The following is a 46,490-nucleotide window of genomic DNA, read 5'->3' as shown; positions in this document are numbered from 1 at the left end:
AATGTACCGTGTGGTACATTCGCCGCGATGAAGACGTCGATCGCCACGGTGTGCCTCAGCGGCACCCTCGCTCAGAAGCTGCACGCGTGCGCTGCGGCCGGCTTCGACGGTGTCGAGATCTTCGAGCCCGACCTGATCGCCGCCCCCGAGAGCCCGGAGGAGATCCGTGCGCTGACCGCGCGCCTGGGCCTGGAGATCGACCTCTACCAGCCGATGCGCGACGTCGAGGGCGTCGACGACGACGAGTTCGCCCGTGTGCTCCGCCGCGCGGAGGCGAAGTTCGCGCTCATGCACCGTCTCGGTGCGACCCTCGTGCTCTGCTGCAGCAATGTGGCGACGGCGACGCGCGACGACGACGCCGTCAGCGCCGCGCAGCTGCGAGCCCTCGGGGATGTGGCCGAGCGCTACGGCATCCGGATCGCCTACGAGGCGCTCGCGTGGGGGGCCTACGTCGACGACTACCGGCGTGCGTGGCGCATCGTGGAACTCGCGGACCACCCCGCGGTGGGCCTGTGCCTGGACTCCTTCCACATCCTCTCCCGCGGGCACGACACCGCCGCGATCGCCGACATCCCCGGGGAGAAGATCTTCTTCCTCCAACTCGCGGACGCGCCCTCCCTCTCGATGGACGTGCTGTCGTGGAGCCGTCATCACCGTCTCTTCCCGGGTGAGGGGAGCTTTCCCCTCGTGGCGTTCGTCGACCGGGTCCTGGCCGCCGGATACCGCGGACCGCTGTCGCTGGAGGTCTTCAACGACACCTTCCGCCAGACGGACGCGCTGAGCACCGCCCGTCACGCGCGTCGTTCCCTGCGCTACCTCGAGGACGCCGTCGCGCGCGACGCCGCCGACGCGGTGGATGTCGCCGCGCTGACGGACGCCGGCCGTACCGCAGGCATCGACTTCGTCGAGATCGCCGCGGAGGACACCTCCGACGTCGAGGCGATCCTGCAGCTCGCCGGCTTCTCGGCGCGCGGACGCCACCGCACCAAGCCCGTCACGCTCTGGAGCTCGGGCGATGCCCGCGTCGTGCTCAACGAACAGCACGGTCGCGGACGCGAGCCGCGTCTCGCGGCGATCGGGGTGACCGTCTCGGATGCGGAGGCGCTCACCGCCCGTGCCGACGAGCTCGCCACCGAGCGGGTGTATCGACGCACGTACGCATCGGAACAACGGTTGGATGCCGCCGAGGCGCCCGACGGCACGGAGATCTTCTGGTCCGAGTCGGCGGGCGCCGAGCCCGCGTGGGTGGCGGAGTTCGAGCACGGCGCGCGCGCCGACGAGGACGCCGTCACCGGCATCGACCATGTGAGCCTCACTCTGCCGTGGCAGGTCGTCGAGGACTGCGTCCTCTTCTACCGGGCTCTGCTCGGGCTGGAGGTCACCGGCGCGACCGATGTCCCCGGACCGCAGGGGCTCGTCCGCAGCCGGGTCATGAGCTCGCCGGACCGGCGGGTGCGGCTGCCGCTCAACGTCGCGCCGCCCGCGACATCCGCGCACCGCGACTCGGCGAGCTTCGCCCAGCACGTGGCGTTCGCGTGCACCGGGATCGAAGAGCTCGCCCAGCGCGCGCGGGCGCGCGGGCTTTCCATCCTGCGGATGCCGGACAACTACTACGACGACCTCGCGGCACGGTTCGCGCTGGACCACGAGGTCCTCGCGCGCCTGCGCGCGTCGGATCTGGCGTACGACCGCGACGGCGCCGGCGAGTACCTGCACTTCTACACCCGCACGATCGGCGACGTGTTCATCGAGTTCGTCGAGCGCCGCGGCGGGTACGACGGCTTCGGGGCGGCGACGGCGCCCGTGCGCCTGGCGGCACAGGGCGTGGGACGCGCGGCTGGTAGCGTGCGAGCGTGACTACCGATCGCCGCCTGCTGCTCGTGAACGGCCCCAACCTCAACATGCTGGGGGTGCGCGAGCCGGGGATCTACGGATCCCAGACGCTCGCCGACGTCGAACGCGTCGCCACCGAGGCCGCGGCCGCCCACGGCTTCGCGCTGCGCGCGCTCCAGAGCAACCACGAGGGCGTCCTGATCGACGCCATCCACGCGGCGCGACTGGATTGCGCCGGCATCGTCATCAACCCGGGCGGGCTCACGCACACCTCGGTCGTCCTCCGCGACGCGCTGAGCGCCGTGGGGCTGCCGATCGCCGAGGTGCACATCTCGGACGTCTACGCGCGCGAGGAGTTCCGTCACCACTCCTACGTGCACGACGTGGCCCTCGTCCACGTCATCGGCGAAGGGGTCGGCGGCTATGCGTCCGCGGTCGACCGGCTCGTCGCCGTGATCGCCGGACAGACGGACGGCTGAGCGCCCCGTCGACCTCCCGGCGCCCCGCCCGCTAGAATGGCTCGTCGGACCGTTCGGTCCCGCACGCTGACGAAACGGAAAACTCGACACCATGGCATCCACCGCAGACATCAAGAACGGCGTCGTCCTCAGTATCGACGGGCAGCTCTGGAGCGTTGTGGAGTTCCAGCACGTCAAGCCCGGCAAGGGCGGGGCCTTCGTGCGGACCAAGCTCAAGAACGTCATGTCGGGCAAGGTCGTCGACAAGACGTTCAACGCCGGCGCCAAGATCGAGATCGAGAACGTCGACCGCCGCGACTTCACCTACCTGTACAACGACGGCGACAGCTTCGTGTTCATGGACGTGGCCGACTACGACCAGATCAATGTCGGAGCCAAGACGGTGGGCGACGCCGCCCACTTCCTGCTCGAGAACCAGCAGGTGCAGATCGCCCTCAACAACGGCAACCCGCTGTACGTCGAGATGCCCGCCTCCGTCGTGCTCGAAGTGACCTACACCGAGCCCGGTCTGCAGGGCGACCGCTCGTCGGCCGGCACCAAGCCCGCCACGCTCGAGACGGGCTACGAGATCCAGGTGCCGCTGTTCCTCGAGACCGGCACGAAGGTCAAGGTCGACACCCGCACGGGTGACTACCTCGGCCGCATCAGCTGAGACGGTCGACACCGTCAGATGAGTGCCCGTAGCAAGGCGCGCAAACGCGCGCTCGACATCCTCTTCCAGTCCGACGTGCGCGGCGACGACCCGGCGGCGATCCTCGCGGCCGAGGCGCAGCGCGCCGCCGGCGAACCGGACCGCCACGCCTCGTGGCTGTACGCCCGCGACATCGTCGACGGTGTGATCGACCACCAGGACGAGATCGACGAGCAGATCGTCACGCACGCGCGCGACTGGAAGCTCGACCGCATGCCCGCCGTCGACCGCGCCGTGTTGCGCATCGGCGTGTGGGAGGCCCTGTACAACGACGAGGTTCCGGTGGCGGTCGCGATCGACGAAGCCGTTGACCTCGTGAAGGAGTACTCCACCGATGAGGCGGGGTCCTTCGTGCACGGGGTGCTGGCGCGCATCGCGCGTTCGGCCTGAGCGAGACCCGCCGCGCGCTGACGCGGCTGCGGTGATCGCCGCGCTCTAGGATCTCCCTCATCGGGGAAGGACCACCATGGGGCGCTGGCTGCTGAGCATCGACATCGTCGATCCGGTTCTCATCGGCGTCTGCTGCGCCCTGAGCGCGCTGGTGCTGGCGTATCTGACGGTGCGGACGGGGGCGCGTCGCTGGGTGCGACGGGTCGTGATGGGGGCGGTCGCGGGTGCCGCCGCGGCGGCGATCTTCACGGTCTTCGCGAACGTCACCGGCATGTTCGGCATGCCGCTGCCATGGCAGGCCGTCGCCTGGGGCGTGGGCGGTCTCGCCGCCGTCGGCGTGGCGGTCGTGAACCTGTTCGGCACGCGGTGGTGGCGACGCCTCATCGCCGCGTTCGGCGCCGTGCTGTTCCTCGTGACGACCACGCTCGGCATCAATGCCTACTTCGGCCTCAACACGACGCTCGCGAGCTTCCTGCACATCTCGCTCGAGACGCCGATCGCCGTGCCTACGCCCACACCGGGTCAGACCGACGATCCCGGCGTGCCGCTGTACACGCGATGGCAGGCCCCGGCGGGCATGCCGACCACCGGGAAGACGGGCACGGTCACGATCCCCGCCACGGCATCCGGATTCGCCGCCCGCCCGGCCAGCCTGTACACCCCGCCCGCCGCGCTCACCGATCAGGCGCCGCTCCTCCCGCTCGTGATCCTCATGATGGGCCAGCCGGGGGATCCCGACCCCCAGTACATCGCCCGGACTCTGGACGCATACGCGGCGCAGCACGAGGGCCTCGCCCCGTACGCGCTCGTGGTCGATCAGCTCGGCGACCCGACGCGCGATCCCGCGTGCGGGGACTCCGCGATGTACGGAGCCGTCGAGACGTACGTCACGAAGGATGTCGTGGCCTTCGCCCGGACGCTCCCCGTCATCCAGCGCCCGAGCGAGTGGATCATCGCGGGCTACTCCAACGGCGGCGGCTGCGCCTTCAAGTACGCCGCCGAGCATCCCGAGATCTGGGGCAACCTGCTCTCGGTCAGCGGTGAGCTCTTCCCCGGCTCCGAGCACCCCGACGAGACCACGACGGACGTGTTCGGCGGCTCGGCGAGCGCGTTCGAGGCCGCGAAGCCGGTGAGCATCCTGCAGTCGGGAGCGGTGGCGTACCCCGACTCCTGGGCGCTGTTCACCGCGGGCGAGAACGACCCGGACTACGTCTCGCAGGCACGCGCGGGTGCGGCCGCCACCGCCGCGGCGGGATGGCGCTCGGACGTGTTCGTGGTGCCGGGAGCCGGTCACGTGGTCGACGCGCTCGAGGGCGGTCTGCACGAGGGGTTCGCGCGGCTGTATCCGCGCCTGGGGCTCGCGCCCTCCTGAGCCGTCGCGCCGTGGTCGCGCGGGCGAACGCCGGTGTGCCAGAATCCTCGCGGACGCCCACTGGGGGGCGGCGTGGCGGGCGGGGGAGACCATGGCAGCGCAGGGGATCAGAGGAACGTTCGTCGACTTCGTCGACGATCCGTGGCGTCACGTCGGCGATGAACAGGCGGCCACGCGGTTCTTCCGCGACGGGCTGCTGGTGGTGGAGGACGGGATCGTCGTCGACCACGGTCCCGCCGAGGAGGTCGCGCCGCGGCATCCCGGACTCCCGATCACCGAGATCCGCGATCGGCTGATCCTCCCGGGCTTCATCGACGGCCACATCCACGTGCCGCAGACGCGGGTGCTGGGCGCCTACGGCGAGCAGCTGCTGCCCTGGCTCGAGAAGTGGGTGTTCCCCGAAGAGCGACGCTACAGCGACCCCGGCTACGCACTCGAGGGCACACGGCGCTTCTTCGACACGCTCCTCGCCTCGGGGACCACCACGTGCCAGGCCTTCACGACCGCGGATCCGGCCTTCACCCGGGTCGTCTTCGAAGAAGCGACCCGCCGCAACATGCGCATCATCACCGGGGTCACCGCGATCGACCAGAACGCGCCCGAGTGGTTCACCCGGTCGCCGGAGGCCTTCTACGACGCGGCCACCGAACTGATCGCCGAGTTCCACGGGGTCGGCCGCAACCTCTATGCCATCACCCCGCGCTTCGCCTACGGCGCCAGCCCCGCGCTGCTCGAGACCTGCCGCCGGTTGCGCGACGAGCATCCCGGTGTGTGGGTGCACACGCACATCTCCGAGAACCCGAGCGAGATCGCGGGCGTGCTCGCACTGCACGGCGGCAGCGCGGACTACCTCGGCGTCTACGAGAAGTACGGGCTGGTCGGCGAGCGCTTCACCGGCGGGCACGGGGTGTGGCTGAGCGATGACGAGCTGCGCCGGATGTCGGAGGCGGGAGCCGCCGTCACGTTCTGCCCCTGCTCGAACCTGTATCTCGGCAGCGGGCTGTTCCGCCTGGGCAAGGTCACCGATCCCGAACGGCGCGTGCTGACCTCCTTCGGCACGGACATGGGCGGCGGCAACAGATTCAGCATGCTCAACGTCCTCGAGGACGCCTACAAGGTCGGGATGCTCAACAACACGCTCCTCGACGGGAGCGTCGACCCGTCCCGCCAGAACCTGGCGGAGGCGGAGCGCAACAAGCTCTCGCCCTATCGCGCGTTCTATGCGATCACCCGGGGCAGCGCCGAGGCGTTGTACATCGACGACCGTGTCGGCTCCTTCGACATCGGACGCGAGGCCGACTTCGTCGTGCTCGACTGGACGGGAGGACCGCCCGCCGCCGCGTGGCACGCCAGCCTCTACACCGACGGGCGCGGTCCCGAGACGCTCGACGAGGCCGCGGAGCTCTTGTTCGCGATCATGATGGTCGGCGACGATCGCGCGGTGGCCGAGACCTGGGTGGCCGGTCAGCGCACCTACGCCCGCGACGGCGCATGAGCGACACCGCCGCCGCGTCCGCCGTCATCACGACGCGGGTGGCCCCGAGCCGCGAGCGGGATTTCCTGAGCTGGCAGCAGCGCGTGTCGGACGTCGAGTCCGGCTGGCCCGGATTCGTGCAGCACCGGCTGGAACGGCCCGTCCCCGGGGTGCAGGAGGACTGGGTCGTGGCGGTCACCTTCGACACGACGGCGCGTCTGGAGGCCTGGCTCACGTCCGCGCAGCGCCGCGCGCTGCTGGACGCGGGTGCCGAGTTCACCCGGGGCCAGCACGTCACCCGCACGGCCGCGGGATTCGGCTTCTGGGCGCCGGGTCCGCGCGAGGCCGACACCGACCCGGTCTTCAAGAGCAACCTCCTGGTGCTGCTGATGCTCTACCCGCTGGTCTACCTGTGGGGCTACTTCGTCAGCGAGCCGCTCATCGACAGTCACGGCGTGCCGTTCTGGCTGTCCTTGTTCATCGGCAACGTCGTGAGCACACAGCTGCTCGGCTGGTTCCTGGCGCCGTGGATCTTCCGACGCTTCCGCTGGTGGCTGCGCCGCCCCGCGACCTGGCAGCGGAACCTCGCCGGATACGGCACGCTCGTCGTCCTCTACGCCCTCTCGCTGGGGGCCTTCGCCTGGTTGGGCGCGCTGCGCGGCTGACGGGGAGCCCGCGCGATCGGCGGGGCATCGGTGGTGCGGAGCACTCCATCAGCGAGCCCTGCCTAGACTCGAATGCGGAAAGGACCCCTATGCGCATCACCGGCCTCGGCCACGCGGGCATGTTCATCGAGACCGCCGGCGGCAGCATCCTCTGCGACCCCGTCATCGGCCCCTCGTTCTTCGGATCGTGGTTCCCGTTCCCCGACAATCGGGGGCTCGACTGGGAGCGATTCGGGCAGGCCGATTTCCTCTACATCTCGCACCGGCACCGCGACCACTTCGATCCGCGTCTGCTCACGCAGTACGTGCGCCGCGACATCCCGGTGCTGCTGCCGGACTACCCGACGGACGACCTGGAGTCCGATCTGCGCGCCCTCGGCTACGAGAACATCGTCTACACGCAGGCGGGCGTTCCGCTCGAGTACGGCCCCCTGACCCTTATGGTCACGCCGCTGCGCGCCCCCAGCGACGGCCCCATCGGCGACTCGTCGCTGAGCGTGGACGACGGGACCGCATCGATCCTCAACCAGAACGATTCGCACCCGCTCGACCTCGAGACGCTGCTGTCGTTCTCGAAGCCCGATGCGTACTTCACGCAGGTCTCCGGGGCGATCTGGTGGCCGATGGTCTACGACCTGCCCCAGGACGCGAAGCAGAACTTCGCGAAGCTGAAGCGCGACGCCCAGAACAAGCGGGCGATGTACTACATCGAGAAGGTCGACGCTGCGCACGTCTTCCCGATGGCCGGGCCCCCCATGTTCCTGCGGGAGGAGCTCTTCCGCTACAACGGAACGGGGCTCGAGGACGACTCGATCTTCACCGATCAGAGCGAGTTCCTCGCGCACATGGCGACGCTGCGCCCCGAGCAGCAGGGACACCTGTTCGTGCCGGGGACGCAGGTGGATGTCGATCACGGCGCGGTCGAGATCACGCAGACCCTGTACACCGAGGCCGAGATCGAGCGGATGTTCGCCGACAAGTGGGCCTACCTCGCCGAGCAGCGCGACAGCCGCCAGGACGAGGTCGCCGCCGAGGTCGCCCGTCGTGCGCCGATCCTCGCGCCCGACGAGATGCTGGCGGCGATCAAGGAGTGGTGGGAGCCGCTGCTGCGCCGCGCGCGCACGATCCGCAACGGGGTCGGCGGCAACGTCCGCTTCCGCATCGGCGACCTCGACATGGTCGTCGACTTCCCCAAGGCGAAGGTCCGCGAGTACGCCGGCGAGGAGTGCATCTACTGGTACACGATCCCCGTGGATCTCGTCTCGACGAACATCGCCGACCACGAGATCGACTGGTCGAACTCGATCTTCCTCTCGATGCAGTTCGAGGTCGGTCGCAGCGGCAAGTTCAACGAGTTCTTGACGACGTTCCTCAAGTGCCTCTCGCGCGATCGCATCGAGTACGTCGAGAACTGGTACGCCGAGCAGTCCGATCAGACCGAGGACGCTCAGGTGGGGGACTGGATCGTGCAGCGCCGCTGCCCGCACCTGCGTGCCGACCTCACCAAGACCGGCAAGATCGAGGACGGCGTGCTGACCTGCAGCCTCCACGACTGGAAGTGGGATCTGGAGAGCGGGCGCTGCCTGACCACGCAGGGCCACCCCATCCGCGCCGAGCGCGCCAGCGAGCCCGCAACGCTCTGAACGCCTCGGGGCGGCGCCGTCGCCGGCACCGCCCCGAGGAACGCTCCGGTCAGGCGCTGTACTGGCGGGCGCGTCCCGAGACGCCGGCGAAGTGGAAGGGCCACGGCGACTGCGCCGGGATCTCGACGTCGACGCGGCTGCCCAGGTGCGCTCCGGCGTGGAGTGCGCGGTAGGCGGCCACATCCATCGGAGTGCGTGCGGCCAGTGCCGCGGCCGTCTCCGACGCCCGCGTGTGGTCGCGGTAGCCCGGCTGGACGACGACGGTGAAGAACTCGCTGACGCTGCCCGAACCGTAGCTGAAGAGTCCGATGCGTCGCCCGGTGAGGTCGTCGTCGCCGTCGAGGAGTGCCGCCAGGCCCAGGTACAGCGACGCGGTGTACGAGTTGCCGATGCGCCGGTTGTAGACCGTGGAGCGCTCGTAGCGCTCGGCCGGCAGCTCGGCACCCGTGTGCTCGGCGAGGCGGCGATGCGCCTTCGCCGCCATCCGCGTGAACGGCTGGTGGTGGGTGAACAGGTCGATCTCGTCGATGTCGACGCCGCCGCGCGTGCGGTAGTCGTCCCAGGCCGCGACGAAGCCGTCGAGGTAGGCGTCGATCGAGAGCTTGCCGTCGACGACCGCTGTGACGCTGTCGTTCGGCCGCCAGAAGTCGTCCACGTGGGCCGTGTGCAGGCCGGCGACGGGCTCGAGCTCGGCCAGCGCCGGATCGGCCGAGACGAGCAGCGCGACCGCTCCCGCGCCCTGGGTCGGCTCGGCGGCCGAGTCGAGGTCGTAGCGGGCGATGTCGCTCGCGACGACGAGGACCTGGGTGTCGGTCTCGCGGGCCACCAGGCCCGCAGCGGCCTGCAGCGCGGCCGTCGCCGAGTAGCATGCTTGCTTGAGCTCGACGACCCGACTGGTGGAGGGCAGGCCGAGCAGCTCGTGCAGCCAGACGCCGGCCGACTTCGACTGGTCGACGCCCGACTCGGTGGCGAAGAAGACCGTGCGGATGCGGTCGACGCCGTGGCGCGCGATGATCTGCTGCGCCGCGGTGGCGCCCATCGTGACGATGTCCTCGTCGGGGCCGGGGACGCTCATCTGGTCCTGACCGAGCCCGATGTGGAACTTGCCCGGGTCGACGCCGGTCGCCGCGGCGAGGTCGTCGAGATCGAGCACGTGTCCGGCCGTCGCGACGGCGAGGTCGTGGATGCCGATGCGGGTGGGTGAGGTCATCGCGAAGTCTCCGATCGACGTTCGAGGAGCAGGTGCGACTGCATGAGTTCGCCCTGGTTGGTCTGAGCGGCCAGCAGCGAGAGCTCGCCGCAGAGCACGGTGGCCGCGACGAGGCCGGCGAGACGGCGGGCGTTCTCGCCCGGTTCGCGGTCCTCGCGGCAGCCGAGGCGCGTGAGGGCGTCGTCGACGAACGGCAGGTCCTTGCCGTTGCCGACGGTGCCGACGATGAGGGTCGGCAGCGAGCACGAGAAGTACAGGTCGCCGTCGCCGCGCTCCTCGGCGTAGGTGATGCCCTGCGAGCCCTCCACGATGTTCGCGGCGTCCTGGCCGGTGGCGAGGAAGATCGCCAGCAGCATGTTGGCGTAGTGCGCGTTGGCCGAGCGCAGGGCGCCCGCGATCGTGGAGCCCACGAGGTTCTTGCGGACGTTGAGCTCGACCAGCCGTGCCGCCGTGGTGCGCAGCTGGTCGCGCACCAGATCGGCGGGGATCAGGATGTCGACGACGACGCTGCGTCCGCGCCCGAGGATGCCGTTGACGGCGGTGGCCTTCTTGTCCGAGCAGTAGTTGCCCGAGATCGACCCGTAGGACAGCTCGGGGTGCCACCCCAGGATCTGCGCCATGAGCGCCTCGGCGGCGAGGGTCACCATGTTGTGCCCCGAGGCGTCGCCGGTCGTGAGGGCGAAGCGCAGATACAGCAGGTTGCCGACGATCTCGGTGTCGACGTCGATGAGGCGCGCGTGGCGGCTCTGGGCCGAGACCGTGGCCGCGAGCTCGGCGAAGCGTCCGGTGATGTCGCGCGATGCGCGCAGCGCCGTCGCGGCGTCCGCCGCGACGAAGAGCGAGGAGCGCGTCATGCGCTCGTCGATCACGCTCACGCGGATGCCGTCGGCGACCAGCCGCGAGATGCGTGCCCCGCGGCCGACGGAGGGCCAGAGCGGCGACTCGTAGGTCGCGAGCGGCACGTCCTGCTCGGCCTCGACGTCGCCGGTGAGGCGCAGCGGCCCGACCCAGCGCGTCGGGATGGGGGTGATGTCACCGGACATTCCGGCTCCTCTCGGCGGCGCCGGCCGCGTCCGTACGGCGCGCGATGGCCGTGATGTCGATGCCGCGCGCGCGGCAGAACTCCGCCGTCTCGCCGGTGATGATCAGATCCGTGTCGACGAAGCGGTCGACGGAGGCGACGCCGAGCGCGGTCTGGAGCGCCCGGATGTGCGCGATCCACTGACGGAGCACCGGGACGAGCGCCTCCGCCCCGCCCTCGAGCACGATGCGCAGGAACGAACCGGAGACGCCGACGGCGCGTGCGCCCAGTGCCAGCGCGCGGACGACGTCCAGCGGGGTGCGCACCCCGCCCGAGGCGAAGAGGGTCGGTGCGTCCGCGGGAGCGTCCAGCAGGCACGCCACGGCGCTCTGCCCCCATCCGGTGAGGTAGTCGTAGTCGCCGCCGGAGCGTCGCGCGTTCTCGATGCGGATGAAGTCGGTGCCGCCGCGCCCCGAGACGTCGGCGCCCGCGGCCCCCGCCGCGGCCAGGCGCGACAGCGTACGGGAGCTGAGCCCGAATCCGACCTCCTTGACGATGACGGGGACGTCCACGGCGGCGATGATGCGCTCGAGCGATTCCGCCCAGTGCCCGAACGACCGGGAGCCCTCGGGCATCACGGTCTCCTGCAGGCTGTTGACGTGCACCTGGAGCGCGTCGGCGTCGAGCCCGGCCACGGCGCGGCGCGCGTCGTCCGCGCTCCGCTCGATGCCGATGTTCGCGAAGACGATGCCGTCGGGGTTCTCGTCGCGCAGCACCCGGAAGGTCGGCAGTGCCGACGGGTCGTCGAGCCCCACGCTCATCGACCCCGATGCGAGCGGCACACCGGTCTCGCGCGCCGCGATCGCGAGGGCGCGGTTGATCTCGCCGGTGTGGGCGCTCCCGCCCGTCATGGCGTTGATGTAGAACGGCACCGGCCAGGAGAGGCCGAGGATCTCGCTCTCGAGGGTGACCGCATCCGCATCGATGCCGGCCAGCGCGTGGTGCAGGAAGGCGACGTCGTCGAAGGCGTTCGTCGTGGCCTGCTGCGACGCGGCGAGGCGCACGTGATCGTCCTTGCGCTCGGATGCGCTCACGGGTGGCCGCCTTCCGCCGGAGACACGCCGATCGTCAGATGGCGGATGTCCCGATCCTCCCAGGCGCGGACGAGTCCCGCGACGTCGGCCGTGGCGGGGGCGAGCACGATGCCGCAGTCCCCTCCGCCCGCGCCGGACGATTTGCCGGCCGCCCCGAACGCCTCGGCCGTGTCGCACAGCTCCGACAGCAGCGGGGTCTCGATCGACACCCCGGCCGTCCGTCCGAGGCCCTGCAGCAGCCGACGCGCGCGACGGATGCTCTCGAGGGTGGCGGTGTCGTCGCCCCGGCCCAGTGCATCCCACAGGTCGGTCACGCAGGCGCGCGAATTCAGGAGGAACGCGGGGTAGTCCATCGCCCCGCTGCCCCCGCGCACGGCGTCGACGAGACGCTCTGTCGATGCCGGCTCGCCCGTCCACCCCACGAGGAAGCGCAGATCCATCGGCGGGCGCAGCCGCTCGATCGCCAAGGGCTCCCACCCGGCGGATGCCAGGAGCTCCGTGACCGAGGCGCCCGCGTCGAGTTCGGAGCGCAGGAGCGCCCGGTCGGGGGAGCGGTAGCCGATCCACCCGCCGAACGCGCTGGCGGCGAGGTCGCCTCCCGAGGCGTTGGGGGCGATCGAGATCGTCGCCAGCAGTGCGAGCCGGAACACGTCGATGCGGTCCAGGCCGAAGCCGTAGAACTCGTCGATCGCCCGGAGCGTGGCGACGGTGACCGCGGCGGAGGACCCGAGACCGAACTTGCGTCCGCTCACGTCGTCGAGACCGCTGTCGATGCGCAGGTCGAAGAAGCGCGCCGGCCGCCCGGTCTCGCCCCGGAGGCGCTCGGCCAGGGTGATGGCCGAGAGGACGTACTCGTAGGGGTGGTGCTCCCGATCGATCGTCAGACCGTCCGCGCCGCGGCCCCAGACGAGCGGGGTCCGCCCGAACTCGGGGGAGTGGACGCTACCGGCGCCGCGGGACTCGGTGAGGCGCACCGTGAGGTGGCGATCGACCGCCACGAGGACAGCGGGCTCGCCGGGGGTCACGACGGCGTACTCGCCGGCGATGAACAGCTTGCCGGGGGAGCGGACCGTGATGGGCGCGCTCGTCGAGGTCACTGCTCGCCCTCCGCCACCAGCCGCAGTCCCGGTCCGGGGTGGGCGATGACGGTCTCGGCGAAGGCGGCCAGGGCGGCATCGACCGCGGGGGCCTCCTCGGCCAGGCACAGCGCCACGACGTTCGGGCCCGCATCCGCCGTGGCGAAGACCGTCAGGCCCTCGGCGCGCAGCTGCTCGACGCGATCGAAGATCGCGACACTCGTGGGCGACAGGTAGCGGATGGAGGGATCGGAGCCCTGGATCGCCGCGTGCATGCGCAGCGCGTTGGTCTCGGTGATGCGCCCGATGCGGGCCACGTCCGCATCCCGGAAGGCCTCCTGCGCGGCCGCCAGGCTCTGCTCGGTCGAGCTGACCCAGGCGGGGTAGTAGGGGGAGGTGAGGGCCGTGCGCCGCATCGCCTCGCGGCTCGAGACCTGCTTCTCGCCGGCGTCGACGATGGTGACGACCATCGCGAGGTCGGCAGGGGCGGCGAGCGGCTCGGCGAACGACTCCTCGTCGTCGCCGGCGTGCCAGAGCGCGAAACCGCCGAAGATCGACCGTGCCGCCGAGCCCGACCCGCGCCGTGCCAGCCTGCTCAGCTGGCGGTCGTCGAGGTCGAGCCCGTAGGCCGCCGCCGCCGCACCGGCGAGGGCGGCGAACCCGGACGCGGACGACGCGAGTCCGGCCGCCGAAGGCACCGTGTTGTGCGAGGTCACCCGTGCGCGCGCGTCCGTCCCGGCCATCGCGCGCACGATGTCGAGGAACCGGCGCGTGCGCTCGGCGGGAACGCCGTCGCGGAGCACGTCGTTCAGGATGAACTCGTCCTCCGCCGCTGATGCATCCACCTGCACCGTGGTGGTGGTGGGGAAGACGTCCAGCGTCATCGACACGCTGCCGGTGGCGGGGAGGTTCAGCGCGGTGTCGCGCTTGCCCCAGTACTTCACGAGGGCGATGTTCGGGTGCGCCTGCGCGGTCGCCTGCGTCATGGTGTGGCCTCCACCATCGTGGTCCAGGTCGCGGCCGCACCCGCGGCGCGCAACGAGCCGGCGACATCGGCGGCATGATCGAGATCGCGGACGAGGATCAGCGCGCATCCGCCGCGCCCCCCGCCGGTGAGCTTCGCGCCCAGAGCGCCCGCGCGTGTCGACGCGCCCACGAGACGGTCCAGCGCCGGGTCGCCCACGCCTAGACCGCTGAGAAGGCCGTGCGCCTGCGTCATCACGTCACCGAGGCCGTCGAGGTCGCCCTCGGCCAGCACCCGGCGCGCGTCGTGTGTGAGGGATCCCAGGCGGTCGATGGCGGCATCGACCGCGTGCGGGTCGGTGCGTCGCCGTTCCGCGACACCCGCCACCGCCTCGCGCGTGCGTCCGGCCACTCCCGTGTCGGCCACGATGAGGCACAGCGGGCGCCCGACGGCCACCGGCTCCGCGACGCCGTTGTCGAACCAGAGCGGACCCCGCGCGCGGACCGCGTGCGAGTCGAGACCGCTCGGGGCCGTGTGCGCCACCCGCTCGGCCTGCTGGATGAGCGCGTGCTCCTCGTCGCCCGTCAGCGTCGCGCCCACGAGGGCGGCGACGGCGCGCACGACGGCCGCAGCGACCGCGGCCGACGACCCGACGCCGCGCTCGGCGGGGATCTCGCTCTGGATCTGCAGATCCACGGCGAGGTGCGGGTGACCGAGGGCTTCGAGCGTCGCCGTGATTGCCTTCGCCGTCGGCAGGAGCCGCGCCGGTGCCGCGTCGAGGCGACCCGAGAAGAGGGCGCTCCGGATGCGGGAGGCCCCGTCGGTGCGGCTGGCCGTCGCCTGCACCGCCAGCGCGGCCAGCGGCAGCGCGATGGCCGGACGTCCGTAGACGACCGCGTGCTCGCCGATCAGGATCGCCTTCCCCGTCGCTCGACCGGTCGCAACGGACGCGGGGGCGGTGGGGGTCGCCGCGGCGTCGGGACGGCGCGCGGGACGGACGGATGGTGTGGTCATAGGAACGGACGTGAGCCTAACAGCGCGGCGCGGGGGCGAGCGCGGACGGGATGGGGCTGCGATAGTCTGGTAGAGAACCCACAGCAACCTTTAACACCGTCCTGCGAGGCGGAGAAGGGAGCGGCGGATGAGCACGCGCACCGTGCTGCATGAGGCCGACATCGCCCGAGCACTGACCAGGATCGCTCACGAGATCCTGGAATCGAACAAAGGCCCCCACGACTTGGTGATCCTCGGGATCCCGACGAGGGGCGTGCCGTTGGCCCGCCGGATCGCGGGACTCGTGAGCGAGTTCGGGGGAGCATCCGTCGGCGTCGGCGCCCTCGACGTCACGATGTACCGCGACGACCTGGCCACCAACCCCACCCGCGCGCCCCAGCGCACCGAGATCCCGCCCGGCGGCATCGACGGCAAGACGGTCGTCCTCGTCGACGACGTGCTGTTCTCCGGACGCAGCATCCGTGCGGCTCTCGACGCCCTGCAGGACATCGGGCGGCCCTCCGCCGTGCGGCTGGCCACCCTGATCGACCGCGGCCACCGCCAGCTGCCGATCCGCCCCGATTTCGTCGGCAAGAACCTGCCCAGCGCGCGCGACGAGCGCGTCAACGTGCGCCTGGCCGAGACCGACGGTCTCGAGGAGGTGACGATCGGCGCATGAGGCACCTTCTCGACACCCAGACCCTCGGGCGCGAGGAGGCGTTGCGCATCCTCGACGTGGCCGAGGACATGGCCGACACGCAGCAGCGAGAGATCAAGAAGCTCCCGACGCTGCGGGGCAAGACCGTCGTGAACCTCTTCTTCGAGGACTCCACACGCACCCGCATCTCGTTCGAGGCCGCGGCCAAGCGGCTCTCGGCGGACGTCATCAACTTCTCGGCGAAGGGCTCCAGCGTCTCGAAGGGCGAGTCGCTGCAGGACACCGCGCAGACCCTTCAGGCGATGGGCGCCGACGCGGTCGTCATCCGCCACGGATCCTCCGGCGCCCCGCGCACGCTCGCCACGAGCGGGTGGATCAGCGCCGGCATCGTGAACGCGGGCGACGGCACCCACGAGCACCCCACCCAGGCCCTCCTCGACGCGTTCACGCTGCGCAAGCGCACGTTCGGGGCCGAGAGCCGCGGGCGCGATCTGTCCGGGCTGTCGGTCACCATCGTCGGCGACATCCTGCACTCCCGCGTCGCGCGCTCGAACGTGTGGCTCCTCGACGCGCTGGGCGCGGACGTGACCCTCGTGGGCCCGCCCACGCTGATCCCGCAGGACGTCACCGGGTGGCCGGCGCGCATCGAGTACGACCTCGACGCCGCCATCGCCGGCGGCCCCGACGCCGTCATGATGCTGCGCATCCAGCTGGAGCGGATGAACGCCGCGTACTTCCCGACCGAGCGCGAGTACGCACGCGCGTGGGGCCTGGATGCGACGCGGCTCGCGGCGCTTCCGGCCGATAGCATTGTCATGCACCCAGGGCCCATGAACCGCGGGCTCGAGATCTCCGCCGGCGCGGCGGACTCGCCGCGGTCGACGGTGCTGGAGCAGGTGACCAACGGCGTCTCCGTCCGGATGGCCGTGCTGTATCTGCTGCTCGCCGGCGAACGACCCGGCAACGAGAAGGAGGCCGCATCATGAGCGAGAGCTTCGTCATCCGCGGTGCGCGTCTCGAGGGCGCCGACACCGCGGACATCGTGATCGTCGACGGCACGATCCGCGAGATCGGATCGGGTGCGAGCCTGGCCGGCGCGACGATCGTCGACGCCGCGGGACTCATCGCCCTGCCGGGCCTGGTCGATCTGCACACGCATCTGCGCGAACCCGGCTTCGAGGCCTCCGAAACCGTGCTGACCGGATCGCAGGCCGGCGCGGCCGGCGGGTACGCGGCGCTGTTCGCCATGCCCAACACCTCTCCCGTCGCCGACACGGCCGGCGTCGTCGAGCAGGAGCTCGCTCTCGGCGAGGCCGCCGGCTACCTGACGGTCCAGCCGATCGGTGCCGTCACGGTCGGGCAGAAGGGCGAACGGCTCGCGGAGCTCGGCGCCATGGCACGCTCGCGGGCGGCCGTCCGGGTCTTCAGCGACGACGGCTTCTGCGTGTGGGACCCGCTCATCATGCGACGCGCCCTCGAGTACGTGAAGGCGTTCGGCGGTGTCATCGCGCAGCACGCGCAGGACCCGCGTCTGACCGAGGGCGCCCAGATGAACGAGGGCGCGGTGTCGGCGGAGCTCGGGCTCACCGGCTGGCCCGCGGTCGCGGAGGAATCGATCATCGCCCGTGATGTGCTGCTGGCCGAGCACGTCGGGTCGCGGCTGCACGTCTGCCACCTCTCGACGGCCGGTTCGGTCGACATCGTGCGCTGGGCCAAGAAGCGCGGCATCGCGGTCACCGCGGAGGTCACGCCTCACCACCTGCTGCTGACCGACGAACTGGCCCGCGGCTACGACGCGCGCTTCAAGGTGAACCCGCCGCTGCGCCGGGACGAGGATGTGCGCGCCGTCCGCGAGGGTCTCGCCGACGGCACGATCGACATCGTCGCAACCGACCACGCCCCGCATCCGGCCGAGGCGAAGGCCTGCGAATGGCAGGCCGCCGCCAACGGCATGGTGGGACTCGAGAGCGCGCTGCGGGTCGTCCACCGCGCGATGGTCGCCACCGGACTGCTCGACTGGGCCGACGTCGCCCGGGTCATGAGCCGCACGCCCGCCCGGATCGGCGGGCTCGCGGCGCACGGACGCCCGCTCGCGGTCGGCGAGCCGGCGCACCTCGCGCTCTACGACGCCGACGCCGGCGGCACCTTCGACGTGGCCGACCTGCAGGGGCGCAGCACCAACTCGCCCTACCTCGGGCAGGAGCTGCCCGGCAGCGTCCGTTGGACGTTCCACCGCGGGACGGCGACGGTGCGCTCCGGAGCGCTCGTGGACGCCGCGGAGGTGCGCGCATGAGCAAGGAAGGCGCACTTCTGGTCATGATCGGGGTCGCTCTCGTGCTGATCGCCCTGATGGCCTGGGGATGGTGGCGACGATCCCGGCGCGACGGCGGCCTGGTCGCGCCGCGCGGCGAGGTGCCCGCGGGCGCGGTCGTCCGCGCGGAGTTCTCCGGGCTGTACGTCGCCACGACCGCGCACGAGGCGCCCCTCGAACGCCTCGCCATCCGAGGTCTGGGCTTCCGCGCCGCCGGCGAGGTCGTCGTGACCGATTCCGGGCTGGCACTGCGCCTGCGCGGATCGGATCCCGTGTTCCTCGACCGCGACCGCCTCGTCTCCGCCGCCCAGGCGACCGTCGCCATCGACCGGGTGGTCGAGCGCGACGGCCTGCTGCGCGTCACCTGGCTCCTGGGTGACACCCCTCTCGACTCCTACTTCCGCCCCCAGGGCACCTCCGCCCGCGACGCCGCTCAGGCCGTGGCCGCGATCCTGCCCCACCCCACTCCGACGGGAACCGACGCATGACCCTCTTCCGCACCGGACCCGCCGTCCTCGTCCTCGAGGACGGCACCCGCCACGTCGGTCGCGCCTACGGCGCCACCGGCACGACCCTCGGCGAAGTCGTCTTCTCCACCGGTATGACCGGCTACCAGGAGACGCTGACCGACCCCTCCTACGCGGGCCAGATCGTCCTCCAGACCGCACCCCACATCGGCAACACCGGGGTGAACGACGAGGATCCCGAATCCCGCCGCATCTGGGTGGCCGGCTACATCGTCCGCGACCCCTCGCGCGTCGTCTCCAACTGGCGCGCCGACCAGAGCCTCGACGAGGCGCTCGTCAGCGACGGCGTCGTGGGCATCAGCGGCATCGACACGCGCGCGGTGACGCGCCACATCCGCTCCGCCGGCAGCATGCGCGGCGGGATCTTCTCGGGCGACGCCGCGGCGCTCGACCCCGAGGAGCAGGTGCGGATCGTGCGGGAGGCGCCCGAGATGGCGGGGCAGAACCTGTCGGCGTCTGTCTCGGTGGCCGCGGTCGAGGTCACGCCCGCGGTGGGCGAGCGCGTCGGCAACCTGGCGGTGCTCGATCTGGGCGTGAAGCAGGCCACGATCGTGAACCTCGCCGCACGCGGGTTCGACGTGCACGTGCTGCCGCAGTCCGCCACGATCGAGGACATCCGCGCGATCGACCCCGTCGCGGTCTTCTACTCGAACGGCCCCGGCGACCCCGCCGCCTCCGCGGACCACGTCGAGCTGTTGCGCGCCGTCCTCGACGACCGCCTGCCCTTCTTCGGGATCTGCTTCGGCAACCAGCTGCTCGGTCGGGCGCTCGGCTACGGCACCTACAAGCTGCCGTTCGGCCACCGCGGCATCAACCAGCCCGTGCTCGACCGCTCCACCGGACGGGTGGAGATCACGGCCCACAACCACGGGTTCGCCGTCGACGCCCCGCTCGAGGGCATCAGCGACAGCCCGAACGGCTACGGCCGGGTTGAGGTCAGCCACATCGGCCTCAACGACAACGTCGTGGAGGGCCTGCGCGCCCTCGACCTCCCCGCCTTCTCGGTGCAGTACCACCCCGAGGCCGCCGGCGGACCCCACGACGCCAACTACCTGTTCGACCGCTTCCGCGACATGGTGATCGCCGAGGCGTCGACCCGCTCCGCTCGCTCCACGAACGAGGACACCAAGTAATGCCCAAGCGCGACGACATCCACTCCGTCCTCGTCATCGGATCCGGCCCGATCGTGATCGGCCAGGCCTGCGAGTTCGACTACTCCGGCACCCAGGCGTGCCGCGTGCTGCGCGCCGAGGGCGTGCGCGTGATCCTGGTCAACTCCAACCCGGCCACGATCATGACCGATCCCGACTTCGCCGATGCGACCTACATCGAGCCCATCTCGTGGCAGGTGATCGAGACGATCATCGCCAAGGAGCGTCCCGACGCGATCCTGCCGACGCTGGGCGGTCAGACCGCGCTCAACGCCGCGATCGACCTGCACAAGCACGGCATCCTCGAGAAGTACGACGTCGAGCTGATCGGCGCCGACTTCGAGGCCATCAACAAGGGCGAGGACCGCCAGATCTTCAAGCAGCTCGTGCTCGACGCGGGCGCGGATGTGGCCGCCTCCGTCATCTGCCACACGATGGACGACCTGCTCGCCGGCGCCGAGAAGCTCGGCTACCCGCTCGTGGTGCGGCCCTCCTTCACGATGGGCGGGCTCGGTTCGGGCTTCGCGTACGACGAGAACGACCTGCGCCGCATCGGCGGCGCAGGTCTGCACGACTCGCCCACGAACGAGGTCCTGCTCGAGGAGTCGATCCTCGGGTGGAAGGAGTACGAGCTCGAGCTCATGCGCGACACGGCCGACAACACCGTCGTCGTGTGCTCGATCGAGAACGTCGACCCGGTCGGCGTGCACACCGGCGACTCGATCACGGTCGCCCCGGCGCTCACCCTCACCGACCGCGAGTACCAGAAGCTGCGCGACATCGGCATCGACATCATCCGTGCGGTGGGCGTCGACACCGGCGGGTGCAACATCCAGTTCGCGATCGACCCCGCCACCGGACGCATCATCGTCATCGAGATGAACCCGCGCGTGTCGCGGTCGTCCGCGCTGGCCTCGAAGGCCACCGGCTTCCCGATCGCCAAGATCGCCGCGAAGCTCGCCATCGGCTACCGGCTGGACGAGATCCCGAACGACATCACCAAGGTGACCCCGGCGAGCTTCGAGCCGACGCTGGACTACGTCGTCGTGAAGGTGCCGCGGTTCAACTTCGAGAAGTTCCCCGCCGCCGACACGACGCTCACGACCACCATGAAGTCGGTGGGCGAGGCGATGGCGATCGGCCGCAACTACGCGACCGCGCTGCAGAAGGCGCTCCGCTCGCTCGAGAAGCGCGGATCCAGCTTCCACTGGGGCGAGGAGCCGCGCTCGCTCGAGGAGCTCCTCGAGATCTCCCGCACACCCACCGACGGCCGCATCGTCGTGCTGCAGCAGGCGCTCCGCAAGGGCGCCACGATCGAGCAGGCGTTCGACGCCACGGCGATCGACCCGTGGTTCCTCGACCAGATCGTGCTGATCAACGAGGTCGCCGACCACATCCGCGAGGCGGACGAGCTGGATGCCGAGACCCTCCGCATCGCGAAGGAGCACGGCTTCAGCGACGTGCAGATCGCCCAGCTGCGCGGCATCGACGAGCCGCAGGTGCGGGAGATCCGCTACGCGCTGGGCGTGCGACCGGTGTACAAGACGGTCGACACGTGCGCGGGGGAGTTCCCGGCGCTCACGCCGTACCACTACTCGAGCTACGAGGCCGAGACCGAGGTCACGCCCTCCGAGCGCACGAAGGTCGTCATCATCGGCTCGGGCCCGAACCGCATCGGCCAAGGCGTCGAGTTCGACTACTCCTGCGTGCACGCGTCGTTCGCGCTCTCGGATGCCGGATACGAGACCATCATGGTCAACTGCAACCCCGAGACGGTCTCGACCGACTACGACACCAGCGACCGGCTCTACTTCGAGCCGCTGACGCTGGAGGACGTGCTCGAGGTGCTGCACGCCGAGAGCCGCTCCGGAGAGATCCTCGGTGTCATCTGCCAGCTCGGCGGCCAGACGCCGCTGGGACTCGCCAAGGGCATCGAGGCCGCCGGGTACACGATCCTCGGCACCAGCCCCGCGGCCATCGACCTGGCCGAGGAGCGCGAGCTCTTCGCCCGTCTGCTCGACGACGCGGGGCTGGTCGCGCCCCGCAACGGCACCGCGATCGACGTCGAGGGCGCCGTGACGGTCGCCGAGGAGATCGGGTACCCGGTGCTCGTGCGCCCGAGCTTCGTGCTCGGCGGGCGCGGGATGGAGATCGTCTACGACACCGAGAGCCTCCGCGACTACTTCGTGCGCGTCGCCGACCAGGCCATCATCGGCCCGGGCCTGCCGCTGCTGGTCGACCGCTTCCTCGACGACGCGATCGAGATCGACGTCGACGCGCTCTACGACGGCACCGAGCTCTACATCGGCGGCGTCATGGAGCACCTGGAGGAGGCCGGCATCCACTCCGGCGACTCGAGCTGCACGCTGCCGCCCGTGAGCCTCGGCCGCAGCGACATCGACCGCGTCCGCGTGGCGACGCTCGCCATCGCCGAGGGCGTCGGGGTGCGCGGACTGCTCAACGTGCAGTTCGCGATCAGCGCCGGCGTGCTCTACGTGATCGAGGCCAACCCGCGCGCGAGCCGCACGGTGCCCTTCGTGTCGAAGGCCCTCGGCATCCCGCTCGCCAAGGCGGCGGCCCGGATCATGTCGGGCTCGTCGATCGACGAGCTGCGCGTCGAGAAGCTGCTTCCCGCGCAGGACGGCTCCCGCGTGCCGCTCGACGCGCCCGTCTCGGTCAAGGAGGCCGTGCTGCCGTTCAAGCGGTTCCGCACCGCCGACGGCAAGACCGTGGACTCGGTGCTCGGACCCGAGATGCGCTCCACCGGCGAGGTCATGGGCATCGACCGCGACTTCCCGACGGCCTTCGCCAAGAGCCAGCAGGCCGCGTACGGCGGGATGCCGCTGGGCGGAACGGTCTTCATCTCAGTCGCCGACTCGGACAAGCGCGCCGTCATCCTGCCCGCGCACCGTCTGCACGAGCTCGGCTACGAGCTGGTGGCCACGGAGGGCACCGCCGAGATCCTGGCGCGCAACGGCATCGCCGTCCGCGTCGTCAACAAGTACTCGGACACCCAGGCGTCGGGCGAGACGAACATCGTCGACCTCATCAACGCGGGCGAGATCGACATGGTCGTGAACACCCCGAGCGGCGGATCGGCTCGTGCCGACGGCTACGAGATCCGCGCCGCGGCGGTGGCCGCCGACAAGGCGCTGTTCACCACGATGGCCGTGCTCGGTGCGGCCGTGAGCGCTCTGCCGGTGCTGCGGGAGGGCTTCGCGGTGAAGAGCCTGCAGGAGTACGCCGCCGATCGGGCGGCGCGCGCGTGACCACATTCGGGCAGCGGCTGCGCGCGGCGATGGACGAGCACGGTCCGCTGTGCGTCGGCATCGATCCGCACGAGAGCCTGCTCGAGTCGTGGGGGCTGCCGACGAGCGCCGACGGCGCGCGAGACTTCGGGCTGCGCGTCGTCGAGGCGGCCGCCGGCCGCGTGGGTGTCGTCAAACCGCAGGTGGCGTTCTTCGAGCGCTACGGCTCGCGGGGCTTCGCGGCGCTCGAGGACGTCCAGGCGGCGGCGCGGGATGCCGGTCTGCTCGTGATCGCGGACGCGAAGCGCGGCGACATCGGCACGACGATGGAAGGGTACGCGCAGGCGTGGCTCGCCCCCGGGGCTCCCCTCGAAGCCGATGCGGTGACGTTGAGCCCGTACCTGGGGCCGGACTCGCTGCAGAAGACCCTCACCACGGCGCTCCGCCACGGCAAGGGGGCCTTCGTACTCGCCGCCACCAGCAACCCCGAGGCCGCCACCGTGCAGCAGGCCGCGACGGCGGACAGCGCATCGGACGACGGCGAACGCGTCGCCGAGCGGGTCGCACGCGACGCGGGATGGAACAACGTCGGGCTTCCCGGTGCGCTCGGATCGATCGGCGTGGTCGTGGGGGCCACGGTCGACCGGGCGCGCTTCGGGCTGACCGACATCGTGCTGGCCGGCACCCCGATCCTCGCTCCCGGTTTCGGTGCGCAGGGCGCGGAGCCCTCCGATCTCGACCGACTCTTCGGCTACGTCGCCGCGAACGTCATCGCGAGCGAGAGCCGCAGCATCCTGGCCGTCGGACCCGACCGACTGGCCCAGCGCATCGAGCAACGACGCGCCCTGTACACGGGAGGAACCCATGGCTGACAGCCGGACACCGCCCGAGGTCGACCGCGTCGCGGCATCGCGCAAAGCGGTCGCCGCGCGTCGTGCGCGCGCCTCGCTCAAACGCGACATCGCGACGCGGGTCGTCAGCCCGCAGGAGATCCTCCGCCGGGCGACGGCCGATCCGGCCTCACCGGCCGGGACCATCCGCGTGCCGGAGTTCCTGACCTCGATCCCGGCGATCGGCGAGGGCAAGCGCGACCGCATCCTGGCCGATCTCGGCATCTCGCCCGTCAAGCGTCTCGGCGGGCTCGGCGTCCGGCAGCGCCGCGCGCTGGAGACCTGGCTCGACGGACGCGTGCCGGAGCCGGTGGCCCGCTCCTCGCGCAGCAGGCTGCTCGTGCTCGCCGGTCCCACCGCCGTCGGCAAGGGCACCGTGGCCGCCCACATCCAGGAGCACCACCCCGAGATCCTCCTGTCGGTGTCGGCGACGACGCGCACCCCGCGACCGGGGGAGGTCGACGGCACGCACTACTTCTTCGTCGACGACGCCGGCTTCGACGCGCTGATCGAACGCGGCGAGCTGCTCGAGTGGGCGACCGTGCACAACACGCACCGGTATGGCACGCCGCGCGGCCCGATCGAGGCGGCGCTGGCCGAGGGTCGCACCGTGCTGCTCGAGATCGACCTGCAGGGCGCCCGTCAGGTGCGCGAAGCCGCGCCCGACGCGACGCTGGTGTTCCTCCTGCCGCCGAGCTGGGACGAACTGGTCGACCGATTGGTGGGTCGCGGCACGGAGGACGAGGAGGAGCGGGCCCGGCGTCTGCGCACCGCGCGGGTCGAGCTGGCCTCGCAGAACGAGTTCGATCACCTGGTTGTGAACGCGAACGTCGCCGATGCCGCGCAAGAGGTCGTAGAATTGGCGGAGGCTTCTGCGCGCGTGTCGTGACGACACGCCGCGCTCCGCTTTCCGCCGTCATCCCCGAACCAGGAGGTTTCGCCATGGCAGGGACAAACCAGGGCATCATCGATCCGCCGATCGACAGCCTGCTCGAAAAGGTCGACTCCAAGTACCAGCTGGTGATCTACGCATCCAAGCGCGCGCGTCAGATCAACGACTACTACTCGGACCTTCACGAGGGCAACCTCTTCGACAACGTGGGGCCGCTCGTCGACTCGACGATCGAGGACAAGCCGCTCACGATCGCACTTCACGAGATCCACGAGGACAAGCTGCGCCTGCGGCACGCCGAGTGACATCTACCCTTTTCGCTCCCCCCGGCACATCCGTGTCCGGGGGGAGCGTCATACTTGCGGGGTCGCCGTCCCGCAGCGAGTTGGAGCATCGATGACCGAGTTGCGTCTGTTCACCTCAGAATCCGTCACCGAGGGACACCCCGACAAGATCTGCGACCAGATCTCCGACAGCATCCTCGATGCGATCCTCCGCGAAGACCCCGAAGGCCGCGTCGCCGTCGAGACCCTGGTCACCACCGGGCTCGTGCACGTGGCGGGCGAGGTGTCCACGCGGGCCTACGTCGAGATCCCCGCGATCGTGCGCGATGTCGTCAACCGCATCGGGTACACCTCCAGCGAGACCGGGTTCGACGGCGACTCGTGCGGGGTGAGCGTGTCGATCGGTGCGCAGTCCTCCGACATCGCCGCCGGCGTGAACCAGGCCTTCGAACAGCGCGAGCAGCGCTCCGCCGACCCCCGCGACGAGCAGGGCGCCGGCGACCAGGGCATCATGTTCGGCTTCGCGACCACCGAGACGCCCCAGTACATGCCGATGGCCGCGTGGACCGCGCACCGCATGGCGGAGCGCCTGGCGGACACCCGACGCTCCGGAGCGCTCGAGTTCCTGCGCCCCGACGGCAAGACGCAGGTCACCCTCGGCTACGACGGCCACGTGCCGGTCACGGTCGACTCCGTCGTGCTGTCGACGCAGCACCACCCCGACATCAGCCAGGAGGAGCTGCGCCAGCTCGTGCGCAGCGAGGTCATCGACCCGGTCCTGGCCGCCACCGGACTCGACACCACGGGCGTGGAGTACTTCATCAACCCCGCCGGCCCCTTCGTGACGGGCGGCCCCAAGGGCGACGCCGGCCTCACCGGTCGCAAGATCATCATCGACACCTACGGCGGCGCGTCGCGGCACGGCGGCGGCGCCTTCAGCGGCAAGGACCCCTCGAAGGTCGACCGCTCGGCCGCCTATGCGATGCGTTGGGTGGCCAAGAACGCGGTGGCCGCGGGACTCGCCGACCGACTCGAGGTGCAGGTCGCCTACGCGATCGGCAAGGCGAAGCCCGTGGGTCTGTACGTCGAGAGCTTCGGCACCGGTCACGTGGCCGACGACGTCATCACGCGCGCCGTGCTGGACGTCTTCGACCTCCGCCCCAAGGCGATCATCGAGCAGCTCGACCTGCTGCGCCCGATCTACGCGGCCACGGCGGCGTACGGTCACTTCGGTCGTGAGCTGCCCGACTTCACGTGGGAGCGCCTCGACCGCGTCGAGGAGCTCCGCGCGGCCGCCGGTCTCTGAGATGGCGGGGGCACCGGCTCCCGCCCGACCCGTGGCGCGTGTCCTGCTGGATTCTCCGCTGCCGCAGCTCGACCGGCTCTTCGACTACTCGATCCCGCCCGAGTTCGACGCCGAGGCGCAGCCGGGCGTGCGCGTCAAGGTTCCGCTGCGGAGCATGGGGCGCGTGGTCGACGGCTATCTCGTCGAGCGCATCGAGCAGCCCGTCGACGATCGGCCGCTGTCCGAGATCGACAGCGTCGTGTCGCCGATGCCGGTGCTGACGCCGGAGCTCTACTCCCTCGCCCGTCGTGCGGCCGACCGCGCGGCCGGATCGGCCTCCGACATCCTGCGGCTCGCGATCCCGCGACGGATGGTCCGTGCCGAGAAGGCCTGGCAGCATTCGCCGCCGCCCGAGGCGCCGATGATCGACCCGGGCGACGTCCGGACGGCGGAGGAGGTGCTGGCGGCGTTCCCGCACCTGACGGAGGCGATCCTGGCGGGGGAGCGCCTCGTGGTGGATGCGGTGCCGCGCCCGGCCACGCTCGCCGACGGCGCGACCGTCGGCGCGTGGGCCGTGCTGCTGGCCGCCGCGGCGCTGCGTACACTCGCGGCCGGACGCAGCGTCGTCGTGGTGGTGCCGGACCACCGCGATCAGGATCAGCTGCTCACGGCGCTGGCCGGGCGCGTGCCCGCGACCGCGCTCGTGCGCGACGACGCCCGCCAGTCGGGCCCGGCGCGGTACGGCGCCTTCCTGCGGATGCTGGCCGACGCGCCGTGCATCGTCGTGGGCAACCGCTCGGCGGTCTACGCGCCGGTCAGCGACCTGGGGCTGCTCGTCGTGTGGGACGACGGCGACCCGCTGCTGGCCGAGCCTCACAGCCCCGGGGTGCACGCCCGGGACGCGGCGCTGCTGCGTCAGGAATCCGACGGCTGCGCCCTGCTCGTGGCCGGTCATACCCGCACGAGCGACATGGAGCGCCTGGTGCGGGTGGGCTGGTTCCGCGAGATCATCGCGGCACGCCGGATCACCCCGCGCGTCATCCTCACCGCCACCTCCGACGCGCCGGGACACGCGCGCATCCCCTCGACCGCGTTCGCCGCGGTCCGCGAAGCGCTCGCGCAGGGCCCCGTGCTCGTGCAGGTTGCGCGCCCCGGCTACGCGCCCGTCGTGGTGTGCGACTCGTGCCGCACGCCGGCCCGATGCCCGCACTGCACCGGCCCGCTGCGGGTGCGCCGTGCGGGCTCTCCGCCGGAGTGCTCGTGGTGCGGACGCGGGATCGCGCTCTGGCGCTGCACCGCGTGCGAGGGGCAGAAGCTGCGCCTCGCCTCGGCAGGAAGCGAGCGCACCGCCGACGAGCTCGGACGCGCCTTCCCCGGCACGCGCGTGATCATCGCCGACGGCGACCACCCGGTCCTCCGGGTGGAGCACCGGCCGGCGCTCGTCATCGCCACGCGCGGCGCCGAGCCGATCGCGGACGAGGGCTATCGCGCGGTGCTGCTGCTCGACGGCGATCGGATGCTGCTCGCCGAGGATCTGCGCATCGGCGAGTTCTGCCTGCGCTGGTGGTCGAACGCGGCCGCTCTCGCGGCGCCGGGTGCGCCGGTGCTGCTGGCGGGGGTCGTGGGTCCCGTCGCTCGGGCGCTCGCCACGTGGACCCAGCCCGCCTACGCCCTGCGCGAGCTGTCGGAGCGGACCCCGCTGCGGATGCCGCCGGCGATGCGGGTGGCGGCGGTGGAGGGCCCGCCCCGCGAGCTCCACGAGGTGCTCGCCCAGCTGCGACGCGACGTCCCGGAGCTCGACGACCAGTCGATCCTCGGGCCCGCTCCGCTGCCCGGCGAGGATCCGCCGCGCGCCCGCGCGCTGGTGCGGTTCGACTACGGCGCGGGGCGCGCGGTCACCGGCGCCTTGCGTGCCGCCGTGATCGCCGATGCGGTCTCGACCCGAGCCCGTCGCACCCGCGGGGCGCCCAAGAGCCGCAATACACTCAGAGTGCGGGTGGACGTGCCCGACCCCGATCTATGAGGAGCCCGATGCGTCTGGTCTTCGCCGGAACACCCGATCCCGCCGTCGAATCGCTCCGCGCGCTGCGGGCGAGCGATCACGAGATCGCCGCCGTCATCACCCGTACCGACGCCCCGCTCGGACGCAAGCGCATCCTCACCCCGTCCCCGGTCGCGCAGGCCGCCGACGAGGCGGGTCTGCCGGTGCTGAAGGCCGACCGGCTCGACGACGAGATGACGGCGCGGGTCGCCGCGCTCCGCCCCGATCTGGGCGTCATCGTCGCCTACGGCGCGCTCGTGCGCGCCCCGCTCCTGGCCGTTCCGCGCCTGGGCTGGATCAACCTGCACTTCTCGCTCCTGCCGCGGTGGCGCGGTGCGGCGCCCGTGCAGCGCGCGTTGATCGCCGGCGACGCGGAGACGGGCACGAGCGTGTTCCAGCTGACCCCGGGACTCGACGAGGGCGACGTGTTCGCACAGGAGGCCTCCCGCATCCCGCCGAGCGCGACGGCCGATCAGCTTCTCGCGCAGCTCGCCCGCTCCGGCGCCCGGCAGCTCGTCGACGTCGTCGACCGGCTCGCGGCCGGCACAGCGACCGCCGTCGCGCAGGGCGAACCGTCGACCTACGCCGCGAAGCTGGAGGCCGAGGACGGGCGGCTCGACTGGACGGCGACGGCCGAGACGATCCTCGGGCGCTTCCGCGGCACGACCCCCGAGCCTGGCGCCTTCACGACGATCGACGGGGCCCGCCTGAAGATCCACGAGCTGCGCCGCGCCGATGCCGAGGTCGCCCTCGCACCCGGTGCCCTGCGCGGGGAGGGCGCCGCGGTGCTGGTGGGGACGGGCTCCGACCCGCTCGCGATCGTCACCGTGCAGCCCGCCGGCAAGTCGGCGATGGCGGCCGGCGACTGGTGGCGGGGCCTGCGCACCAGCAGCCCGGTGGCCGGCTCATGAGCCGCCGTGCCGACCCCCGTCGCGTGGCCTATGCCACGCTCCGCGCCGTCGACGAGTCCGAGGCCTACGCCAATCTGCTCCTGCCGGTCGAGATCGATCGCGCCGGACTCGACACGCAGGACGCCGCTCTCGCGACCGAGCTGACCTACGGCACCCTGCGTCGCCAGGGCACCTACGACGCCATCATCGCGCTGGCCGCGGGGCGCGACATCCAGGCCATCGATCCCGACGTGCGCGACGCGCTGCGCCTCGGCGTGCACCAGCTGCTCTCGACGCGCATCGCCTCGCACGCGGCCGTCCACGAGACGGTGGCCCTCGTGCGCGAGGTGGCGGGCCAGAGCGCCACGGGATTCGCCAACGCGGTGCTGCGCCGGATCTCGCGCGACACGCCGGGGGAGTGGATGGGGCGCATCGAGCAGGCGGCCCGCTCCGACGACGAGCGGATCGGGCTGGTGCACTCGCACCCGGTCTGGATCCTCCGCGCCTTCCGCCGGGCACTCGCTGCCGAGGGACGTGCCGACGAGATCGACGACCTGCTGCGTGCCGATAATGCGTCCCCGCGCGTCTCGCTGGCCGTCCTGCCGGGGCTCGCCACCCGCCCGGCCGACCTCGCCCCCACGCAGTACTCGCCCGTCGGCGCGCAGCTGCCCGGCGGCGACCCGGAGCGCATCGTCACCGCCTCGGGAGGCCGCATCCGGGTGCAGGACGAAGGGTCCCAGCTCGTGGCCCTGGCGCTCCCGGCCGCGACCCCCATCCGTCCCGGCGAACGCTGGCTCGATCTGTGCGCCGGCCCGGGCGGCAAGACCGCGCTCCTCGCCGCCGAAGCGCTCCGCCACGGTGCCGCGCTCGAAGCGAACGAGATCTCGCACACCCGGGCGGGTCTGGTGCGCCGGGCCCTCGCCGGTGTGCCGGCCGAGGTTCCCGTGAGCGAGGAGGACGGCCGCGACCGCGCGCACGCGACGCCGGGCGGCTACGACCGCATCCTCGTGGACGCGCCCTGCACCGGACTCGGCGCGCTCCGGCGCCGCCCCGAGGCGCGGTGGCGGAAGTCGCCGAACGACGTGACCGAGCTCGTCGACCTGCAGCGCGACCTCGTCGCCGCGGCCCTCACGGCGCTGCGGCCCGGGGGAGTGCTGGCATACGTGACCTGCTCCCCGCACCTGGCCGAGACCACCGGCGTCGTCGCGGACGTGCTGCGCACCGCGGGCGACGACGTCGAGGAGCTGGATGCGCGGGCGGTGCTCCAGAGCGTCTCCCGGACCCCGCTGGACCTGCCGGCGCCCTCCAGCGGCAGCGGGCGGGCGCAGCTGTGGCCGCATCGTCACGGCACCGACGCCATGTTCATCTCCCTGCTGCGTCGGCGCCCGTCGACCGACGAGAAGAGGTAACCGTGTCCGACATCCGCATCAATCCGTCGATCCTCGCCGCCGACTTCGTCAACATGCAGGCCGAGCTCGCGCGGATCGCCGCCGCCGACTTCGTGCACGTCGACGTGATGGACAACCACTTCGTGCCGAACCTGACGTTCGGCCCGCAGATGGTCGAGCGCATCCAGGCCACGAGTCCGGTGCCGTTGGATGTGCACCTGATGATCGACGACCCGATGCGCTGGGCGCCCGAGTACGCCGAGATCGGCGCGGCCTCGGTCACGTTCCACCTCGAGGCCGCCGCCGACCCGGTGGCCGTCGCGCGGCGCCTCCGCCAGATCGGCGCGCGAGCGGGGGTGGCGGTCAAGCCCGGCACGCGTGCGGACGCGCTGTACGAGATCCTCGACGAGTTCGACCAGATCCTCGTGATGACGGTCGAGCCGGGGTTCGGCGGGCAGTCGTTCATGCCCGAGACGATGCCGAAGCTGCGCGAGCTCGCCGACGAGGCGCGGCGCCGCGGCTCCGCGGTCTGGTTGCAGGTGGACGGCGGCATCTCGGCGTCGACCATCGCCCAGGCGGCCGAGGCCGGGGCCGACACCTTCGTCGCCGGATCCGCGGTGTTCGGCGCGGATGATCCCGACGCGGCGATCCGGGGTCTCCGGGCCACCGCGGGCTCCGCCCACCGCCACGCGCACTGACCCGCCGCCGGGACGCTACCCTGGGACGGTGAAGACGTTCGACGATCTGTTCGCAGAGCTCAGCGAGAAGGCCACGACGCGACCGGCAGGTTCGGGCACCGTCGCCGAGCTGGATGCCGGCGTGCACACGATCGGCAAGAAGATCGTCGAGGAGGCCGCCGAGGTCTGGATGGCCGCCGAGTACGAGTCGGACGAGGCCGCCGCCGAGGAGATCTCGCAGCTGCTCTACCACCTGCAGGTGCTCATGCTCGCGAAGGGGCTGTCGCTCACCGACGTCTACCGACATCTGTGACCTGCCGCCGCATCCCTCACGTCTCCTTCCGAAAGAGCTCCACACCATGCTGAGAATCGCCGTGCCCAACAAGGGCTCGCTCTCCGAGACCGCCGCCGCGATGCTGTCCGAGGCCGGCTACCACGGCCGCACGGACCCCAAGGCCCTGCACATCATCGACCCGGTCAACGACGTCGAGTTCTTCTACCTGCGCCCCAAGGACATCGCCACCTACGTGGGATCGGGCGCGCTGGATGTCGGCATCACGGGCCGCGACCTGCTGCTCGACGCGCGGATGCCGGGCGCCCGTGAGATCGAGGCCCTCGGCTTCGGCGGCTCCACGTTCCGCTTCGCAGGCCCTCCCGGGCGCTTCTCCGAGCTCGCCGACCTCGAGGGCATGCGGGTGGCGACGGCCTACCCGGGGCTCGTCGACGCATACCTCGATGAGCACGGCGTGGCCGTCGACCTGGTGCCGCTGGACGGTGCGGTCGAATCCGCGGTCGAGCTGGGCGTCGCGGATGCGGTCGCCGACGTCGTCTCGACCGGCACGACCCTGCGCCAGGCCGGGCTCGAGATCTTCGGCCCCGTCCTGCTGGAGTCCGACGCCGTGCTGATCACCGGCGCGCAGGAGCCCACCGGCCTCGACACGCTGCTCCGGCGCCTGCGCGGCGTGCTCGCCGCGCGCCGCTACGTGCTGGTCGACTACGACCTGCCCGCCGACCTGATCGACGCGGCGATCGCGGTGGCACCGGGCATCGAGTCGCCCACCATCTCGCCGCTGCGCGACCCCTCCTGGGTCGCCGTGCGCGTCATGAGCCCGCGGACGGGTGTCAACCAGGTGATGGACGCGCTGTACGCGATCGGCGCACGCGCGATCCTCGTCACCGAGATCCACGCCGCGAGGCTCTGATGAGTCTGGTCTGCCGCGTCATCCCCTGCCTCGACGTGGCCGCGGGGCGCGTGGTGAAGGGTGTGAACTTCGAGAACCTCCGCGACATGGGCGACCCGGTCGAGCTCGCCCGGCTGTACTTCGCGCAGGGGGCGGACGAGCTGACGTTCCTCGACGTCACCGCCACGGTCGACGAGCGGGCCACGACCTACGACGTCGTCCGCCGCACGGCCGAACAGGTCTTCATCCCGCTGACGGTGGGCGGGGGAGTCCGTTCGGCGGACGACGTGGCTCGTCTCCTCGGCGTCGGCGCCGACAAGATCGGCGTCAACTCCGCGGCCATCGCGCGCCCGGCGCTGCTCGACGAGATCGCGGACCGGTTCGGCGCGCAGGTGCTGGTGCTCTCGCTCGACGTCAAGCGGTCCGACGCGACGGCTTCCGGCTTCGTCGTCACCACCCACGGCGGCCGCACGCAGACGACCCTCGACGCCCTCGAGTGGGCGCGCGAGGCGATCGAGCGGGGGGCGGGGGAGCTCCTGGTCAACTCGATCGATGCGGACGGCACCAAGGACGGCTTCGACCTCGAGCTCGTCGGCCTCATGCGCGAGCTCTCGTCCGTCCCGGTGATCGCCTCGGGCGGCGCGGGCTCGGCAGCCGACTTCGCGCCCGCCATCCGCGCGGGCGCCGACGCGGTCCTCGCCGCCTCCGTCTTCCACTCCGCGCAGCTCACGATCGGCGACGTCAAGGACGCCCTGGTCGCCGACGGCATCGAGGTGCGCGCATGAGCGCCGAAACGGTCGAGGAGCGCATCGCCCGCGTCGCCTTCACCGACGACGGCCTCGTGGCCGCCATCGTGCAGCAGTGGGACACGCGCGAGGTGCTGATGCTCGGGTGGATGGATGCGGAGGCGCTCCGGCGCACGCTCACGTCCGGCCGGGTCACGTTCTGGTCGCGCTCACGTCAGGAGTACTGGCGCAAGGGCGACACGTCCGGCCACATCCAGCTCGTCCGCGGCGCGCGCCTCGACTGCGACGGCGATGCGATCCTGCTGAGCGTCGAACAGGTGGGCGCGGCCTGCCACACCGGCGACCGCACCTGCTTCGACGCGGACGACCTCGACCCCGTCCGGGGCGACGCGTGATCCGACGCGCGCGCCTCCTCTCGGTGCTGATCGCCCTCGCCGCCGGGGCGGTGGGCACGATCTCCTCGACCCAGACGTGGATCCACGTGGTGCTCGGCGACGGCGCTTCGGCCGACGTCGCCGTGGCGGGTGCCGACGCCGTCCCGGTGCTCGCGCCGCTCTGCCTCGCCGTGCTCGCGCTGGGCGCGGCGCTCTCGATCGTGGGCCGCATCCTGCGCCTCGTGTTCGGCGCGATCACCGTCGCGATCGCGGTGCTGCTGTTCGTGCTGACCCTTCCGGTGCTCACTGGCCCCCACGTCGACGCGTACGCCCCCGCCGTCACCGACACGACGGGCATCACCGGGGACTCGGCCGTCGCGACCCTCGTCGTGTCGGCGACCGTCACCGCGTGGCCGGCCGTGTCGCTCCTCGTCGCCGTCGTGCTGGCGCTGGTCGGCGTCTTCGTGCTCGTCACCGGCTACGGCTGGGCGACCGGCGGCCGCAAGTACGACACCGCGGCGCGCCGGGCCGCGCTCCCCGCCGACGCCCCCCTCGACGCCATCGATTCCTGGGACGATCTCAGCCGCGGCACCGATCCGACGACGCCCGAACCGCCCCGCTAGACTGGAACCTGGGCCGCAACCCGCGGCGGCCGCACGCGAAGGAGACTCATGAGCAACCCCATCGGCGATCCCGGCCACGGACACTCACCGGCAGCCTGGACGGCCGTCGTCATCATGCTCGTGGCGGTCGCGCTCGGCACGCTCTTCTTCGTGCTGGATCTTCCGGTGCTCGTGTGGGCCTCCGTCGTCCTGCTCGTCATCGGCCTGATCGTCGGCTGGGCGCTCAAGCGCGCCGGCTGGGGGGCCAACGGCCCGAAGTACGTCGCGAAAGAGCACTGAGCGTGCTCGCCGACCTGACGGCCGGCGCGGTGGAGGACTCCGAACGGCGTCGCCTCGAGCGGCCGTTCGACGAGGTCGAGCGACGGGCGCTGGCGCAGACGCCGGCACTGGACGCGCTGGCCGCCCTCGCACCCGCCGACCGCGTCAAGATCATCGCCGAGGTCAAGCGCGCGAGTCCCTCGCGCGGTGATCTCGCCGCGATCCCCGATCCCGCCCTGCAGGCGGCGCGGTACGAGGAGGGCGGCGCGAGCGCCATCTCGGTGCTGACCGAGGAACGCCGCTTCAAGGGCAGCCTCGCCGACCTCGAGGCCGTGCGCGCCCGGGTGGCGGTACCCGTCCTGCGCAAGGACTTCGTCGCGACCGAGTACCAGGTGCTCGAGGCGCGCGCAGCCGGCGCGGATCTGGTGCTCCTGATCGTCGCCGCTCTCGAGCAGCCGCAGCTCACCCGGCTCCACGCCCTCGTGCAGCAGCTCGGGATGACGCCGCTCGTCGAGACCCATTCCGCGGACGAGCTGGCACGCGCGAGCGATCTCGGCGCACGTCTCATCGGAGTCAACGCCCGCAACCTGTCGACGTTCGAGCTCGACCGTGACCTGTTCGGCCGGTTGGCCGACCGTTTCCCCGCGGATGCGATCAAGATCGCGGAGTCCGCGGTGCTCGCACCCGACGACGTCCGCCACTACCGCGCGGGCGGCGCCGACGTCGTCCTCGTGGGCGAAGCGCTCGTCACGAGCGAACCCGTGGCAACCCTGCACGCTTTCCTGGAGGCCGGATCATGAACCTGCGCGATGCCAAGGGGCCGTACTTCGGCGAGTTCGGCGGCCGGTACATGCCGGAATCGCTGATCGCCGCGATCGACGAGCTGACCGCCGTCTACGAGACCGCGATCGTCGACCCGTCGTTCCAGAGCGAGCTCACGGCGCTCCTGCACTCCTACGCCGGGCGCCCCTCCGCCCTCACCGAAGTGCCGCGCTTCGCGGAGCACGCCGGCGGCGGACGCGTATTCCTCAAGCGCGAGGACCTCAACCACACCGGGTCGCACAAGATCAACAACGTGCTCGGGCAGGCCCTGCTCACCCAGCGCCTGGGCAAGACGCGTGTGATCGCCGAGACCGGCGCCGGCCAGCACGGCGTGGCCACCGCCACGGCCGCGGCACTGTTCGGCTTCGACTGCACGATCTACATGGGCGAGGTCGACACCGAGCGCCAGGCGCTCAACGTCGCCCGCATGCGGCTGCTGGGCGCCGAGGTCATCCCCGTCACCACCGGCTCGCGCACCCTCAAGGACGCCATCAACGAGGCGTACCGCGACTGGGTCGCGAGCGTCGAGACGACGAACTACATCTTCGGCACGGCCGCGGGACCCCACCCGTTCCCGGCCATGGTGCGCGACTTCCAGAAGATCATCGGCGAAGAGGCGCGCGCGCAGCTCCTCGACGAGATCGGGCGCCTGCCGGACGCCGTGTTCGCGTGCGTCGGCGGCGGCTCGAACGCGATCGGCATGTTCGACGCGTTCCTCGACGACGAGGGTGTGGCCCTGTACGGCGTGGAGGCCGCCGGCGACGGCGTCGACACGCCGCGCCACGCCGCATCCATCGGGCGCGGTCGCCCCGGCGTCCTGCACGGCGCCAAGACGTACGTGCTGCAGGACGAGGACGGCCAGACGATCGAGTCGCACTCGATCTCGGCGGGACTGGACTACCCGGGCGTCGGCCCCGAGCACGCGTGGCTCGCGGACATCGGCCGTGCCTCCTACATCCCGGCCACCGACGACGAGGCCATGCAGGCGCTGCGACTGCTCTCGCGGACGGAGGGCATCATCCCCGCCGTCGAATCCGCGCACGCGCTGGCCGGCGCCATGCGGGTCGGTCGCGAGCTCGGCGAGGACGCCGTCATCGTCATCAACCTGTCGGGTCGCGGCGACAAGGACATGGACACCGCCGCGCGCTACTTCGACCTGTACGACGCCGCGGTGGCCGCGGCCGAACCGGTCGCCGTCGCGGCTCCCGCGGACGAGGCCAAGGGCGAGGGGACAGAGCTGTGACATCACGCGTCGCCGCGGCGATCGCCGCCGCTCACGCCGAGGGACGCGGTGCGTTCGTCGGCTACCTGCCGCTGGGGTACCCCGACACGGCCACGAGCATCGAGGCCGCCGTCACGCTGGCCGAGAACGGCGCCGACGTGATCGAGCTGGGCCCGCCGTATTCCGATCCGGTCATGGACGGCGTGGTCATCCAGGAGGCGACGCAGGCGGCGCTCGCGGCAGGCTTCCGGCTGCGCGACATGTTCCCCGCGATCGCCGAGATCACGCGCCGGGTCGACGTGCCGGTCGTCGTCATGACCTACTGGAACCCGGTCATGCAGTACGGGGTCGACCGTTACGCCGACGACCTGCTGGCCGCCGGTGGCGCCGGGCTCATCACGCCCGATATCACCCCGGAGTCCGCCGCCGACTGGATCGCCGCGAGCGAGCGCACCGGCCTCGACCGGATCTTCCTCGCCGCGCCCACCTCGACCGACGAGCGCCTCGACCTGGTGGTCGAGAACTCGACCGGCTTCGTCTACACCGTCTCCACGATGGGGATCACGGGGGAGCGCGCCGAGTTGGATGCCGCCGCCCGTACGCTCGTCGCCCGGCTCCGCGATCGCGGCGTCGACCACGCGTGCGTGGGGATCGGCATCTCGACGGCCGACCAGGTGTCGGGCGTGCTCGAGTACGCAGACGGGGCGATCGTGGGCACCGCGCTGGTGCGGGCTCTCCGCGACGGCGGGCTCGACGAGCTCGCTCGTACCGCGCGTGTCTTGGCGGACGGCACCCGCCGCTGAGGCTTCCGCCCCCGCGCCGCGCCTCGGGTAGCGTCGGGGGATGGCCGATTCGACCACATCGCTCGCACAGCCGCTCTACGGAGCCGGCTGGGGGCAGGCGATCACCCGCTTCTTCCGTAAGTACGCCACCTTCTCCGGGCGCGCCAGCCGCAGCGAGTACTGGTGGTGGGTGCTGACGAACGCGCTCGTCGGCGTCGCCTTCGACGTGCTCGGTCGCTTCTTCGACGGCGACGCCGGCGTGGCCATGTGGCCCCTGCCGTATCTCACGGGCGCCCTTCCTGCGATGGCGACGCCGGCCACGACCGTCTGGTCGGCCCTCGCCGTCGCCTACGCTCTCGTGACGCTGCTGCCGTCGCTGGCGCTCCTCTGGCGCCGGCTGCACGACACCGGCCGCAGCGGCGGCTGGTTCTTCATCGTGTTCGTGCCGCTGGTGGGCCCCATCGTCCTCCTGGTGTTCACGATCGGCGGCCCGCGGCCCGAGGGATATCGGTTCGACGACCCCGTCTGATCGTCACCGGGTGCCGCGCAACCGGCCCTAGACTCATCCTCATGACGTTCGCCCCCACGAGCGCCCTCACCGGCGTGCTCGCCAGCATCCCGAGCCCTTCGATCAGCTATGTCGATCTCGGGCCGCTGCGCATCCACTTCTACGCGCTCTGCATCATCGCGGGCATCGTGGTGGCGGTCTTCCTGACCAACCACCGCCTGAACCGCCGCGGCGCCGAGCCGTGGGTCGTGATCGACATCGCCCTGTTCGCGGTGCCGATCGCCATCATCGGTGCGCGGATCTACCACGTGCTCACGCACCCCGGCTTCTACTTCGGCGCCTCCTCGAACCCCTGGGTCCTGTTCACCATCGAGAACGGCGGCTTCGTCTGGCACACCGGCACCGTCTGGGCGATCTGGGAGGGCGGCATCGCCATCTACGGCGCCCTGATCGGCGGCGCGGTCGGCGCGCTCATCGGATGCCGGTGGACCGGGATCCGCTTCTGGAGCTTCGCCGACGCACTCGCCCCGGGCCTGATCATCGCGCAGGCGATGGGACGCTTCGGCAACTACTTCAACCAGGAGCTGTTCGGTCAGCCCACCGACGCCTGGTGGGGTCTGGAGATCTCCCCGGACAACCCGGCGATCCCCGTCGGACTGCCAGAGGGCACTCTTTTCCAGCCGACGTTCCTCTACGAGGTCATCTGGAACCTGCTGGGCGCCGCCGTCCTCCTCTGGGCCGGCTCGCGCTTCACGCTGCAGTGGGGGCGCCTGTTCGGGCTCTACCTCGTCTGGTACTCGGCGGGCCGTATCGTCTGGGAATCCATCCGCATCGACCCGAGCGAGATCTACTTCGGCATCCGCACGAACGTGTGGGCGGCGATCCTCGGCGTGCTGCTGGGACTGGCGATCATGATCGCCCAGAAACGTCGCCACACCGGCCTCGAGCCCTCGCCGTACCAGCCCGGACGCGAATGGGCGTCGAAGTCGGCTGTACAATCGCAGGACACCGAGGACTTCGTCGATGTGAGCGCACCGCCCGCGACAGAATCCAGCACCGATCGCATCGCCACAAGCACCGCCGACAGGTAAGTCATCCGGGCCGACGTCGTCCCAGCATCAGCAACAATCTTGAGGACGGTTGGTATGGCTTCGAGCCCCCGTCATGGTGCCGTCGGAACATCCGGCACCGGCACGTTCCCCGCGAAGCAGGGAATGTACAACCCCGCGTTCGAGAAAGACGCGTGCGGTCTGGCGATGGTCGCCACGCTGCGCGGCGAAGCCGGGCACGACATCATCGATCTCGCGCTCACGGCGCTGCGCAACCTCGAGCACCGCGGTGCGATCGGGTCCGACGCGGGCACCGGCGACGGCGCGGGGATCCTCACGCAGATGCCCGACGCGTTCCTGCGCGCGGTCGTCGACTTCGATCTGCCGCCGGTGGGGGAGTACGCGGCCGGTCTCGCGTTCCTGCCGCGCGAGGACGACGCCCGTGCCGCCCAGAAGGCCGGCATCGAGCGTCTCGCCGCGAGCGAGAACCTCGTGGTGCTCGGCTGGCGCGAGGTGCCCACGGTCGACGAGCACCTCGGCAAGCTCGCCCTGGCGGCGCGCCCCGTCTTCGAGCAGCTGTTCGTCTCGCGGCCCGCCGTCGGCGACGCCGAGGCCCTCAGCGGCATCGCGCTCGACCGTCGGGTGTTCCGGCTGCGCAAGCGCGCCCGCAACGACCTCGACGCGTACTTCGTGTCGCTGTCGAGCCGCACGCTCGGCTACAAGGGCATGGTCACGACCCTGCAGCTCGAGCCGTTCTACCCCGACCTCCAGGACGAGCGTTTCGCGTCCGAGCTCGCTGTCGTGCACTCGCGCTACTCGACGAACACGTTCCCCTCCTGGCCGCTCGCGCAGCCGCTGCGCATGCTCGCCCACAACGGCGAGATCAACACGGTCAACGGCAACCGCAACTGGATGCGGGCGCGGCAGTCGCAGCTCGAATCGCAGCTGCTCGGCGACATCCGCCCGCTTCTGCCCATCTGTACCGAGGGCGCGAGCGACTCGGCCTCGTTCGACGAGGTGCTGGAGCTGCTGACCCTCACCGGTCGGAGCCTTCCGCACGCCGTCATGATGATGGTGCCCGAGGCGTACGAGAAGCAGCCCGACATGGACCCCAAGCTCCGGGCGTTCTACGAGTACCACTCGATGCAGATGGAGCCGTGGGACGGCCCCGCCGCGCTCATCTTCACCGACGGCACCGTGGTCGGCGCGACGCTCGACCGCAACGGACTGCGCCCGGGCCGCTGGACCGAGACGACCGACGGTCTCGTCGTCATCGGCAGCGAGACCGGTGTGCTCGATTTCGCCCCCGAGCGCATCAAGCGCCGCGGGCGTCTGCGGCCCGGCCGCATGTTCCTCGTCGACACGGCGCAGCGCCGCATCATCGAGGACGACGAGATCAAGGGTCAGCTCTCCGAGATGGAGCCCTGGCAGGAGTGGCTGGACGCCGGCCGCGTGCGGCTGGCCGAACTCCCCGAGCGCGAGCACATCGTGCACCCGATCGCGTCGATCACCCGTCGTCAGCGCACCTTCGGCTACACCGAGGAGGAGGTGCGGATCCTCCTGACCCCGATGGGTCAGACCGGCGCCGAGCCCCTGGGTGCGATGGGAAGCGACACGCCCGTCGCGGTCCTCAGCGACCGCCCCCGGCTGCTCTTCGACTACTTCACGCAGCAGTTCGCGCAGGTCACGAACCCGCCGCTCGACTCGATCCGCGAAGAGGTCGTCACGTCGCTCTCGCTGGGCCTCGGGCCCGAGCCGAACCTGCTGAGCTGGGGAGCGGACCACGCCCGCACCGTGACGCTGGACTTCCCCGTCATCGACAACGACGAGCTGGCCAAGATCCAGCACATCGACACCGCCCTCCCGGGCCGCACCTCGGTCACCATCCGGGGCCTCTACCGGGTGCAGGCGGGGGCCAAGGGCATGGAGAAGCGCCTCACGCAGATGTGCGCCGAGGTCGACCGTGCCATCGAGGACGGTGCCGAGTTCATCGTGCTCAGCGACCGCGACTCGAACACGGATCTCGCCCCCATCCCGTCGCTGCTCATGCTCGCGGCCGTCCACCACCACCTCATCCGCAACGAGACCCGCATGAAGGTCGGCCTGGTCGTGGAGGCGGGCGACGTCCGCGAGGTGCACCACGTGGCGACGCTCATCGGGTACGGCGCCTCGGCGGTCAACCCGTACCTGGCGATGGAGAGCGCGGAGTACCTCGTGCGCGCCGGCTTCATCACCGGCATCACGCCGCAGAAGGCCGTCGCGAACCTCATCAAGGCGCTCGGCAAGGGCGTCCTGAAGATCATGTCCAAGATGGGCATCTCGACCGTGTCGTCCTACGCGGGCGCGCAGGTCTTCGAGGCCGTCGGACTGTCGCAGGACTTCATCGACCGGTACTTCACGGGCACCGAGTCCAAGCTCGGCGGCGTCGGACTCGACGTCATCGCCTCGGAGAACGCCTCGCGTCACGCCTTCGCCTACCCGGAGGATGCCGCGGCGCGCGCGCACGAGCGGCTCTGGACCGGGGGCGAGTACCAGTGGCGCCGTGACGGCTCACCGCACCTGTTCAACCCGGACACCGTCTTCCGGCTGCAGCACGCCACGCGCGAGCGCCGGTACGACATCTTCCGCGAGTACACGAAGCTCGTCGACGACCAGGCCGAGGAGCTGAAGACCCTCCGCGGCATGTTCGGGCTCCGCACCGGTGTGCGGCCGCGGGTGCCGATCGACGAGGTCGAGTCGGTCGCGTCGATCGTCAAGCGGTTCTCGACCGGGGCGATGAGCTACGGGTCGATCTCGCGCGAGGCGCACGAGACGCTCGCGATCGCGATGAACAGCATCGGTGCGAAGTCGAACACGGGCGAGGGCGGTGAGGACGTCGACCGGCTCCTCGACCCCACCCGCCGCAGCGCGATCAAGCAGGTGGCGTCGGGACGCTTCGGTGTCACGAGCCTGTACCTGACCGAGGCGGACGACATCCAGATCAAGCTCGCCCAGGGCGCCAAGCCCGGTGAGGGCGGTCAGCTGCCGCCGCAGAAGGTGTACCCGTGGGTCGCCCGCACGCGCGGCGGCACGCCCGGCGTCGGTCTCATCTCGCCGCCCCCGCACCACGACATCTACTCGATCGAAGACCTCAAGCAGCTCATCTTCGACGTGAAGCGGGCCAACCCCGTGGCGCGTGTGCACGTGAAGCTCGTGAGCCAGTCGGGCATCGGTGCGGTCGCGGCCGGCACGGCCAAGGCCCTCGCCGACGTCATCCTCGTCTCGGGGTACGACGGCGGCACGGGCGCGAGCCCGATGAACTCGCTCAAGCACGCCGGAACGCCGTGGGAGCTGGGTCTCGCCGAGACGCAGCAGACGCTCATGCTCAACGGCATGCGCGACCGCGTCGTGGTGCAGGTCGACGGTCAGCTGAAGACCGGCCGTGACGTCATCATCGGCGCGCTGCTGGGCGCCGAGGAGTTCGGTTTCGCCACCGCGCCCCTCGTCGTCTCCGGCTGCATCATGATGCGCGTCTGCCACCTCGACACGTGCCCGGTGGGTGTGGCGACGCAGAACCCGGTTCTGCGCGAGCGCTTCACCGGCAAGCCCGAATTCGTCGTGAACTTCATGGAGTTCATCGCCCAGGAGGTGCGCGAGTACCTCGCCGAGCTCGGCTTCCGCTCGCTCGACGAGGCGATCGGCCACAACGAGCTCCTCGACGTCGACGGCGCGCTGGAGCACTGGAAGGCCAGCGGTTTGGACCTCTCGCCCGTGCTCGAGGGCCCGGCGTTCGCCGAGGACGAGCCCCGTCGGAACGCGCGCGAGCAGCTGCACGAGCTCGAGCACCACTTCGACGTCCCGCTCATCGAGCAGGCCCAGGACGTGATCGCCCACGGCGGCACGCTCGAGGTCACCCTGCCGATCCGCAACACCGAGCGCGCGGTCGGCACCATGCTCGGCCACCACGTCACCAAGGCGCGGGGCGTGAACGGGCTGCCCACGGACTCCATCGTGATCAACCTCACGGGATCCGCCGGTCAGTCGTTCGGCGCCTTCATGCCCGCCGGCATCACGCTGCGCCTCGAGGGCGACTCCAACGATTACGTCGGCAAGGGTCTCTCGGGCGGACAGATCGTCGTGCGCCCGTCGCGCGGCGCGACGTTCGACGCGTCGCAGAACGTGATCGCGGGCAACGTGATCGGGTACGGCGCCACCCAGGGGACGATGTTCCTCCGCGGCGTCGTGGGCGAGCGTTTCCTGGTGCGCAACTCCGGTGCGACCGCCGTCGTCGAAGGCGTGGGCGACCACGCCCTCGAGTACATGACGGGTGGCCTGGCGGTCATCCTGGGCGCCACCGGACGCAATCTCGGTGCCGGCATGTCGGGCGGAACGGCCTACATCTACCGCCTCGACGAGCGGCTCATGAACCGCGACTCGATGGCAAGCGGCGAACTCGAACTCGGCCCCCTCGGCTCGGGTGACGCGGAGATCCTCCGCGACCTGCTGGAGCGTCACGTCGTCGAGACGGAATCGACGCTCGCGGCCCGCCTTCTCGAGGATTTCGAGGAGGAAGTGAAGAACTTCGTGCGGGTGCTCCCGCGCGACTATGCGGCGGTGCTGCAGACCCGTGAAGACGCGTTGGCGGAGGGGCTCGACCCCGACGGCGACGTGGTGTGGTCGCGCATCATGGAGGTGACGGGTGGCTGACCCCAAGGGCTTTCTGAAGGTCACGGAACGCGAGCTTCCCGCTCGCCGTCCGGTACCGGTGCGGATCATGGACTGGAAAGAGGTCTACGAGCCGGGCGATGGAGCGGTGCTGCGCCGACAGGCCGGTCGCTGCATGGACTGCGGTGTGCCGTTCTGCCACAAGGGCTGCCCGCTGGGCAACCTCATCCCCGAGTGGAACGACCTCACCTGGCGCGGCGAAGGCCGCGCCGCGATCGAGCGCCTCCACGCGACCAACAACTTCCCGGAGTTCACCGGGCGGCTGTGCCCCGCGCCCTGCGAGAGCGCGTGCGTGCTGGGGATCAACCAGCCCGCCGTGACGATCAAGCAGGTCGAGGTCGGCATCATCGACGAGGCCTTCGCCAACGGATGGGTGGAGCCGGAGCCGCCGGAGCGCCTGACGGGCAAGACCGTCGCGGTCGTCGGCTCGGGTCCCGCCGGACTCGCCGCTGCGCAGCAGTTGACGCGCGCCGGGCACACCGTCGCCGTCTTCGAGCGCGACGACCGCATCGGCGGGCTCATGCGCTACGGCATCCCGGACTTCAAGATGGAGAAGAAGCACCTCGAGTCGCGCCTGCGGCAGATGCAGGACGAGGGGACGCGTTTCCGCGCCGGTGTCGAGATCGGTCGCGACATCACGTGGGACCAGCTGCGCAGCCGCTACGACGCGGTCGTGGTGGCGACCGGTTCCACGGTCCCGCGCGACCTGTCGATCCCCGGTCGCGACCTCGAGGGCGTGCACTTCGCCATGGAGTACCTCGTCGAGTCCAACCGCGCGGTCGCCGGCGACAAGGTCGCCAACCAGATCAGCGCCGCGGGCAAGCACGTGATCGTGATCGGCGGCGGCGACACCGGCGCCGACTGCATCGGCACCGCGCACCGCCAGGGCGCGCTCAGCGTCACGAACCTCGCGATCGGCACGCAGCCGCCCGCGAGCCGTTCCGACGCGCAGCCGTGGCCCATGATGCCCACCGTGTTCGAGGTGTCCTCGGCGCACGAGGAGGGCGGCGAGCGGATGTTCCTGGCCTCCACCGTCGAGTTCCTCAGCAACGAGGTGGGCGAGGTACGGGCGCTGCGCGTGGCCGAGACCGAGTACGTCGACGGCCGTCGTGTGCCCAAGACCGGCACCGAGCGCGAGATCCCCGCCGACCTGGTGCTCATCGCGATGGGCTTCACCGGCCCGGATCGCGCCGACCTCGAGTCGCAGCTGTCGGCACAGTTCACCTCCCGCGGCAACGTGCACCGCGACGAGGACTACCAGGCCACCGCGCCCGGCGTGTTCGTGGCGGGTGACGCCGGACGTGGACAGTCGCTCATCGTCTGGGCCATCGCCGAAGGACGCGCCGCCGCGGCATCGGTCGACCGTTATCTCATGGGCGACACGGCGCTCCCGTCACCGGTACGGCCCGCCGATGTCGCCATCGGACTCCAGCCCGCGTAGGCTGGGATGGCATCCCGCTCACACTAAGAACCCGGAGTTCGAACTCGGATGAGACGCGCGAAAATCGTCGCAACCCTCGGCCCGGCAACTTCCTCCTACGAGATGGTCCGCGCGATCATCGACGCAGGGGTGGACGTTGCCCGGCTCAACCTCAGTCATGGTGACTACTCGGTCCACGACGCGAATTTCGCGAACGTGCGCCGGGCCGCCGAAGACGCCGACCGTGCAGTGGCGATCCTCGTCGACCTGCAGGGTCCCAAGATCCGCCTCGGCAAGTTCGCCGACGGACCCCACCTGCTCGCTGTGGGTGACATCTTCAAGATCACGATCGACGACATCGTCGGCACGAAGGAGATCGTTTCCACGACGTTCAAGGGCCTGCCCCAGGACGTCACGGCCGGCGACTTCCTGCTGATCGATGACGGCAAGGTCCGCGTCAAGGTGATCGACAAGGACGCGACCACGGTCACGACCGAGGTCATCGTCGGCGGACCGGTGTCCAACAACAAGGGCATCAACCTGCCCGGCGTCGCGGTCAACGTGCCCGCGCTGTCCGAGAAGGACGAGGCCGATCTGCGCTGGGGCCTCCAGGCCGGCGCCGACATCATCGCCCTGTCGTTCGTGCGCAACGCCGCCGACGTCGACCGCGTGCACGAGATCATGGCCGAAGAGGGCCGCCGTGTGCCCGTGATCGCCAAGATCGAGAAGCCGCAGGCCGTCGACAACCTCGAAGAGATCATCGACGCGTTCGACGGCATCATGGTCGCCCGCGGCGACCTCGGTGTCGAGCTCCCGCTCGAGGCCGTGCCGATCGTGCAGAAGCGCGCGGTCGAGCTCTGCCGCCGGATGGCGAAGCCCGTCATCGTCGCGACGCAGATGCTCGAGTCGATGATCGACAACCCGGTGCCGACGCGCGCCGAGACCAGCGACGTCGCGAACGCGGTGCTCGACGGTGCGGACGCGGTCATGCTCTCGGGCGAGACGAGCGTCGGCAAGTACCCGGTCGGCGTCGTCGAGACGATGGCGCGCATCGTGGCATCGACCGAGGACCACGGTCTCGACCGGATCGCCCCGTTGAACACCAAGCCCCGCACGCAGGGTGGAGCCATCACGCTCGCCGCGCGCGAGGTCGCGGAGTTCGTCGGCGCGACCTGGCTCTGCATCTTCACCGAGTCCGGTGACACGGCGCGGCGGATGTCGCGCCTGCGTCCCAGCATCCCGATGATGGCGTTCACGCCCGACCCGGCGATCCGTCGCCGCATGGCGGTCACCTGGGGCATCCGCTCGACCCTCGTCGAGCCCGTGCCGCACACCGACCACATGTACATCCAGGTCGACGAGTTCTTCCTGTCGCAGGGGCTGGCCAAGGAAGGCGACAAGGTCGTGGTGATCTCCGGATCCCCTCCGGGAATCGCCGGCTCGACGAACGACATCCGCATCCACAAGATCGGCGACGCGGTCAACGGCCGCGCCCCCATCTGGTCGGCGAACTGACGTTCCGGACATGAGAAGAGGGCCCTCCCCGAACGGGGAGGGCCCGCGTGTGGTGTGTGGCGGGGGGGGGGGGGATAGGGAGAGGGGGGGGGTGGGGAAGAGTGTGGTTGACGGTGTGTTGTTATAGGTGGGGGCCGGG

The 46,490-nt window shown here is 71.1% G+C and carries 41 protein-coding genes and 1 pseudogene; 36 read left to right on the top strand and 6 right to left on the bottom strand.

What is annotated here, in order from left to right:
* From AB0N73_RS13895 to AB0N73_RS13860, 8 genes are all read left to right on the top strand, one after another.
* The coding region (locus tag AB0N73_RS13895; RefSeq protein ID WP_363564460.1) for a TIM barrel protein at window positions 1–1,857 on the top strand (1,857 nt) is incomplete at its 5' end.
* Window positions 1,854–2,312, top strand: a complete 459-nt coding sequence (locus tag AB0N73_RS13890) for a type II 3-dehydroquinate dehydratase (protein WP_363564458.1) — start codon at window positions 1,854–1,856, stop codon at window positions 2,310–2,312. The genes AB0N73_RS13895 and AB0N73_RS13890, both read left to right, overlap by 4 nt.
* Window positions 2,313–2,403: 91 nt before the next feature.
* A complete protein-coding gene (gene efp, locus AB0N73_RS13885; protein WP_363564456.1) occupies window positions 2,404–2,964 on the top strand; it encodes an elongation factor P in 561 nt (186 codons plus the stop codon).
* A gap of 18 nt (window positions 2,965–2,982) precedes the next feature.
* Complete coding sequence (gene nusB, locus AB0N73_RS13880; protein WP_363564454.1) at window positions 2,983–3,393, top strand: transcription antitermination factor NusB; 411 nt, start codon at window positions 2,983–2,985, stop codon at window positions 3,391–3,393.
* 76 nt (window positions 3,394–3,469) lie between these two features.
* Complete coding sequence (locus AB0N73_RS13875; protein ID WP_363564452.1) at window positions 3,470–4,765, top strand: alpha/beta hydrolase-fold protein; 1,296 nt, start codon at window positions 3,470–3,472, stop codon at window positions 4,763–4,765.
* Between the two features lie 91 nt (window positions 4,766–4,856).
* On the top strand, window positions 4,857–6,260 hold the full coding sequence (gene guaD / locus AB0N73_RS13870; protein ID WP_363564450.1) for a guanine deaminase: 1,404 nt from the start codon (window positions 4,857–4,859) through the stop codon (window positions 6,258–6,260).
* Window positions 6,257–6,904: a hypothetical protein gene (locus AB0N73_RS13865; RefSeq protein ID WP_363564448.1), complete on the top strand. Its 648-nt coding sequence runs from the start codon at window positions 6,257–6,259 to the stop codon at window positions 6,902–6,904. The genes guaD and AB0N73_RS13865 overlap by 4 nt, the downstream gene beginning before the upstream one ends.
* A gap of 89 nt (window positions 6,905–6,993) precedes the next feature.
* Window positions 6,994–8,547, top strand: a complete 1,554-nt coding sequence (locus AB0N73_RS13860) for a Rieske 2Fe-2S domain-containing protein (RefSeq protein ID WP_363564446.1) — start codon at window positions 6,994–6,996, stop codon at window positions 8,545–8,547.
* A 49-nt stretch (window positions 8,548–8,596) separates the two neighbouring features.
* On the opposite strand, the gene AB0N73_RS13855 is transcribed toward AB0N73_RS13860, so the two are convergent.
* Genes AB0N73_RS13855 through mvk form a run of 6 tightly spaced genes read right to left on the bottom strand, consistent with a single transcriptional unit; the run spans window position 8,597 to window position 14,926 of the window.
* On the bottom strand, window positions 8,597–9,757 hold the full coding sequence (locus AB0N73_RS13855; protein WP_363564444.1) for a hydroxymethylglutaryl-CoA synthase: 1,161 nt from the start codon (window positions 9,755–9,757) through the stop codon (window positions 8,597–8,599).
* Window positions 9,754–10,800: a hydroxymethylglutaryl-CoA reductase gene (locus AB0N73_RS13850; RefSeq protein ID WP_363564442.1), complete on the bottom strand. Its 1,047-nt coding sequence runs from the start codon at window positions 10,798–10,800 to the stop codon at window positions 9,754–9,756. Before AB0N73_RS13850 ends, AB0N73_RS13855 begins: the two co-directional genes overlap by 4 nt.
* The gene (gene fni / locus AB0N73_RS13845) at window positions 10,790–11,872 is read right to left on the bottom strand and encodes a type 2 isopentenyl-diphosphate Delta-isomerase (protein WP_363564440.1); all 1,083 of its coding nucleotides are present in this window, start codon (window positions 11,870–11,872) and stop codon (window positions 10,790–10,792) included. Before fni ends, AB0N73_RS13850 begins: the two co-directional genes overlap by 11 nt.
* Window positions 11,869–12,969, bottom strand: a complete 1,101-nt coding sequence (locus tag AB0N73_RS13840) for a phosphomevalonate kinase (RefSeq protein WP_363564438.1) — start codon at window positions 12,967–12,969, stop codon at window positions 11,869–11,871. Before AB0N73_RS13840 ends, fni begins: the two co-directional genes overlap by 4 nt.
* On the bottom strand, window positions 12,966–13,934 hold the full coding sequence (mvaD, locus tag AB0N73_RS13835; RefSeq protein ID WP_363564436.1) for a diphosphomevalonate decarboxylase: 969 nt from the start codon (window positions 13,932–13,934) through the stop codon (window positions 12,966–12,968). The genes AB0N73_RS13840 and mvaD overlap by 4 nt, the downstream gene beginning before the upstream one ends.
* A complete protein-coding gene (mvk, locus tag AB0N73_RS13830) occupies window positions 13,931–14,926 on the bottom strand; it encodes a mevalonate kinase (protein ID WP_363564434.1) in 996 nt (331 codons plus the stop codon). The genes mvaD and mvk overlap by 4 nt, the downstream gene beginning before the upstream one ends.
* 124 nt (window positions 14,927–15,050) lie before the next feature.
* Here mvk and pyrR point away from each other — a divergent pair.
* The 28 genes and pseudogenes from pyrR to pyk form a co-directional block, all read left to right on the top strand.
* Window positions 15,051–15,584 (top strand): annotated as a pseudogene (gene pyrR / locus AB0N73_RS13825) (bifunctional pyr operon transcriptional regulator/uracil phosphoribosyltransferase PyrR); the annotation flags it as partial.
* The gene (locus AB0N73_RS13820) at window positions 15,581–16,549 is read left to right on the top strand and encodes an aspartate carbamoyltransferase catalytic subunit (RefSeq protein WP_363564432.1); all 969 of its coding nucleotides are present in this window, start codon (window positions 15,581–15,583) and stop codon (window positions 16,547–16,549) included. The pseudogene pyrR and the gene AB0N73_RS13820, both read left to right, overlap by 4 nt.
* Window positions 16,546–17,856, top strand: a complete 1,311-nt coding sequence (locus tag AB0N73_RS13815; protein WP_363564430.1) for a dihydroorotase — start codon at window positions 16,546–16,548, stop codon at window positions 17,854–17,856. The genes AB0N73_RS13820 and AB0N73_RS13815 overlap by 4 nt, the downstream gene beginning before the upstream one ends.
* On the top strand, window positions 17,853–18,362 hold the full coding sequence (locus tag AB0N73_RS13810) for a hypothetical protein (protein ID WP_363564428.1): 510 nt from the start codon (window positions 17,853–17,855) through the stop codon (window positions 18,360–18,362). The genes AB0N73_RS13815 and AB0N73_RS13810 overlap by 4 nt, the downstream gene beginning before the upstream one ends.
* On the top strand, window positions 18,359–19,534 hold the full coding sequence (gene carA, locus AB0N73_RS13805) for a glutamine-hydrolyzing carbamoyl-phosphate synthase small subunit (protein WP_363564426.1): 1,176 nt from the start codon (window positions 18,359–18,361) through the stop codon (window positions 19,532–19,534). Before AB0N73_RS13810 ends, carA begins: the two co-directional genes overlap by 4 nt.
* Entirely contained in the window at window positions 19,534–22,821 is a 3,288-nt protein-coding gene (gene carB / locus AB0N73_RS13800; protein ID WP_363564424.1) for a carbamoyl-phosphate synthase large subunit, read from the top strand. The genes carA and carB overlap by 1 nt, the downstream gene beginning before the upstream one ends.
* Window positions 22,818–23,672, top strand: coding sequence for an orotidine-5'-phosphate decarboxylase (gene pyrF / locus AB0N73_RS13795; RefSeq protein ID WP_363564422.1), 855 nt, complete (start codon window positions 22,818–22,820; stop codon window positions 23,670–23,672). Before carB ends, pyrF begins: the two co-directional genes overlap by 4 nt.
* The gene (gene gmk / locus AB0N73_RS13790) at window positions 23,665–24,579 is read left to right on the top strand and encodes a guanylate kinase (RefSeq protein ID WP_363564420.1); all 915 of its coding nucleotides are present in this window, start codon (window positions 23,665–23,667) and stop codon (window positions 24,577–24,579) included. The genes pyrF and gmk overlap by 8 nt, the downstream gene beginning before the upstream one ends.
* Window positions 24,580–24,632: 53 nt before the next feature.
* Window positions 24,633–24,887 carry a DNA-directed RNA polymerase subunit omega gene (gene rpoZ / locus AB0N73_RS13785; RefSeq protein ID WP_363564418.1) on the top strand — a complete coding sequence of 85 codons (255 nt, stop codon included), beginning with the start codon at window positions 24,633–24,635 and terminating at the stop codon, window positions 24,885–24,887.
* A gap of 91 nt (window positions 24,888–24,978) precedes the next feature.
* Entirely contained in the window at window positions 24,979–26,172 is a 1,194-nt protein-coding gene (gene metK / locus AB0N73_RS13780) for a methionine adenosyltransferase (protein ID WP_363564416.1), read from the top strand.
* Between the two features lies 1 nt (window position 26,173).
* Entirely contained in the window at window positions 26,174–28,174 is a 2,001-nt protein-coding gene (locus AB0N73_RS13775) for a primosomal protein N' (protein ID WP_363564414.1), read from the top strand.
* 8 nt (window positions 28,175–28,182) lie between these two features.
* Entirely contained in the window at window positions 28,183–29,103 is a 921-nt protein-coding gene (gene fmt / locus AB0N73_RS13770) for a methionyl-tRNA formyltransferase (protein ID WP_363564412.1), read from the top strand.
* The gene (locus AB0N73_RS13765; protein ID WP_363564410.1) at window positions 29,100–30,491 is read left to right on the top strand and encodes a transcription antitermination factor NusB; all 1,392 of its coding nucleotides are present in this window, start codon (window positions 29,100–29,102) and stop codon (window positions 30,489–30,491) included. Before fmt ends, AB0N73_RS13765 begins: the two co-directional genes overlap by 4 nt.
* Before the next feature lie 2 nt (window positions 30,492–30,493).
* Complete coding sequence (gene rpe / locus AB0N73_RS13760) at window positions 30,494–31,168, top strand: ribulose-phosphate 3-epimerase (RefSeq protein WP_363564408.1); 675 nt, start codon at window positions 30,494–30,496, stop codon at window positions 31,166–31,168.
* A 28-nt stretch (window positions 31,169–31,196) separates the two neighbouring features.
* Window positions 31,197–31,460 (top strand): phosphoribosyl-ATP diphosphatase, encoded by a 264-nt coding sequence (locus AB0N73_RS13755; RefSeq protein ID WP_363564406.1) that lies wholly within the window; start codon window positions 31,197–31,199, stop codon window positions 31,458–31,460.
* Window positions 31,461–31,506: 46 nt separating this feature from the next.
* Window positions 31,507–32,349 carry an ATP phosphoribosyltransferase gene (hisG, locus tag AB0N73_RS13750; protein ID WP_363564404.1) on the top strand — a complete coding sequence of 281 codons (843 nt, stop codon included), beginning with the start codon at window positions 31,507–31,509 and terminating at the stop codon, window positions 32,347–32,349.
* Window positions 32,349–33,113, top strand: coding sequence for an imidazole glycerol phosphate synthase subunit HisF (hisF, locus tag AB0N73_RS13745; RefSeq protein ID WP_363564402.1), 765 nt, complete (start codon window positions 32,349–32,351; stop codon window positions 33,111–33,113). The genes hisG and hisF overlap by 1 nt, the downstream gene beginning before the upstream one ends.
* Complete coding sequence (hisI, locus tag AB0N73_RS13740) at window positions 33,110–33,469, top strand: phosphoribosyl-AMP cyclohydrolase (protein WP_363564400.1); 360 nt, start codon at window positions 33,110–33,112, stop codon at window positions 33,467–33,469. Before hisF ends, hisI begins: the two co-directional genes overlap by 4 nt.
* Window positions 33,466–34,071: a Trp biosynthesis-associated membrane protein gene (locus tag AB0N73_RS13735; protein ID WP_363564398.1), complete on the top strand. Its 606-nt coding sequence runs from the start codon at window positions 33,466–33,468 to the stop codon at window positions 34,069–34,071. The genes hisI and AB0N73_RS13735 overlap by 4 nt, the downstream gene beginning before the upstream one ends.
* A gap of 48 nt (window positions 34,072–34,119) precedes the next feature.
* On the top strand, window positions 34,120–34,350 hold the full coding sequence (locus AB0N73_RS13730; protein WP_363564396.1) for a DUF6704 family protein: 231 nt from the start codon (window positions 34,120–34,122) through the stop codon (window positions 34,348–34,350).
* A gap of 2 nt (window positions 34,351–34,352) precedes the next feature.
* Window positions 34,353–35,129, top strand: a complete 777-nt coding sequence (gene trpC / locus AB0N73_RS13725) for an indole-3-glycerol phosphate synthase TrpC (RefSeq protein ID WP_363564394.1) — start codon at window positions 34,353–34,355, stop codon at window positions 35,127–35,129.
* Window positions 35,126–36,394: a tryptophan synthase subunit beta gene (gene trpB / locus AB0N73_RS13720; RefSeq protein ID WP_363564392.1), complete on the top strand. Its 1,269-nt coding sequence runs from the start codon at window positions 35,126–35,128 to the stop codon at window positions 36,392–36,394. Before trpC ends, trpB begins: the two co-directional genes overlap by 4 nt.
* A complete protein-coding gene (gene trpA / locus AB0N73_RS13715; protein ID WP_363564390.1) occupies window positions 36,391–37,176 on the top strand; it encodes a tryptophan synthase subunit alpha in 786 nt (261 codons plus the stop codon). The genes trpB and trpA overlap by 4 nt, the downstream gene beginning before the upstream one ends.
* A 40-nt stretch (window positions 37,177–37,216) precedes the next feature.
* Window positions 37,217–37,684 carry a DUF805 domain-containing protein gene (locus AB0N73_RS13710; RefSeq protein WP_363564388.1) on the top strand — a complete coding sequence of 156 codons (468 nt, stop codon included), beginning with the start codon at window positions 37,217–37,219 and terminating at the stop codon, window positions 37,682–37,684.
* A 41-nt stretch (window positions 37,685–37,725) separates the two neighbouring features.
* On the top strand, window positions 37,726–38,754 hold the full coding sequence (lgt, locus tag AB0N73_RS13705; protein WP_363564386.1) for a prolipoprotein diacylglyceryl transferase: 1,029 nt from the start codon (window positions 37,726–37,728) through the stop codon (window positions 38,752–38,754).
* Between the two features lie 123 nt (window positions 38,755–38,877).
* Window positions 38,878–43,398 carry a glutamate synthase large subunit gene (gltB, locus tag AB0N73_RS13700; protein WP_363564462.1) on the top strand — a complete coding sequence of 1,507 codons (4,521 nt, stop codon included), beginning with the start codon at window positions 38,878–38,880 and terminating at the stop codon, window positions 43,396–43,398.
* Entirely contained in the window at window positions 43,391–44,857 is a 1,467-nt protein-coding gene (locus AB0N73_RS13695) for a glutamate synthase subunit beta (protein ID WP_363564384.1), read from the top strand. Before gltB ends, AB0N73_RS13695 begins: the two co-directional genes overlap by 8 nt.
* 48 nt (window positions 44,858–44,905) lie before the next feature.
* Window positions 44,906–46,351, top strand: a complete 1,446-nt coding sequence (gene pyk, locus AB0N73_RS13690) for a pyruvate kinase (RefSeq protein ID WP_363564382.1) — start codon at window positions 44,906–44,908, stop codon at window positions 46,349–46,351.
* Window positions 46,352–46,490: the final 139 nt, after the last annotated feature.

The sequence above is a fragment of the Microbacterium sp. NPDC089189 genome, assembly GCF_040685095.1.
Classification (GTDB): domain Bacteria; phylum Actinomycetota; class Actinomycetes; order Actinomycetales; family Microbacteriaceae; genus Microbacterium.
Note: the sequence above shows the minus strand (reverse complement) of the source record. Positions and strands in the feature narration are given on the sequence as shown.

Excerpts from the sequence above, each read along its gene's own strand:
- efp (WP_363564456.1), top strand. The coding sequence starts at position 2,404 with ATGGCATCCACCGCAGACATCAAGAACGGCGTCGTCCTCAGTATCGAC.
- nusB (WP_363564454.1), top strand. The coding sequence starts at position 2,983 with ATGAGTGCCCGTAGCAAGGCGCGCAAACGCGCGCTCGACATCCTCTTC.
- AB0N73_RS13875 (WP_363564452.1), top strand. The coding sequence starts at position 3,470 with ATGGGGCGCTGGCTGCTGAGCATCGACATCGTCGATCCGGTTCTCATC.
- guaD (WP_363564450.1), top strand. The coding sequence starts at position 4,857 with ATGGCAGCGCAGGGGATCAGAGGAACGTTCGTCGACTTCGTCGACGAT.
- AB0N73_RS13865 (WP_363564448.1), top strand. The coding sequence starts at position 6,257 with ATGAGCGACACCGCCGCCGCGTCCGCCGTCATCACGACGCGGGTGGCC.
- AB0N73_RS13860 (WP_363564446.1), top strand. The coding sequence starts at position 6,994 with ATGCGCATCACCGGCCTCGGCCACGCGGGCATGTTCATCGAGACCGCC.
- AB0N73_RS13855 (WP_363564444.1), bottom strand. The coding sequence starts at position 9,757 with ATGACCTCACCCACCCGCATCGGCATCCACGACCTCGCCGTCGCGACG.
- AB0N73_RS13850 (WP_363564442.1), bottom strand. The coding sequence starts at position 10,800 with ATGTCCGGTGACATCACCCCCATCCCGACGCGCTGGGTCGGGCCGCTG.
- mvaD (WP_363564436.1), bottom strand. The coding sequence starts at position 13,934 with ATGACGCAGGCGACCGCGCAGGCGCACCCGAACATCGCCCTCGTGAAG.
- mvk (WP_363564434.1), bottom strand. The coding sequence starts at position 14,926 with ATGACCACACCATCCGTCCGTCCCGCGCGCCGTCCCGACGCCGCGGCG.
- AB0N73_RS13820 (WP_363564432.1), top strand. The coding sequence starts at position 15,581 with ATGAGGCACCTTCTCGACACCCAGACCCTCGGGCGCGAGGAGGCGTTG.
- AB0N73_RS13815 (WP_363564430.1), top strand. The coding sequence starts at position 16,546 with ATGAGCGAGAGCTTCGTCATCCGCGGTGCGCGTCTCGAGGGCGCCGAC.
- AB0N73_RS13810 (WP_363564428.1), top strand. The coding sequence starts at position 17,853 with ATGAGCAAGGAAGGCGCACTTCTGGTCATGATCGGGGTCGCTCTCGTG.
- carA (WP_363564426.1), top strand. The coding sequence starts at position 18,359 with ATGACCCTCTTCCGCACCGGACCCGCCGTCCTCGTCCTCGAGGACGGC.
- carB (WP_363564424.1), top strand. The coding sequence starts at position 19,534 with ATGCCCAAGCGCGACGACATCCACTCCGTCCTCGTCATCGGATCCGGC.
- gmk (WP_363564420.1), top strand. The coding sequence starts at position 23,665 with ATGGCTGACAGCCGGACACCGCCCGAGGTCGACCGCGTCGCGGCATCG.
- rpoZ (WP_363564418.1), top strand. The coding sequence starts at position 24,633 with ATGGCAGGGACAAACCAGGGCATCATCGATCCGCCGATCGACAGCCTG.
- metK (WP_363564416.1), top strand. The coding sequence starts at position 24,979 with ATGACCGAGTTGCGTCTGTTCACCTCAGAATCCGTCACCGAGGGACAC.
- AB0N73_RS13775 (WP_363564414.1), top strand. The coding sequence starts at position 26,174 with ATGGCGGGGGCACCGGCTCCCGCCCGACCCGTGGCGCGTGTCCTGCTG.
- fmt (WP_363564412.1), top strand. The coding sequence starts at position 28,183 with ATGCGTCTGGTCTTCGCCGGAACACCCGATCCCGCCGTCGAATCGCTC.
- AB0N73_RS13765 (WP_363564410.1), top strand. The coding sequence starts at position 29,100 with ATGAGCCGCCGTGCCGACCCCCGTCGCGTGGCCTATGCCACGCTCCGC.
- hisG (WP_363564404.1), top strand. The coding sequence starts at position 31,507 with ATGCTGAGAATCGCCGTGCCCAACAAGGGCTCGCTCTCCGAGACCGCC.
- hisF (WP_363564402.1), top strand. The coding sequence starts at position 32,349 with ATGAGTCTGGTCTGCCGCGTCATCCCCTGCCTCGACGTGGCCGCGGGG.
- hisI (WP_363564400.1), top strand. The coding sequence starts at position 33,110 with ATGAGCGCCGAAACGGTCGAGGAGCGCATCGCCCGCGTCGCCTTCACC.
- AB0N73_RS13730 (WP_363564396.1), top strand. The coding sequence starts at position 34,120 with ATGAGCAACCCCATCGGCGATCCCGGCCACGGACACTCACCGGCAGCC.
- trpB (WP_363564392.1), top strand. The coding sequence starts at position 35,126 with ATGAACCTGCGCGATGCCAAGGGGCCGTACTTCGGCGAGTTCGGCGGC.
- AB0N73_RS13710 (WP_363564388.1), top strand. The coding sequence starts at position 37,217 with ATGGCCGATTCGACCACATCGCTCGCACAGCCGCTCTACGGAGCCGGC.
- lgt (WP_363564386.1), top strand. The coding sequence starts at position 37,726 with ATGACGTTCGCCCCCACGAGCGCCCTCACCGGCGTGCTCGCCAGCATC.
- gltB (WP_363564462.1), top strand. The coding sequence starts at position 38,878 with ATGTACAACCCCGCGTTCGAGAAAGACGCGTGCGGTCTGGCGATGGTC.
- pyk (WP_363564382.1), top strand. The coding sequence starts at position 44,906 with ATGAGACGCGCGAAAATCGTCGCAACCCTCGGCCCGGCAACTTCCTCC.